The organism is Pseudomonas sp. 9Ag, assembly GCF_902506445.1.
Classification (GTDB): Bacteria; Pseudomonadota; Gammaproteobacteria; order Pseudomonadales; family Pseudomonadaceae; genus Stutzerimonas; species Stutzerimonas stutzeri_AB.
The window spans coordinates 2,167,653-2,221,671 of sequence record NZ_LR733836.1; the positions used below are offsets into that span (position 1 = coordinate 2,167,653).

The 54,019-nt window shown below is 60.2% G+C and carries 64 protein-coding genes, 2 tRNA genes and 1 other RNA gene (2 of these 67 only partly in view); 18 read left to right on the plus strand and 49 right to left on the minus strand.

The window, feature by feature from the left end; translation table 11 throughout:
- Positions 1-368, plus strand: the 3' portion of a protein-coding gene (locus tag ALTERO38_RS09535; protein ID WP_159968242.1) for a metallophosphoesterase. 436 nt of this gene lie to the left of the window's left edge; only the last 368 of its 804 coding nucleotides appear in the window; its start codon lies beyond the left edge, outside the window; it ends in the stop codon at positions 366-368.
- 49 nt (positions 369-417) lie between these two features.
- On the opposite strand, the gene nhaD is transcribed toward ALTERO38_RS09535, so the two are convergent.
- From nhaD to ffs, 19 genes are all read right to left on the minus strand, one after another.
- Positions 418-1,683: a sodium:proton antiporter NhaD gene (nhaD, locus tag ALTERO38_RS09540; protein ID WP_159968243.1), complete on the minus strand. Its 1,266-nt coding sequence runs from the start codon at positions 1,681-1,683 to the stop codon at positions 418-420.
- Positions 1,684-1,843: 160 nt separating this feature from the next.
- Positions 1,844-2,164: a hypothetical protein gene (locus ALTERO38_RS09545; RefSeq protein ID WP_102836126.1), complete on the minus strand. Its 321-nt coding sequence runs from the start codon at positions 2,162-2,164 to the stop codon at positions 1,844-1,846.
- A gap of 104 nt (positions 2,165-2,268) precedes the next feature.
- Entirely contained in the window at positions 2,269-2,799 is a 531-nt protein-coding gene (locus ALTERO38_RS09550) for a C40 family peptidase (RefSeq protein ID WP_159968244.1), read from the minus strand.
- An 83-nt stretch (positions 2,800-2,882) separates the two neighbouring features.
- The gene (locus ALTERO38_RS09555; RefSeq protein ID WP_102836124.1) at positions 2,883-3,530 is read right to left on the minus strand and encodes a C40 family peptidase; all 648 of its coding nucleotides are present in this window, start codon (positions 3,528-3,530) and stop codon (positions 2,883-2,885) included.
- Positions 3,531-3,667: 137 nt separating this feature from the next.
- A complete protein-coding gene (locus ALTERO38_RS09560; protein WP_102836123.1) occupies positions 3,668-4,243 on the minus strand; it encodes a cytochrome b/b6 domain-containing protein in 576 nt (191 codons plus the stop codon).
- A 14-nt stretch (positions 4,244-4,257) separates the two neighbouring features.
- Positions 4,258-4,719, minus strand: a complete 462-nt coding sequence (locus ALTERO38_RS09565) for a group II truncated hemoglobin (RefSeq protein ID WP_159968245.1) — start codon at positions 4,717-4,719, stop codon at positions 4,258-4,260.
- 70 nt (positions 4,720-4,789) lie between these two features.
- Positions 4,790-5,083, minus strand: a complete 294-nt coding sequence (locus ALTERO38_RS09570; RefSeq protein ID WP_372239365.1) for a cyd operon YbgE family protein — start codon at positions 5,081-5,083, stop codon at positions 4,790-4,792.
- Positions 5,064-5,189: a cytochrome bd-I oxidase subunit CydX gene (gene cydX / locus ALTERO38_RS09575; protein WP_102836409.1), complete on the minus strand. Its 126-nt coding sequence runs from the start codon at positions 5,187-5,189 to the stop codon at positions 5,064-5,066. The genes ALTERO38_RS09570 and cydX overlap by 20 nt, the downstream gene beginning before the upstream one ends.
- A 55-nt stretch (positions 5,190-5,244) precedes the next feature.
- Entirely contained in the window at positions 5,245-6,387 is a 1,143-nt protein-coding gene (cydB, locus tag ALTERO38_RS09580; protein ID WP_102836121.1) for a cytochrome d ubiquinol oxidase subunit II, read from the minus strand.
- 10 nt (positions 6,388-6,397) lie between these two features.
- Positions 6,398-8,038, minus strand: coding sequence for a cytochrome ubiquinol oxidase subunit I (locus ALTERO38_RS09585; RefSeq protein WP_159968246.1), 1,641 nt, complete (start codon positions 8,036-8,038; stop codon positions 6,398-6,400).
- On the minus strand, positions 8,035-8,214 hold the full coding sequence (gene cydP, locus ALTERO38_RS21785) for a cytochrome oxidase putative small subunit CydP (RefSeq protein WP_148926292.1): 180 nt from the start codon (positions 8,212-8,214) through the stop codon (positions 8,035-8,037). The genes ALTERO38_RS09585 and cydP overlap by 4 nt, the downstream gene beginning before the upstream one ends.
- 378 nt (positions 8,215-8,592) lie before the next feature.
- On the minus strand, positions 8,593-9,147 hold the full coding sequence (locus ALTERO38_RS09590) for a putative natural product biosynthesis protein (RefSeq protein ID WP_159968247.1): 555 nt from the start codon (positions 9,145-9,147) through the stop codon (positions 8,593-8,595).
- Positions 9,148-9,251: 104 nt separating this feature from the next.
- Positions 9,252-9,617, minus strand: coding sequence for a DUF2946 domain-containing protein (locus tag ALTERO38_RS09595; RefSeq protein WP_159968248.1), 366 nt, complete (start codon positions 9,615-9,617; stop codon positions 9,252-9,254).
- A gap of 136 nt (positions 9,618-9,753) precedes the next feature.
- Positions 9,754-10,425 carry a DNA-3-methyladenine glycosylase I gene (locus ALTERO38_RS09600; protein ID WP_159968249.1) on the minus strand — a complete coding sequence of 224 codons (672 nt, stop codon included), beginning with the start codon at positions 10,423-10,425 and terminating at the stop codon, positions 9,754-9,756.
- A 94-nt stretch (positions 10,426-10,519) separates the two neighbouring features.
- Positions 10,520-11,590, minus strand: coding sequence for a 3-deoxy-7-phosphoheptulonate synthase (locus tag ALTERO38_RS09605; RefSeq protein WP_159968250.1), 1,071 nt, complete (start codon positions 11,588-11,590; stop codon positions 10,520-10,522).
- A gap of 269 nt (positions 11,591-11,859) precedes the next feature.
- The gene (locus tag ALTERO38_RS21520; protein WP_256663866.1) at positions 11,860-11,988 is read right to left on the minus strand and encodes a hypothetical protein; all 129 of its coding nucleotides are present in this window, start codon (positions 11,986-11,988) and stop codon (positions 11,860-11,862) included.
- A gap of 416 nt (positions 11,989-12,404) precedes the next feature.
- Positions 12,405-12,971 (minus strand): elongation factor P, encoded by a 567-nt coding sequence (efp, locus tag ALTERO38_RS09610; RefSeq protein ID WP_102836115.1) that lies wholly within the window; start codon positions 12,969-12,971, stop codon positions 12,405-12,407.
- A 134-nt stretch (positions 12,972-13,105) separates the two neighbouring features.
- Positions 13,106-14,281 carry an elongation factor P maturation arginine rhamnosyltransferase EarP gene (earP, locus tag ALTERO38_RS09615; protein ID WP_159968251.1) on the minus strand — a complete coding sequence of 392 codons (1,176 nt, stop codon included), beginning with the start codon at positions 14,279-14,281 and terminating at the stop codon, positions 13,106-13,108.
- A 278-nt stretch (positions 14,282-14,559) separates the two neighbouring features.
- Positions 14,560-14,656, minus strand: an RNA gene (ffs, locus tag ALTERO38_RS09620) — signal recognition particle sRNA small type.
- Positions 14,657-14,960: 304 nt separating this feature from the next.
- Between ffs and ALTERO38_RS09625 the strand changes: the two genes are divergently transcribed.
- Complete coding sequence (locus tag ALTERO38_RS09625; RefSeq protein WP_159968252.1) at positions 14,961-15,947, plus strand: NAD(P)/FAD-dependent oxidoreductase; 987 nt, start codon at positions 14,961-14,963, stop codon at positions 15,945-15,947.
- Between the two features lie 74 nt (positions 15,948-16,021).
- Here ALTERO38_RS09625 and ALTERO38_RS09630 read toward each other — a convergent pair whose 3' ends face one another.
- The gene (locus tag ALTERO38_RS09630) at positions 16,022-16,951 is read right to left on the minus strand and encodes a ZIP family metal transporter (RefSeq protein WP_148926299.1); all 930 of its coding nucleotides are present in this window, start codon (positions 16,949-16,951) and stop codon (positions 16,022-16,024) included.
- 239 nt (positions 16,952-17,190) lie between these two features.
- On the opposite strand from ALTERO38_RS09630, the gene ALTERO38_RS09635 reads away from it, so the two are divergent.
- From ALTERO38_RS09635 to ALTERO38_RS09665, 7 genes are all read left to right on the plus strand, one after another.
- Entirely contained in the window at positions 17,191-18,375 is a 1,185-nt protein-coding gene (locus tag ALTERO38_RS09635; RefSeq protein ID WP_148926300.1) for an efflux RND transporter periplasmic adaptor subunit, read from the plus strand.
- A 5-nt stretch (positions 18,376-18,380) separates the two neighbouring features.
- Entirely contained in the window at positions 18,381-19,601 is a 1,221-nt protein-coding gene (locus tag ALTERO38_RS09640) for an FtsX-like permease family protein (RefSeq protein WP_148926301.1), read from the plus strand.
- The gene (locus ALTERO38_RS09645; RefSeq protein WP_159968253.1) at positions 19,594-20,325 is read left to right on the plus strand and encodes an ABC transporter ATP-binding protein; all 732 of its coding nucleotides are present in this window, start codon (positions 19,594-19,596) and stop codon (positions 20,323-20,325) included. Before ALTERO38_RS09640 ends, ALTERO38_RS09645 begins: the two co-directional genes overlap by 8 nt.
- Positions 20,326-20,502: 177 nt before the next feature.
- Complete coding sequence (locus ALTERO38_RS09650; protein WP_159968254.1) at positions 20,503-21,366, plus strand: MBL fold metallo-hydrolase; 864 nt, start codon at positions 20,503-20,505, stop codon at positions 21,364-21,366.
- Positions 21,367-21,388: 22 nt separating this feature from the next.
- Complete coding sequence (locus ALTERO38_RS09655; RefSeq protein ID WP_159968255.1) at positions 21,389-23,137, plus strand: bifunctional protein tyrosine phosphatase family protein/NAD(P)/FAD-dependent oxidoreductase; 1,749 nt, start codon at positions 21,389-21,391, stop codon at positions 23,135-23,137.
- Positions 23,134-24,909 (plus strand): SulP family inorganic anion transporter, encoded by a 1,776-nt coding sequence (locus ALTERO38_RS09660; protein WP_159968256.1) that lies wholly within the window; start codon positions 23,134-23,136, stop codon positions 24,907-24,909. The genes ALTERO38_RS09655 and ALTERO38_RS09660 overlap by 4 nt, the downstream gene beginning before the upstream one ends.
- A complete protein-coding gene (locus ALTERO38_RS09665) occupies positions 24,906-25,286 on the plus strand; it encodes a rhodanese-like domain-containing protein (protein WP_159968257.1) in 381 nt (126 codons plus the stop codon). The genes ALTERO38_RS09660 and ALTERO38_RS09665 overlap by 4 nt, the downstream gene beginning before the upstream one ends.
- A gap of 85 nt (positions 25,287-25,371) precedes the next feature.
- Here ALTERO38_RS09665 and ALTERO38_RS09670 read toward each other — a convergent pair whose 3' ends face one another.
- The 3 genes from ALTERO38_RS09670 to ALTERO38_RS09680 are packed head-to-tail and all read right to left on the minus strand — an operon-like array spanning position 25,372 to position 26,442.
- The gene (locus tag ALTERO38_RS09670) at positions 25,372-25,572 is read right to left on the minus strand and encodes a DUF2892 domain-containing protein (protein WP_159968258.1); all 201 of its coding nucleotides are present in this window, start codon (positions 25,570-25,572) and stop codon (positions 25,372-25,374) included.
- Positions 25,573-25,585: 13 nt separating this feature from the next.
- Positions 25,586-26,005, minus strand: a complete 420-nt coding sequence (locus tag ALTERO38_RS09675) for a YeeE/YedE family protein (protein WP_102836104.1) — start codon at positions 26,003-26,005, stop codon at positions 25,586-25,588.
- Between the two features lie 2 nt (positions 26,006-26,007).
- On the minus strand, positions 26,008-26,442 hold the full coding sequence (locus ALTERO38_RS09680) for a YeeE/YedE family protein (protein WP_159968259.1): 435 nt from the start codon (positions 26,440-26,442) through the stop codon (positions 26,008-26,010).
- Between the two features lie 316 nt (positions 26,443-26,758).
- Here ALTERO38_RS09680 and ALTERO38_RS09685 point away from each other — a divergent pair, with 316 nt between their 5' ends.
- Entirely contained in the window at positions 26,759-27,049 is a 291-nt protein-coding gene (locus tag ALTERO38_RS09685) for a metal-sensing transcriptional repressor (RefSeq protein ID WP_102836102.1), read from the plus strand.
- Between the two features lie 199 nt (positions 27,050-27,248).
- Here ALTERO38_RS09685 and ALTERO38_RS09690 read toward each other — a convergent pair.
- Positions 27,249-27,324 (minus strand) — tRNA-Gly (locus ALTERO38_RS09690).
- Between the two features lie 16 nt (positions 27,325-27,340).
- Positions 27,341-27,416: transfer RNA gene (locus ALTERO38_RS09695), tRNA-Glu, on the minus strand.
- Between the two features lie 214 nt (positions 27,417-27,630).
- Between ALTERO38_RS09695 and ALTERO38_RS09700 the strand changes: the two genes are divergently transcribed.
- A complete protein-coding gene (locus ALTERO38_RS09700) occupies positions 27,631-28,398 on the plus strand; it encodes a hypothetical protein (RefSeq protein WP_178114580.1) in 768 nt (255 codons plus the stop codon).
- Positions 28,399-28,493: 95 nt separating this feature from the next.
- Positions 28,494-29,177 carry a glutathione S-transferase family protein gene (locus ALTERO38_RS09705; RefSeq protein ID WP_159968260.1) on the plus strand — a complete coding sequence of 228 codons (684 nt, stop codon included), beginning with the start codon at positions 28,494-28,496 and terminating at the stop codon, positions 29,175-29,177.
- Positions 29,178-29,398: 221 nt separating this feature from the next.
- Here ALTERO38_RS09705 and ALTERO38_RS09710 read toward each other — a convergent pair whose 3' ends face one another.
- The 3 genes from ALTERO38_RS09710 to msrB are packed head-to-tail and all read right to left on the minus strand — an operon-like array spanning position 29,399 to position 31,251.
- Complete coding sequence (locus ALTERO38_RS09710) at positions 29,399-30,277, minus strand: ATP-binding protein (protein ID WP_159968261.1); 879 nt, start codon at positions 30,275-30,277, stop codon at positions 29,399-29,401.
- Positions 30,278-30,336: 59 nt separating this feature from the next.
- On the minus strand, positions 30,337-30,819 hold the full coding sequence (locus ALTERO38_RS09715) for a glutathione peroxidase (protein WP_159968262.1): 483 nt from the start codon (positions 30,817-30,819) through the stop codon (positions 30,337-30,339).
- A gap of 33 nt (positions 30,820-30,852) precedes the next feature.
- Entirely contained in the window at positions 30,853-31,251 is a 399-nt protein-coding gene (gene msrB, locus ALTERO38_RS09720) for a peptide-methionine (R)-S-oxide reductase MsrB (protein ID WP_159968263.1), read from the minus strand.
- Between the two features lie 190 nt (positions 31,252-31,441).
- Between msrB and ALTERO38_RS09725 the strand changes: the two genes are divergently transcribed.
- The 4 genes from ALTERO38_RS09725 to ALTERO38_RS09740 all read left to right on the plus strand — a co-directional run bounded on the left by ALTERO38_RS09725 (position 31,442) and on the right by ALTERO38_RS09740 (position 34,851).
- Positions 31,442-32,653: a pyridoxal phosphate-dependent aminotransferase gene (locus ALTERO38_RS09725; protein WP_148926313.1), complete on the plus strand. Its 1,212-nt coding sequence runs from the start codon at positions 31,442-31,444 to the stop codon at positions 32,651-32,653.
- A 6-nt stretch (positions 32,654-32,659) separates the two neighbouring features.
- A complete protein-coding gene (locus tag ALTERO38_RS09730) occupies positions 32,660-33,103 on the plus strand; it encodes a hypothetical protein (protein ID WP_159968264.1) in 444 nt (147 codons plus the stop codon).
- A gap of 114 nt (positions 33,104-33,217) precedes the next feature.
- On the plus strand, positions 33,218-34,090 hold the full coding sequence (htpX, locus tag ALTERO38_RS09735; RefSeq protein WP_102836095.1) for a protease HtpX: 873 nt from the start codon (positions 33,218-33,220) through the stop codon (positions 34,088-34,090).
- A gap of 116 nt (positions 34,091-34,206) precedes the next feature.
- Positions 34,207-34,851: a DUF2959 domain-containing protein gene (locus ALTERO38_RS09740; RefSeq protein WP_148926315.1), complete on the plus strand. Its 645-nt coding sequence runs from the start codon at positions 34,207-34,209 to the stop codon at positions 34,849-34,851.
- A gap of 106 nt (positions 34,852-34,957) precedes the next feature.
- On the opposite strand, the gene ALTERO38_RS09745 is transcribed toward ALTERO38_RS09740, so the two are convergent.
- The 15 genes from ALTERO38_RS09745 to ccmA all read right to left on the minus strand — a co-directional run bounded on the left by ALTERO38_RS09745 (position 34,958) and on the right by ccmA (position 48,199).
- Positions 34,958-35,620, minus strand: coding sequence for a thiopurine S-methyltransferase (locus tag ALTERO38_RS09745; RefSeq protein WP_159968265.1), 663 nt, complete (start codon positions 35,618-35,620; stop codon positions 34,958-34,960).
- A gap of 67 nt (positions 35,621-35,687) precedes the next feature.
- Complete coding sequence (locus ALTERO38_RS09750; RefSeq protein WP_159968266.1) at positions 35,688-37,085, minus strand: sigma-54 dependent transcriptional regulator; 1,398 nt, start codon at positions 37,083-37,085, stop codon at positions 35,688-35,690.
- A 5-nt stretch (positions 37,086-37,090) separates the two neighbouring features.
- Entirely contained in the window at positions 37,091-38,293 is a 1,203-nt protein-coding gene (locus ALTERO38_RS09755) for a PAS domain-containing sensor histidine kinase (RefSeq protein WP_372239366.1), read from the minus strand.
- A gap of 114 nt (positions 38,294-38,407) precedes the next feature.
- Complete coding sequence (locus ALTERO38_RS09760) at positions 38,408-39,877, minus strand: sigma-54 dependent transcriptional regulator (RefSeq protein ID WP_148926317.1); 1,470 nt, start codon at positions 39,875-39,877, stop codon at positions 38,408-38,410.
- A gap of 402 nt (positions 39,878-40,279) precedes the next feature.
- Positions 40,280-40,576 (minus strand): flagellar protein FliT, encoded by a 297-nt coding sequence (fliT, locus tag ALTERO38_RS09765; RefSeq protein ID WP_102836090.1) that lies wholly within the window; start codon positions 40,574-40,576, stop codon positions 40,280-40,282.
- A 129-nt stretch (positions 40,577-40,705) separates the two neighbouring features.
- On the minus strand, positions 40,706-41,140 hold the full coding sequence (locus ALTERO38_RS09770) for a hypothetical protein (protein ID WP_159968267.1): 435 nt from the start codon (positions 41,138-41,140) through the stop codon (positions 40,706-40,708).
- Between the two features lie 24 nt (positions 41,141-41,164).
- A complete protein-coding gene (ccmI, locus tag ALTERO38_RS09775) occupies positions 41,165-42,382 on the minus strand; it encodes a c-type cytochrome biogenesis protein CcmI (protein ID WP_159968268.1) in 1,218 nt (405 codons plus the stop codon).
- Entirely contained in the window at positions 42,379-42,852 is a 474-nt protein-coding gene (locus tag ALTERO38_RS09780; RefSeq protein WP_148926321.1) for a cytochrome c-type biogenesis protein, read from the minus strand. The genes ccmI and ALTERO38_RS09780 overlap by 4 nt, the downstream gene beginning before the upstream one ends.
- On the minus strand, positions 42,849-43,379 hold the full coding sequence (locus ALTERO38_RS09785; RefSeq protein WP_159968269.1) for a DsbE family thiol:disulfide interchange protein: 531 nt from the start codon (positions 43,377-43,379) through the stop codon (positions 42,849-42,851). The genes ALTERO38_RS09780 and ALTERO38_RS09785 overlap by 4 nt, the downstream gene beginning before the upstream one ends.
- Position 43,380: 1 nt before the next feature.
- Positions 43,381-45,354, minus strand: coding sequence for a heme lyase CcmF/NrfE family subunit (locus tag ALTERO38_RS09790; protein ID WP_159968270.1), 1,974 nt, complete (start codon positions 45,352-45,354; stop codon positions 43,381-43,383).
- Entirely contained in the window at positions 45,351-45,815 is a 465-nt protein-coding gene (gene ccmE, locus ALTERO38_RS09795) for a cytochrome c maturation protein CcmE (protein WP_102836084.1), read from the minus strand. The genes ALTERO38_RS09790 and ccmE overlap by 4 nt, the downstream gene beginning before the upstream one ends.
- A complete protein-coding gene (gene ccmD, locus ALTERO38_RS09800; RefSeq protein WP_102836083.1) occupies positions 45,812-45,988 on the minus strand; it encodes a heme exporter protein CcmD in 177 nt (58 codons plus the stop codon). The genes ccmE and ccmD overlap by 4 nt, the downstream gene beginning before the upstream one ends.
- Positions 45,985-46,740, minus strand: coding sequence for a heme ABC transporter permease (locus ALTERO38_RS09805; protein ID WP_159968271.1), 756 nt, complete (start codon positions 46,738-46,740; stop codon positions 45,985-45,987). Before ALTERO38_RS09805 ends, ccmD begins: the two co-directional genes overlap by 4 nt.
- A gap of 155 nt (positions 46,741-46,895) precedes the next feature.
- A complete protein-coding gene (gene ccmB / locus ALTERO38_RS09810) occupies positions 46,896-47,567 on the minus strand; it encodes a heme exporter protein CcmB (RefSeq protein WP_073301541.1) in 672 nt (223 codons plus the stop codon).
- Entirely contained in the window at positions 47,564-48,199 is a 636-nt protein-coding gene (gene ccmA, locus ALTERO38_RS09815) for a cytochrome c biogenesis heme-transporting ATPase CcmA (protein WP_159968272.1), read from the minus strand. Before ccmA ends, ccmB begins: the two co-directional genes overlap by 4 nt.
- Before the next feature lie 126 nt (positions 48,200-48,325).
- On the opposite strand from ccmA, the gene ALTERO38_RS09820 reads away from it, so the two are divergent.
- Positions 48,326-49,849, plus strand: a complete 1,524-nt coding sequence (locus ALTERO38_RS09820) for a flagellar hook-length control protein FliK (RefSeq protein WP_159968273.1) — start codon at positions 48,326-48,328, stop codon at positions 49,847-49,849.
- The gene (locus tag ALTERO38_RS09825) at positions 49,846-50,169 is read left to right on the plus strand and encodes an EscU/YscU/HrcU family type III secretion system export apparatus switch protein (RefSeq protein WP_102836078.1); all 324 of its coding nucleotides are present in this window, start codon (positions 49,846-49,848) and stop codon (positions 50,167-50,169) included. The genes ALTERO38_RS09820 and ALTERO38_RS09825 overlap by 4 nt, the downstream gene beginning before the upstream one ends.
- Here ALTERO38_RS09825 and ALTERO38_RS09830 read toward each other — a convergent pair.
- The 6 genes from ALTERO38_RS09830 to motD form a co-directional block, all read right to left on the minus strand.
- Complete coding sequence (locus ALTERO38_RS09830; RefSeq protein WP_159968274.1) at positions 50,150-50,590, minus strand: rhodanese-like domain-containing protein; 441 nt, start codon at positions 50,588-50,590, stop codon at positions 50,150-50,152. The genes ALTERO38_RS09825 and ALTERO38_RS09830 overlap by 20 nt on opposite strands.
- Positions 50,591-50,734: 144 nt before the next feature.
- Positions 50,735-51,148, minus strand: a complete 414-nt coding sequence (locus ALTERO38_RS09835) for a DUF2802 domain-containing protein (protein WP_148926328.1) — start codon at positions 51,146-51,148, stop codon at positions 50,735-50,737.
- A gap of 3 nt (positions 51,149-51,151) precedes the next feature.
- Complete coding sequence (locus ALTERO38_RS09840; protein ID WP_019340623.1) at positions 51,152-51,631, minus strand: chemotaxis protein CheW; 480 nt, start codon at positions 51,629-51,631, stop codon at positions 51,152-51,154.
- An 86-nt stretch (positions 51,632-51,717) separates the two neighbouring features.
- The gene (locus ALTERO38_RS09845) at positions 51,718-52,542 is read right to left on the minus strand and encodes a CheW domain-containing protein (protein WP_159968275.1); all 825 of its coding nucleotides are present in this window, start codon (positions 52,540-52,542) and stop codon (positions 51,718-51,720) included.
- A gap of 86 nt (positions 52,543-52,628) precedes the next feature.
- A complete protein-coding gene (locus ALTERO38_RS09850; protein ID WP_073301535.1) occupies positions 52,629-53,417 on the minus strand; it encodes a ParA family protein in 789 nt (262 codons plus the stop codon).
- A 90-nt stretch (positions 53,418-53,507) separates the two neighbouring features.
- Positions 53,508-54,019, minus strand: the 3' portion of a protein-coding gene (motD, locus tag ALTERO38_RS09855) for a flagellar motor protein MotD (RefSeq protein ID WP_159968276.1). Its footprint extends 316 nt past the window's final position; only the last 512 of its 828 coding nucleotides appear in the window; its start codon lies off the right edge, out of view; it ends in the stop codon at positions 53,508-53,510.

A 54,019-nucleotide genomic window follows, 5' to 3' on the forward strand; every position in this document is an offset into this window, starting at 1 on the left:
ACAAGATCCGTATCGTGGTGGCGCACCAGCCCTTCGGCGCGATGGTGCTGAGCGATCTGAGCAACCTTCAGCACAACGCAGATAATGCGCTGCACCGTTGGGCCGATGAAGGGTTGGATCTGGTAATGGGCGGGCACATCCACCTGCCCTATGTATTGCCCTTGTCCAAGCAGTACACCGCGCTGTCTCGCGAGATCTGGATGGTCCAGGCAGGCACCACCCTCTCATCACGCGTACGCGGCACCTCTCCAAACTCGTTCAATCGGTTGAAGCTGCACCCGGGCGCTGACAAGAAGGTCTGTGTCGAGCGCTGGGATTTGCTCGATGATCAGTTCGTGCTCGGATCGCACTTCAACCTGCATTGGTAAACGCAGCAGCTCACCCACCGGTTCTGAGCTGCCGCGTCCCGAGCGCGGTTCAGCCCACCGCGCCTGCCACAGCAAGCCCGGTCAGATACACGCCAGCGAAGCCGAGATTGAATGCAACGAACAGGTACAGGCTGTATTTGAGGTAGCTACCGAAGGTCAGCCCCGGCACCTTGCTCATGGCCACGATGCCGGCTGCGGAACCGATGACCAGCAGCGAACCACCGACGCCCACTGCATAGGTCAGCACCATCCACTCGGCGATGCCCATTTTAAGTCCGGACTTCAGCAGTGCTGCGGTCAGCGGTACGTTGTCGATCGCGGCCGACAGGATGCCCATCAGGTAGTTGGCGACCACGGCGGGCACCTGGTCATAGATACGCACCAGGCCGTCGAGCACATGGATTTCCTTGAGCATGCCGACCAGCAGCAGGATGCCGAGGAAGAACAGTAAGGTCTCGAACTCAACCTGACGGACGTATTCCAGAATCGGATCGGTTTCGATGTCGTCGCTGAAGAAGCGCGCCACCAGAAACATGATCGACAACCCGGTCAGGAAGGTCAGCACGGGCGGAATCTGGAAGAAGAAGTTGCCAGCGATGGTGCACAGGATTGTGCCGAGAAAGATCAGTGCGATGGCAATGTCGACCCGGCGTACATCGGTGCGATGGCTCTCCACCACGACCTGCCCGCTCATGCCCAGCGAGAGCATCGCCGCTAGCAGCATGACCGCCAGAAAAGCCGGGAGCGCCAGCAGCAACAGCTGCAGGATCTGTACCTTGCCGGCTAGGAAGATCATCAGGGTCGTGACGTCACCGGTGATCAGCGCCACGCCGCCGGAGTTCACTGCAAACACCACCAACGCCGCGTATTTGATGGTCTTCTCAGCGCTGAGCTTGAGCGACATGATCAACGTGATGGAGACCAGCGTCGCGGTAATGTTGTCCGCCAGCGAGGAGAACACAAAGCAGAACGTCGCCGTCAGGAACAGCAGCTGCCGCTCGCTGATCCGCTTTGGCAAAACCAGGTAGATCAGGTTCTCAATCAGGCCTTTCTTGTTCAGGTAGGCGACAAAGGTCATCGCCGCCACCAGAAAGATCCATAGCCCGGCGATCTCCGCGATGTTTTCGTTGAGGCTGGTGAGCACCAGGTCGCGTTCGGCGCCCTGCGGGGAAAAGATGAACAGCAGCATCCACGCTAATGTGCCGAAGAACAGCGTGACCTTGGCTTTGTTTACATGGGTAATTTCTTCAAGAACGACACCGAGCAGAGCGGCCACGGCGAGGCCGATCAGCACGTACTGAAGTATTTCAGGCATGGGGCACCTAACGGATAAGGAGGGACGGTTCGTGCGCGGGTGCGCACCCGAGAAGTTGGGGCGCCGATCATAGCCAAAGTGCGACAATTCGACACCTGACAAATGTCAATTCGAAGATATTTCGAATTATTCCGCCGCACGGGTGTGGCTTGGCAGCCGTTTAATGGCGTGGCACGAAGCCGGCAGGCTTAGCCGACAACCAGTCAACGAAGGTGCGCAGCCGAGCATCGGCCAGCAACGCGTCGCGGCTGTTGAAGCTGAGCGCCAGCTCCTTTTCTGTAAACAGGCGATGGATCTGGTTGTGGCAGGGCCGGCAGACCCACAGCGTGGCGGTAATACGCTCCTCCCGAGGGAAGCGCTTTCGGATATAGGTCTTGCCGTGCAAGGCCTTGGGAATCAGGTGATGGCGGGTCAAAGGCGCCTGCCGCAGGCACAGCTCGCACACTTCAGGCTGGTCAGGCAAACGCAGGAGTGGCGCCATCTAACGACCTCTTACTCGCAGCGCCTGAAATCCGCACCAGCTCGGCGTCGCGGGGAGCAGAGAAAGTAAATTCCGGCGCCTATCATGTTCGACTCCCGCCAGCGTTAGGGGTTTTGAGCGAGACGGTCACCGTCCAGCACGCGCTTGGCGCTGAGGTAGCTCTTCTGCCAATAGCTGTTGGAAAGACTGTCCAGGCGTACCGTTCCGCCGGTTGAGGGTGCATGGACGAAACGCCCTTCGCCGACGTAGATGGCCGCGTGACTGACACGACGCCCGCCGCTGGTGGCAAAGAACAGCAGGTCACCTGCTTTCAAGGCATCACGCCTGATGGTAGCGCCCCGCATGGCGTTCATCTCGCGAGTCGTACGCGGTAATGCAACGCCGGCTGCGCCTCGGTAGACGTAGGTAATCAGACCACTGCAATCGAAGCCGCCATCAGGGGAATTGCCGCCGTAGCGATACGGCGTACCGACCAGCCCCAGAGCCGTAAACAGTACGTCTTCTGCACTGCCGGGGAACTCATGCGGTGTTGGCAAAGGCGCGACGACTACCGGTTCGACCGGCGCTTGGCTGGAACAGGCAGCAAGCAGCATCGCGGACAGCAGAACAGCTATAGAACGAGCCAGAAGAGGCATGGCAGAGCAGTCCAGGCAAATGAGCCATCACTCTGCCGGCATGCAGAAATGGATGCAAGCCCGATGCAGATCTATCTCAGCACTCAGTGATGACTGGAAACAGCGCTTGAGTTGTGGGCAAGGACCAGGACGCGCTTGGCTTGCATGAAGCTGGAACGCCAGTACTTGTCATCAAGGCTGTCGACGCGAACGCCGCCGCTGCGACTACTGGACGAGTGAATGAACCGGTCACCGCCGATGTAGATACCGGCATGGCTGACCTGACCGCGCCCACGGTTGTTAAAAAAGACCACGTCGCCCGGCTCCAGCTCGCTGCGTTTGATCTTCGGTGCTTCCAAATTGATCATTTCGCGGGTAGAGCGTGGCAGCTCGATGCCGGCCTCCTTGCGAAACAGAAAACTGACGAAACCACTGCAATCAAAGCCGGTTTTCGTGGAGCTGCCACCGTAGCGGTACGGGGTGCCCACCAGCGTGAAGCCGCGCTCAAGCACGCTATCGGCCAGAGCTGGCAACTCGTAGCTCTCGTCATCGGCGAGTTCACGAAGTTGCTGCTCGGTGGGTTCGTCTGTTACGGCTTGAGAGTCGGCATCAGCCTCTGCTATCTCGACCGGGAAATCGAACTGGAACTCCTGCGACAGCAGCGGACTTTCAGTCTGCTCCGGCTGCGCGGCACAGGCCGCCAACAGCGTAATGAGAGCAAAGGGCAACAGGGGTGCGAGGCGTTGGCGCATGGCACTGACAGGTCGGGAAGTCGAAAGTGGCGAAACTATGCCTGCGGTCGCTCCGATGAGCAAATTCTATTGCCGCAAATGTGACCGACTAGCTGCGGCAAAACGTCTGCGCGACCTGCACTTCAACTCACAGTTGATCATCCGTCGCGGTGATTTTCTCGGCCCAAACCGAAGATCGCCCCTAACAGGTTATCGCCTCTGAGTTGGTGGACCACAGCGAACATTACGTGGCCATACCAGTAGTACCAGAGCAGCTGGCCGAAGAATTTATGCTGCAAGGTGTAGCGTGTGAACGCCAAACCATCGGCTGGTGGGCCGACGTGCCCGGGTGGGATCATCGCGAACAGAACCATACCGGTAGCTGCACAGCCGCTGAGTGCCAGCAGGCCCAGCCCATGCCCGAAGCTGGAAAGCCCACGACGCGGGCCGCTTGGCGGCAACTTGCCGTGCACCAGGTCAATCCCCTCACGCAACACCATACGGCGCCCGTCGCGCCCCCACGGAAACAAGCGCTGCAGGTCGTACACGGCATAGCTGTAAAGCCAGAACAACAGCACGATCAGTGCCGCCAGCATGCCGACCAACCGATGCCAGGGAAACAGGTATTGGCTACCAGGATCGGACATCCACAAGCTGCTTAACTGCTGGAACATCGCGGTCAGGGCGACGGCCCAGTGCAACAGGCGCAACCTGATATCCCAACGCTCAGCCATGATCGTCCCGCTGTTCAACGCCCACAGCGCTCGCCCTCAGGCGTCAAGGCCGAGCAACCGAAGCCGCCACCATCGCAAGTACGTGGCGCATCGTTGCGCAGCATCTCGGCCATTTGCATGATCGCCTGCTCGAGGCGAACCCTCAGGGTGGCGTCCATGGTGATCTCTGCCAATGCTTGGCGCATGCACAGCATCCACTGGTCGCGCTCGGCCTCACCTATCTGGAAGAAGCGATGTCGCATTCGCAGCCGCGGATGGCCGTGCTTTTCAATGAAGCGGGAAGGTCCGCCCAGCCATCCGGAGAGAAAGTCGAAGAGCCGCTCGCGGATTTGAGTGGTATCCGCGCGGTGCATGTCGCGCACTGTCTCGACGCTGGGCTCGCTGAGCATGACGTCATAGAAGCGGTCGACCAGCTGGCGTAGCGGCGTATCGCCGCCCAGTTGCTGGTAAGGAGTGAGTTCAACGGTTGCGTTCACGTATTGCTCCTCTGAATAAGCCGAAACGGTTGCAAAGAACTGTGCCGCCGTGGCAGATCGGCCAGCCGCGCTACTGCTGCGCCCGCCACAGGATCAGGTAGCCAAGCCCCATCAGCAGCCAGGCGGCCGCTGGATGGAATAGCAGGCGCCATAGCCAATGCTGCGGCACGAAGCCGACGCCATGAATGAAGCCCGCGGATATGCCCCACATCACCAGCATCAGCTGTGCGTGGTTGTAACTACCTGCTCCGTCGAGCATCACCGCGGGGTGAATCAGCAACAGCAGGGCCAGCGGCGAGGCCAGCAGCAGCGAGAGCACGCAGCCGGGCCTGCGGTAGAGAATGCTATTGACCGAGCCGATCACGGCCTGGCTCCGCATCGAGGTCTTGGGTCGCTTCGAACCAGAGCGCGCTAATGATGCCGAAGCTGCAAGCCAGCAGTACGCCGAGAATCCAAGTGAAGTACCACATGATGATTTCTCCGTAGGGTCGTTCGGGCCAGACGCGTTGGCGCCTGGCCAGAGGGTCAGTACAAGCCGTGCGGGTTGGCGTTGATGGTCTGATCGTTGAGCCTCCCCCACATGCGGACATAGCTCCACAGCGTGTAGCAGAGGATCAGCGGCACGAAGATGCAAACCACCACGAACATGATGCCCAGCGTCTTGTAGCTCGATACGGCGTCCCACAGGGTAAGGCTGGAGGCCGGATCGAGACTCGACGGGAAGACGAAGGGAAACAGGGCGAAGCCGGCGGTGCAGATGCTGCCGACAATCATCAGACTGGTACCGAGAAAGCTCACCCCGCCGCTGTTACGACTGGCGCCCAGCAGCGCTATCAGCGCGCCGAGGATTCCGGCGACGGGTGCAATTTGGGTGCTTGGGTAGCGGCTGTAGTTGCCCAGCCAACCCGCATTGCTCTGCACCACCTGCTTGTCTAGCAAGGGGTTGAGTGCAGCCCCCGGATCGGTGACAGACAGCTGGTTGAAGCCCTGAATGCCGAACGCCAGCCACAGACCCGCCCCGACGAAGCCAATCAGGAATACCAGCGCGCACAAGCGGGTTGCCAGGCGCGAGCGCTCGCCCAATGCACCTTCAGTGCGCATCATCAGCCAGGCACCGCCATGGGCGCAGAGCATGCTCAGGCTGACGATGCCGCAAAGCAGCGCGAAGGGGTTGAGCAATTCGAAGAACGAGCCGTGATAGCTGGACCGCATCAGCTCGTCGAGCTGGAACGGCAGGCCGAGGAACAGGTTGCCGAAGGCCACACCGAACACCAGCGCTGGCACCGCGCCTCCGACGAACAGGGCCCAGTCCCAGGCACTGCGCCAGCGCGGGTCTTCCACCTTGCTACGGTAGTCGAAGCCCACCGGCCGGCAGAACAGCGCGAAGAGCACCAGTAGCATTGCCCAGTAAAGCCCGGAAAACGCCACTGCATAGACCATCGGCCAGGCTGCAAACAGCGCACCACCGGCGGTGATGAACCACACCTGGTTGCCATCCCAATGCGGCGCGATGGTGTTGATCGCCACGCGCCGCTCGTTGTCGGTCTTGCCAACGAAAGGCATCAGCGCCATGGCGCCCATGTCGAAGCCGTCGGTCAGGGCAAAGCCGATCAGCAGCACACCGATCAACACCCACCAGATGAGTTTGAGCACTTCGTAGTCGAACATCTTGTTTACCTCACACAGGGGTCGGTTCGATAGGTGCGTCTTTCGCTGCTGCCGGTACGGCACCGGCGTCGCGGGGCTTGTGAATGTGCCTGGGGGTGGCCGGTGCGAGCTCGAAGTGGTAGCGGCCGGTGTGCAGGCTGCTTGGCCCGAGGCGGGCGAAGCGGATCATCAGGAACATTTCCACCACCAACAGCAACGTGTAGAACGCCACCAGCGCCACTAGCGAACCCCAGATATCCCCCGCCGCCAACGTCGACGCGGACAAATGCGTCGGCAGCAGCTCGGCGATCGACCAGGGCTGACGGCCGTGCTCGGCCACGTACCAGCCGGTCTGCGCGGCGATCCAAGGCAGCGGCAGGCTGAACAAGGCGAACTTGAGTAACCAGGGTTTGTTCTCCGCATTGCGTTTGATCGAAGCCCAGCTGGCCAAACCAAACAGCAACAGCATGAGGAAGCCCGCCAGGACCATCGCGCGGAAGGTCCAGAACAGGCTGAACACGTCGGGAATCGTATCCAGCGCGGCCAGGCGGATCTGCTCGTCACTGGCGTCAACCACCTTGTCGGTATAGCGCTTGAGCAGCAGGCCATAACCCAGGTCCTGCTTGACCTCGTTGAACGCGGCGATGGCCTGCGGCGACTTGTCCCCGCTTCGGAGTGTTTGCAATCGCTGATAGGCAAGCATGCCGTTGCGAATGCGCAGCTCGTGCTCGGCGACCAGCTGCTTGATGCCCTTCACCTCCTCGTCCAGCGAGCGCGTCGCGATCAGCCCCAGCGCATAGGGAATCTTCACCGCGTAGTCGGTACGCTGTTCCTGCTGATTGGGCAGACCGAACAGGGTGAAGCCGGCCGGTGCCGGGTGGGTTTCCCACTCGGCCTCGATGGCCGCCAGCTTGACCTTCTGCACGTCGCCAATCTCATAGCCGGACTCGTCACCGAGGATGATCACGGAGAGGGTCGAAGCCAGACCGAATACCGCCGCGATGGCAAACGAGCGCCGGGCGAAGCCAAGGTCACGTTTCTTCAGTAAATAGAAGGACGAAATCGCCAAAACAAAGATCGCCCCAGTGACATAACCAGCCGACACCGTGTGGACGAACTTGACCTGGGCGACCGGGTTGAACAGCAGCGCGCCGAAATCGACCAGTTCCATGCGCATGGTTTCGACGTTGAACTCCGAGCCCACCGGGTTCTGCATCCAGCCGTTGGCGATCAAGATCCACAATGCCGACAGGTTCGACCCCAGCGCCACCAACCAGGTGACCGCCAGATGCTGCACCCGGCTCAGGCGATCCCAGCCGAAGAAGAACAACCCGATAAAGGTCGACTCCAGGAAAAACGCCATCAGGCCTTCGATTGCCAGCGGCGCGCCAAAGATGTCACCCACGTAGTGGCTGTAGTAGGCCCAGTTGGTGCCGAACTGGAATTCCATGGTCAGCCCGGTGGTGACACCGAGGGCGAAATTGATACCGAACAGCTTGCCCCAGAACTGGGTCATGTCCTTGTAGACCTGCTTGCCGGTCATGACGTAGACCGACTCCATGATGGCCAGCAGGAAGGCCAGGCCCAAGGTCAGCGGCACGAACAGAAAGTGGTACATCGCCGTCATGGCGAACTGCAGGCGTGACAGATCGACAACGCTTTCCGAGATCATCTCGGTCCTCCCTCAGGGATCGAACCCCGTGAATCAAGCAAATACTCGGCAATCCGCGCCGAACCGTTTTCCGGAGTGCTGGGCGCATCGAACCAGATCGTTTTTATGGTTATGAGGATCGCAAGCTTGACCAGCAGAACCAGCGCGATGTCCCGTCTGAGCGATGACCTAAGCATGCCTAGCTCTCCTTGCACATCAGTGCCGAAATCCGTTCGAGCGCATCGGACTCCGACCACATGAGGCGATTGCAGCCCCCTTTGGGGAGGGGGCCAAAACCCGGTTGTCGCGGCCCGGGCTCAATCGCTACACCTCGAACCTACCGTGGAACTCTGCTCGGATCCGAGGCAGGGAAAGTGTCCGGCGTCACCGTCTTAGCAACAACTGCGACAACCTGCCCCGCCCCGCCGACACTGCCCACTGCATCCACGTCGTTGCACGCTAGATCAGCGATACGGCGCCCCGCGCAGAGCATCACGGGAAGTTGCGCCTGCATCACGCGCCGCATCGACAACCTGGCTGGCAGAGGCCAGCACGTCCGCGGCGCACTGTCGCAGTCAGGGCACCCTCAACCAGCGCCGAAAACCGCTGCCACTCGTCGAGGCAAGCGGGCTCCAGGCAAAGTCCCAAGGCGCCGGAGGAAGCTCTTCCTGTTCAGCTGCAAGCGGCCGCGTGCCCAGGCGAACGTGTGGCTTCCAGTCGAACACGTGCTGATTGCCACCTTGCCAGCCAAGCACGACGCCGATTGCCGCGCTGTCGTCGCTGGCTACCCAGCGCGCGGCAGCGGCGATCATCATGGTCTCGATATGCTCCGGCTCGACCAGATCTCGGTAACCGGAACTCAGCAGCCAGCGGCAGACGCCGAGGTGAAACGTCCAGCCCAGCGCCAGCTGGCAGCCGTAGGCCCACGTCATGAACTGGCGGAAGATGTCCAGACCATCTGGCGGATCAAGCTTGAGCAACCCTGGGCAAACGTCGAACAAGGCATGCCAATAGGGCAACAACCGGGCGTCCAGATGCACAAAACTGCGGGCATTGCTGGGGTAATCCGGGAAGGGAAGCCGATAGCCGATGCGGCCCTCGGTGCGAGCGAATTTTTCCATCATGGCCATGGTGAAAGCCCCTGAGTTGACCGAACCGTCGGGTCACCGACAGTCTTTTCGTCCGCTCCGCAGCCAGGCTGCATTCGGACGGTGAGGGAGTCCGGTCGGGGGTATCAGGGTGCGCGGGGATTCAGCGATGGCCAGTGGTAACGCGGACCACCCCGTTGCGGGCCAGGTCGAGGCAGCGACACGGTTGCCGGAATTCCCAGCCAACCCAGCGCAAACAGCACCGCAATGGCGAGAAAGACCGAGCCGCATAGCGGGCAATCCAGCATGTGCTCAGCCAGCTCATGAACATCGGCGGGGAACACATCGCCGCCAGCTGACGATACATTGCTGGCGCAGAACGACTCCTGCCCCATGGCAAGCTCGAATCCCATGTGGGAACCATGGTTCAAGCTGCAGACAAAAGCGTTGAGCAGGATGCAGGTGAACAGCACCCATATGATCTGAATACGCTTGTCTTTGACGATGGTCATGTTTTGACTGTACACCGCCCGTGCTTGGGCGGCGCTGCGCCAAACCGCCGCAGAACATCGGGCTAAGCGCTGTTGCCGTCACGGGCGACATCGCCGACCAACGAAGCTTCGACACTCCACTCGTAGGTCGAGCCCGTCAGTGGTTTACCGTAAACGCCAGCATCGCCGAGAGCTGAGACATGGGACGGCCACTGTCGCTGTGCCATTGGTTGAACACCGATTGCACGGCTGCCTGGTCCCGCTGGCTGCTGGGCACCTTGTCCACCACCTTCTGTGCTTTGAGCGCAGCGACCACGTCATCGCTGGGGATGAACGTATCCTTACCCGCCATGCGCAGCAGACGCGGCGCCGAAAGGCCTCCCAGCTGGGTGCCGTGCTTGGCCAGGTAGCGCCACAGGCCGACGATATCGGTGACCGGCCAATCCGCGATCAGGTTGCCGAAACTCCCCTTCTCTTTCGCCACGTCCAGCAAGAACTGGGCGTTGCGCGGCACGCTCTTGAGTTTTCCCAGGTGGCGGATGATGCGGGCGTCCTGCATCAGCCGTTCAATGTGTTCGCCGCCCATCAACACCAGCTTTTCAGGGTCGAAACGAAAGAAGACCTCTTCGAACGCCGGCCATTTGGCGTCGACCAGGCTGTGCTTGAGCCCGGCGCGGAAGATACGCAGGCTGATCAGCGAGAGGTAACGGTCATCCGCAACGGCGCGAAGCTCATCGGGACGCTTGGGTTGCGGCAGGCGGCTCTCCAGTGCTGCGGCCGAGCCGAAACGATTGAGGCAGTATTCGTGCAGCCATTTGTAGTCGCGCATGCAGGTCCTGATTCATCGATCGAAACGAGCCGCACAGGTTGCCCTTGGCAACCCGACGTCGCAAGCCCGGCCGTCGCAGCCGGGCTGGTTCGCTCTAGCGACGCAGCCGATCCGCAGCCCGACGCAGTATTGCCTCGGTGCCCGCCCAGCCCAGGCAACCATCGGTGACGGACACGCCATATTTCAGCTTGCCAGACAGGGGCTGACAGCCGTCGAACAGGTGACTCTCAAGCATCACACCGCGCAGAGTCGAATCGCCAGCCATGCGCTGATCGATAATGGACGCCAGCACCGCCGGCTGGCTCAGCGGATCTTTACCGCTGTTGGCATGACTGCAGTCGACCATGATGCGCGGAGCAATGCCCTGGCGCAGCAACGTGTCGCGGGCCTTTGCGACGCTGTCCTCGTCAAAATTCGGCCCTGAGTGCCCGCCACGCAACACCAGATGGGTATCCCCATTGCCGCTCGTGCTTAGCAGCGCTGGATGCCCCAGTTCGTCGATTCCGAAGTGCTGATGCGGGTGCTTAGCCGAGCGCATGGCATCACAAGCAATCCCGAGGCTGCCATCGGTCCCGTTCTTGAACCCCACCGGCAGGTCGAGCCCGCTGACCATCTCACGGTGAATCTGCGACTCGCTGGTACGTGCACCGATCGCCGCCCAGCCAAGCAGGTCATCAAAATAGCCCGCCGCCAGGGGCTGCAACAATTCGGAGGCGATCGGCAACCCGCACGCCAGGATATCCAGCATCAACCGCCGCGACAGGTGCAGCCCTTCGGCCATGTCACCGCTGCCATCGAGCTGCGGATCGTAAACCAGCCCCTTCCACCCGACGGTAGTTCGTGGTTTCTCGACATAGGCGCGCATCACTAGCAGCAGCTGATCGCTGACCTGTGGGGCCAGTTCCGCCAGCCGCTCGGCGTATTCCAGTGCGGACGCCGGATCATGCAATGAGCAAGGGCCAACCACCACCAGCAGGCGCGGGTCATCGCCGTTAAGCACGGCGCGAATGGCCTTTCGATCATCTCGGACGCGCTCGTCAAGCGATGCACTGAGGGGCAGCCGTTGCCGCAGTAAAGCGGGACTCGGTAACGGAAGAGCGCTACGTCTGGCTGGGGTGGAGGAAGTGTTGCAGCTAAGGGCTGAGGCGTTGATTGATGCATTCATGACTGGCGGTCCTTTGGCCGACGCGGCATCTGTGCCGCGTCGGCGCTAGCGAAGTGTTCGGTCTGGGTGTGTCAGTACTGCGGCCGTGAAGCGGCTAAATCGCCAGTCATAGCGGTAGGTGCGGTAAGCGTTGTTGTTGTGATACATGGTGCTGTCCTCGGTGTGTAAGGCCTTCTAGGCCAGAAAAAGAAAACCCCCGATCGGGTGGCCGACCGGGGGTTCGAAAACTGTCTGGTGGCGACCCGGGTTGCTAGGGCGCCTGTGGGGTATCAGGCGCGCCGATGGCTAAACCAATACCCAAAATAGTAACCGGCAGCCGCAATCGCCTGCCCACGCAGCGACGCCGTACGCATGGCGCTGGTGGTCGCAAGGATCGAGGGAATCAGATTGAGCAGCATGCTGTTCTCCAAAGGATGCCCGAACCATACTCCAGCGCGCCGACTGGTTTCAACCGGCAGTGCAGTAAGAATCAGCCCCCGCTGCTCTGTGGGCAGCTGGGGCTCGCGCTGTCACAAGATTGCCTGAGGCTGTGAGCTGAAGACGCTTCTGTTCGGCTGAGCATCAGAGCCGCCGTCCCGATGCAGGTTGAGTGGAGGCAACCTCGCAGGGTAGGCACCTCTCTCGTGTCAGGTCCTACCGTTCAGATGAACCGTAGTGCCTGACGCTCCGCTTGCTGCTTTCCACGAAGAATACATACACCGCGCGACCGGCCCACCACATATCACCGGCCACAGAAAAACGAAACCCCGCAATAAGCGGGGTTCGGTCTCAACTAGCCCGGCGCCAGGCCGGGCTCGTCCGCGCAGGGCTGTAATCAGGCCTTGATGCGGGACTTGTACTCGCCGGTGCGAGTGTCGATTTCGATCGAGTCGCCGATTTCGCAAAAAGCTGAAACCTGCAGCTCAGCGCCATTCTTCAGGCGCGCAGTCTTCATTACCTTGCCGGAAGTGTCGCCTCGAACGGACGGCTCGGTGTAGACGATTTCACGAACGATAGTGTTCGGCAGATCGACCGAAATCACCTTGTCGTTGTAGAAAGTGGCTTCGCAGACGTCAGTCATGCCGTCTTCGATGAAGGTCATCACGCCTTCAAGGTCGTCTTTTTCGATTTCGTACTGGTTGAACTCTTCGTCCATGAATACGTAGAGCGGGTCAGCGAAGTAGGAATAGGTCACTTCCTTGCGCTCGAGAATGACCGGTTCCAGCTTGTCATCAGCCTTGTAAACGGTCTCGGTCGCCGAACCATTGAGCAGGTTCTTCAGCTTCATCTTGACCACGGCACTGTTACGACCGGACTTGTTGAACTCGGCTTTCTGGATGATCCAGGGCGCGCCGTTGATAACGGCCACTTGGCCGGCACGGAACTCTTGTGCGGTTTTCATACGAATATCCGAATGGAATTAGAGACATAAAATCAGGCCGCGTATCATAGGGTCTGTTCCTGTTTCGTCGCAAGCCGCGTTACTGCGACGCATCGCCCCCTTTGCTGTCCCATATTGGCAGGCTTACCGAATGGTCAAGCCGGAGCAGCCGGGTGTCGCGCCGGAGCAGGCCCTAACCAGTCCGCGTAAAACAGCATCAGTTTTCCGGCCAGATCTCCGTTGGCGACCTGTTTGTGTGTCCAGCGGTCCGCATGCGCCTGCAGCTCCGCCTCGTGCTCGAGCATCGCGGTCCAGGCGATGCCGCTGCCTATGCCCTCGTTCCAGGCACGCCAGAACTCACGTACCACTCCCGCAGCCGGTGGTGAGAGGTCGCGGACATACAGATCCAGATATGCGTTGAGCTTGTCCCAGTGCGCATCTTCATCTTGAGGGTAGATGTGCCAGACCAGTGACCGCCCTGCCCATTGCGCCCGAATGAAGGATTCTTCGCCGCGCACGGCATTGAAATCGCAACACCACAGCAGCATGTCGTACTGGTTCTGGGTCATGAACGGCAGCACTGCAACCTGCAGCGCACCACGGGCGTGACGATCACCAGCTCGCAGCTGTTTAAGCCCCAGCCATGCCGCCACGTCACCCAAGACCCGCCCCTCAGGCACCAGTAGCTGTGATGGACGCGCATCAACAGCCAGCGCATCGAGCCATCCGGCGACGGCTCGATTTTCATAGGCGAACAGCGAGAGCAAGCGCGCGTTGGCCGGCACGGTCAGATCGAAGCTCTGCAGAAAGGCTTCACGTAGCACCGGGTTGGCTTGAAACGCCTCCCGGCGGGCCAGCAGATCGCCCTCGCGAATCAGACCGCCGGTGCCCTGCTCGAATCCCGGAAAGAAAAAATACTTCTGCAAGCCATCGGGCTGCATAGAAGGCAGCGCATGGCAGCCCACCACCCAGTCTTCTGCACTGAGGTACTCGAGGTTGAGCCAGAGGCTGCGGCGCCCACTGCAAGCCATTGCCTTTATATAGGCGTCGGGAAGCTGGCAGGCAAAAGCCTCGATCACCACCTCAGCCGGCTCTGCCCCTGGCCACTCAGGTGTCCAATGACGCACCTCGACACCTTCGTGCCATTGCTGAGCGGAGGTGATGCTGGCGCCCGGGCAAAGCCGAGCGAAGGTATCGAGGTCATCGACCCATAACCGCACGCACTGGCCGTACTCGGCCACCAACTGCCGCGCCAGTCGCCAGGTCACGCCAATGTCACCGTAGTTGTCGACGACAACGCAAAAGATGTCCCAGCTTGTTTTAACTGACAAACGAAACCCCTCGAATGTGCCGTTTCAGGCCAGTTGACCTGCAGGATGTCAGCAGAAGAATCCCGACTACGGCGCTCCAACCACATTTCCAGCCGGACGCATGGTCAGCAATGCCAAGCGCTCGACTGGCTAGCTGTAGGCGAGCTTGAGTACTTTCGAGCACTGCAGTCTGAAGATGTCGCCTCATCTCGATAAATGGGCGTGAGCACTCGCTCGGACTCGCAGGGAGCCGATGCTTGGCAATCGAAGAAGGGAATATAGATCGTCATGGAGGTGAACCCTACCAGCCACACCCCGGCACACAATGTCACCGCTGCGGCTGCTCCCTTCCGGGCCTGACCGGGTTCACGGCTGATCGTTGCGGGGGGACCGGCAGGGCCCACCATGACAAACCCGCCTGGCGGCGAGCGGCGCCATTGTACCGGCTTATCAGCAACTTACAACCACTGCCTGCGAACGCCGGTTTCACTGGCCGCATAGCCTACCCCACCGACCAGTATGACCGCCGGTCAGCAACCCCGAAAACGGCGAGACCGTTTAGTCCATTGCGTCAAAACCCTCTAGCCAAACACGAGCGTCTGTCCGAGGATGGGGAGGCTAAACGCTATCGAACACTTGTCATGAAATCATGCCGCAACCAATCGTTTGTGCGGCTGATGACACAGCACTCGAGGTAATCATGAGCAAGGCTCCAATCGCCATCATCGGTACCGGAATCGCGGGCTTGTCCGCAGCCCGTACACTTCACGATGCCGGGCAGCCCGTACACCTGTTCGACAAAAGCCGCGGCAGTGGTGGTCGGATGGCCAGTAAACGCAGCGATGCGGGTTCGCTCGATCTGGGCGCGCAATACTTTACCGCGCGGGACCGCCGCTTCACCGAGGCCCTGCGCCAGTGGCACGCCGAGGGTTGGGTCGATCAGTGGGCGCCGAACTTGTACCAGGCTCGCGACGGACAGCTGACCCCCTCTGCCGACGAGCAAGTGCGCTGGGTTGGCACACCGACCATGAGCGCGATCACCCGCGGCCTGCTGGGCGATATCCCGGTCACCTTCAGTTGTCGCATCACCGAGGTGTTTCGCGGTGAGCAGTTCTGGACATTGGTAGACGCCTCAGGCGCCAGCCATGGCCCCTTCAGCCAGGTAGTGGTTGCGGTTCCGGCGCCTCAGGCCGCAGCGTTACTACCCAGTGCCCCCAAGCTTGCCGCCGTTGCAGCAAGTGTCGCGATGGAACCGACATGGGCGGTTGCGCTGGGCTTTGCCACACCGCTGAGCACTCAGGTGGAAGGCTGTTTCGTTCAGGACGATGCCCTTGACTGGGTGGCTCGCAATCGCAGCAAACCAGGGCGAGACGGCGAGCTAGACACCTGGGTGCTGCACGGCACCAGCAACTGGAGCCGCCAGCATCTCGATCTTTCAAAGGAAGCGGTGATCGAGCGCCTGCATGGCGCGTTCGCCGAGCTGATCGATTGTGTAGTACCCGCGCCGGAGTTCACGTTGGCGCATCGCTGGTTGTATGCCCGACCGGCCCAGGCCCATGAATGGACGGCACTGGCCGATGCCAGACTGGGCCTGTACGCATGTGGTGACTGGTGCCTGTCCGGCCGAGTCGAAGGCGCCTGGCTCAGCGGACAGGAAGCCGCCCGCCGACTGCTGGAAAACCTCTAAACAGAGTCACGGCCTCCTTCGCGCAGTGCTGCATGACTGCGGAACGGGGGCCGCTCAACGCCACGCAGATGCGTTCAACCCAGCGCAGTGTCTAGAAACATCATTACAGCGAAGCCCAGCATCAGCCCGAGCGTGGCCGGCGTTTGATGGCCGTTGCGGTGCGTTTCTGGAATGACTTCATGCGACACCACGAAGATCATGGCGCCCGCCGCCAACCCGAGGCTGACCGGGTAAGCAATGGCAAAGCCGCTGGACATGCCTATGCCGACCAGCGCCCCGATGGGTTCCATCAGCCCGGAAGCTGCCGCAATCAGCACGGACGTCCGCGCAGACAAACCGGTGGTGCGCAGTGCCAGCGCGACCGCCAGCCCTTCAGGGATGTCCTGTATCGATATCGCGGTGGTCAGCGGCAACCCGACACTCAAGTCGCCAGTGGCGAAACTCACGCCGATGGCCATCCCTTCGGGAATGTTGTGCAGCGCGATAGCCAGGACAAACAGCCACACGCGATTGAGCCGCGCGAATTCGGGTCCGCGGGGCCCGGTGCTCTGGTGCTCATGCGGCGTGAAGTGGTCCAACCCGAGCATCAGCAAAACGCCGAGGCCGAGCCCGACCACGACGGTCAATGCCGCAGCGGGCCCGTTGCCAAACAGCTCACGGCCGGCTTCCAGTCCCGGCAGGATCAATGAGAATGCGCTAGCTGCCAGCATCATCCCCGCCGCGAACCCGAGCATGCTGTCCTGGGAGCGAGTGGATATATCGCGCAAGCCGATGGCCAGAAACGCGCCAACAGCCGTGGCTACGAAACCGGCGCTCCCCCCGAGCAGGGCGTAGCGAACGTTACTGGACTCGTTATTGAACGCGTTGACGCCACCGGCCACGAGCAGTAACAGGACAACCACTGCCGCTGCGACAAGGCTGAAGGTAATCCACGGACTGGCTTGGGCCTGAGCGAGCCAGACGGCGCGCAAAGTGGCAGCGGGGCTTTGAGCGGTTGACGCCATGATCAGCAAATCCTGAAAGCGGGAACGTTGATTGTACGCAGCCCCTTCTAAGGGCGAGGCTATCGCTGCGATAGTCCCGTACCACGAAGGGGCTCACTCTTTGAGCCCAAGAGCCTGCCGATGATTCAACGCGGTTAGGTATCTCCGCCGAGGGATACCCGCGCTGTACCAATAGCGGGTGATTATCCGTAAGCTTGTGCGTCCGATGGTCGTCATGTGTCGCACAGGGAGTGGTCCGTTTGCCTGCCGCCAAATCAATCCGCCGCGCGTTCCTGTTCCTCATTGTGCTGCTGTTGATTGCAGGCTGGCTGGGCGGGCGTCAGCTGCAAGGGCCGGAGTTGCCAGGTTACCGGCTGGAAACACGACCATTGGTGCAACGCGTGGTCGCCAGTGGCGAAGTGGACACCCAGTCGCTGGCCCAGGTCGGCAGCGAGATCACCGGCGTGATTGCCGCGCGGCATGTGCGTGAAGGCGACGCGGTAAAAGCCGGTGATCTGCTGCTGGAGCTGCGCGATGACGAACAGCGTGCCCGCTTACGCGAAGCCGAAGCGGCCCTGCAGCAACTGATCGATTCCGCTCGCCCACAGGCAGAGGCGACGGCGCGCGAGGCCCAGCACAATCTCGAGCAGGCAAGCCGCGAGCTGAAGCGCCGGAAAGCACTGTTCGACCGCAAGTTGCTGGCTTCCGAGCCGCTCGAACAGGCGCGCCGCGCGGAACTGACGGCACGCGCTGTGCGTGATCGCGCACGCTTCGCCGCTGCAGCGTTGGCCGAGGGCGGCAGTGAAGAGCGGGTGCAGCAACAGCGCCTGGAAGCGGCACGCGCGGCACTGGCCAAAACCCGTATTCACGCGCAGGTGGATGGCATCGTCCAGACACGGGACGTCGAACCCGGCGATCTGGTGCAGCCGGGCCGCACACTGCTGACTATCGCGCGCTCCGGCAGCAGCGAAATTCTCCTTCCCCTGGACGAGAAGAACCTGGCACCGGTCGAGCTCGGCCAGGCCGCCAAAGTGATCGCCGACGCCTATCCCGAGCGGGTGCTGCAAGCTCGGGTCAGCTTCATCGCGCCGAGTGTCGATACCGCGCGCGGCACCATCGATGTCCACCTCGACCTGCTGGAGCCAGCCGATTTCTTGCGTCAGGGCATGACGGTATCGGTAAACATCGAGACCGGCCGCCGTGAACAGGCGCTGGTGCTACCCAACGATGCCCTGCTCGCCCGCAACGGCACTCGCGCTCAGGTGCTACGGATAAATGAGGGCGTCGTCGAGCGCGTCGAGGTTCGCCTGGGTCTGCTGGGCACTGCACTGAGCGAAGTGTTAGAGGGCCTGACCGCTGGCGACTTGGTGCTGGCTGCCGAAGCCGAAGCCGGTCAGCGCGTGCGGGTTCGCGAACAGCCGATGCCCCACGGCATCCGGGATTGACCGCGGTGCGCCTGGCCGACTCTCTTTGGACGGAATGGCTGATTGCCCTGCGCTTCCTGCTGGACAACCGCATGCAATCCCTGTTGATCATCTTTGGCATCGCTGTCGGTTCCGCGGTCATCGTGTTCATCACAGCGCTGATCACCGGCCTACAGGCCAACGTCATCGAACGGACCCTGGGCACACAGGCGCATATTCGTATCCTTCCGCCCGATGAGCTCAACCGTGTTCTGCCCGCCGATGATGGCAGCTGGTCGCTAGTGCTTGAGAGTCCGCGAGCGCAGCGCCTGCGCTCGATCATCAACTGGCAGGACATCCGCGACGTGCTTGATGAAGATCGGCAGGTACTTGCCGTTTCACCGGTCATCAGCGGTCCGGCTATCGCTCGGCGCGGTGTGGCGCGAGCATCCGTCGCGCTGCTCGGCATCGATCCGGTGCGCTATCAACAGATCATTCCGCTGGCCAAAAATTTGATAGCTGGCCAATTCACCGTCGGCGCCGGTCATGCAGTGATCGGCAAGGAACTCGCCCGCGACTTGGGCCTTGGCATCGGCGACAAGCTAAGGCTGGACGCCGGCGAAGGCCGCGAGGCCGTGGTCGACATCGCCGGTATCTTCGAGCTGGGGGTGCGCGAGCTGGATGCGCGCTATGTCTACCTCGACCTGAAGCAGGCTCAGACCCTGCTCGACCTGGCCGGAGGCGTCACCGTGATCGATACCACGGTCGGCGAAATATTCGAAGCCGACCGCATCGCCGAACGCCTGGCCCGCCTGACCGGGCTGCGCGCCGAAAGCTGGATGGAAACCAATGGCCAACTGCTCAACGCCCTCAGCTCGCAAAGCATGACCACAGAGATGATCCGTGTGTTCGTCGGGGTCTCGGTGGCCTTCGGCATCGCCAGCGTGCTGGCGGTAAGCGTCGTCCAACGCACCCGCGAGATCGGCATCCTGCGGGCCATGGGCAGCCCGCGCGGACAGATACTCCGAGTGTTCCTGCTGCAAGGTGGGTTGCTCGGTTTGCTTGGCTCGGCCTGCGGCGGCGCTGTCGGCTGGGGCTTGGTGCAGGTCTTCAATCTGGCCGGGCCACGCCTGTTCTTCATACCGGTCGACCCGACGCTGGTACCACTGGCGATGCTGGTCGCAACGGTTACCGGCGTGTTGGCCGCCGCCATGCCGGCACGCCGCGCAGCGCGCTACGACCCTGCCGTGGCGATCCGTTATGTCTGAGTCCGCTGCCAGCCCGAGCGTCGAAGAGGTTCTGCGTCTCGAGCAGGTACGTAAAGCGTTCAACCTCGGCACCCCGCTGGAAACGGAAGTGCTGCATGGCATCGACTTGCAGCTGTGCCGCGGTGAACTGACGGCGCTCATCGGGCCATCCGGTTCCGGCAAAAGCACCCTGCTCAACCTGATCGGTCTGCTCGATGCGCCCAGTTCAGGCGAGCTGTACCTGCTCGGCCAGCCCACCCGCAACAGCGATGATGAAACCCGCACCCGGCTGCGCAACCAGGCCATCGGTTTCGTGTTTCAGTTTCACCATCTGATTTCGGCGTTCAGCGTACTGGAGAATGTGCTGATGCCATTGATGATCCGCCACGGCAAGCCGTCGAGTGCGGATATCGAGCTGGCTCGCAGTTTGTTAGACGAAGTCGGGCTGGGCGCGTTTGCCAACAAGAAACCCACGCAAATATCCGGCGGTCAGCAACAACGGGTCGCCATTGCCCGCGCACTGGTCACCCGCCCTCCACTGCTGCTGGCCGACGAGCCAACCGGCAATCTCGACACTCGCACCGCGCAAAATGTCTTCGAGCTGTTCCACCGTATCAATGCGCAGTTCGGCTGCGCGGTACTGGTGGTGACCCATGATCCGCGGCTGGCTGCCGACTGCGCACGAACCATACAACTGGTTGACGGCCGTATTGTCAGTGACCAATCCGGCACCAAGACACGCTGACCTTTCACCGGCAAACCGCCAACGCTCTCCCCTGCCACCCCAGCTTCGCCTTGAAACACCAGCAGAATTGGTTCGCGCCCATTAATAACTATTAAGTCTAAGCATATAACCGTATCTAGAGCTAAGATCCTTGCAGGCATACCCCCACCCGTATCTAGCCAAACAAAGGAGCAAGCCATGAATGCCCGCGTTGAAGCGTTCTTCGATCCCGCGACCTTTACTTACAGTTATGTTGTCAGCGACCCGGAAACGCGTCAGTGCGCGTTGATCGACTCGGTGCTGGATTACGATCCGGCGTCGGGCCGTACCTCGCATGCCGGGGCTGAGTGCTTGGTCGACTTTGTGCGCGAGCACGACCTCAAGGTGCAATGGCTGCTCGAAACCCATGTGCACGCCGACCACCTGAGCGCCGCGCCGTACCTGAAACAGCGGCTGGGCGGGACGCTGGCGATCGGCGACCAGATCACCGTCGTACAAGACACCTTTGGCAGCCTGTTCAATGCGGGCAGCGAATTCGCCACTGATGGCCGTCAGTTCGATCGTCTGTTTCACGACGGTGATGTCTTTCAGGTTGGCCACATCCAGGCGCGGGCAATTCATACGCCAGGCCACACGCCGGCGTGCATGACCTATGTGATCGGCGACGCCGCATTCGTCGGCGATACCCTGTTCATGCCCGATTACGGCACCGCGCGATGCGACTTCCCCGGCGGAAATGCACGGACGCTATACCAGTCGATCCAGAAACTGTTCACGCTACCAGCCGAAACCCGCGTGTTCATGTGCCACGACTACAAGGCACCGGGCCGCGAAGAGTTTCGCTATGAGACGAGCATCGCAGCCGAACAAGAGCGCAATATCCACGTGCACAGTGGCATCAGCGAGGACGACTTCGTCGCCATGCGCACCGCGCGCGACGCCACCCTGGCGATGCCCACGCTGATCCTGCCGTCAGTGCAGATCAACATGCGTGGCGGTGAGCTGCCAGCGCCTGAAAGCAACGGCACCCGCTATTTGAAGATTCCTTTGGACGCGCTGTAACTGCCTGTGTGGAGGACGTCATATGCAAACCTTAAAACGCCTGACACCCTTCATCTCGGTGGCCGGCCAGCTGGATCCGGCCGATATGGCCTTGCTGGCGGGAAGCGACTTTCGCTGCGTCATCAACAACCGCCCGGACAACGAGGGCGAAGGCCAGCCTTCCAGTGATGCTATACGCGTCGCGGCTGAGGAATCGGGGCTCGAATACCATCACCTTCCGGTAGTGTCGGGGCAGATCAGCGAGAGCGATGTCGCCGCCTTTCGCGCGCTTCTGGAGCAGATCAAAGGTCCCGTGCTGGCGTTCTGCCGGACCGGCACCCGTTCAGCATCGCTCTGGGCGTTGGCCGAGGCTCATCATCTGGACCCACACGAGCTCATCCAAACGGCTCGACAGGCCGATTACGATTTGACCGCCCTGCGACCGCGCCTGGACCAGTACTGGCAATCTTCAGCGGAGGGTCCGCTGAGCCCTGCACCCACGTTCGCCGCCACGCCACGTTATGACGTGCTGGTTGTCGGCGGCGGCGCGGCTGGCTGCGCCGTGACGGCCAGTTTGCTAAAGCGCGACCCGGATCTGCGCATCGCAATCATCGAGCCACGCGAACAGCATTACTATCAGCCAGGCTGGACGCTGGTCGGTGCCGGGGTGTTTGATCGCGCTAACACCGAGCGGCCCATGAGCCGTTGTATCCCGACAAAGGCGCAGTGGATTCGCGCAGCTGTGGAGGCCTTCGATCCGGAGCATCAACAGGTGGTGCTTGAAGACGGCAGCCGCATCGGTTACCGCTCGCTGGTGGTCTGTCCGGGCCTGAGCCTCGATTGGGACGCCATCGAAGGCGTGCGCGACAGCCTCGGGAAATATGGCGTGACATCCAATTACGCCTTCGAGCTGGCACCTTATACATGGCAGCTGGTACAGCACCTGCGCCACGGCAAAGCCCTGTTCACCCAACCACCCATGCCCATTAAGTGTGCCGGCGCGCCGCAGAAGGCCATGTACCTTTCCTGCGACCACTGGCTCAAGAAAGGCGCACTGAAGGACATACAAGTGGACTTCTGCTCAGCTGGAGCGGTGCTGTTCGGCGTCGCCGAGTTCGTTCCCGGCCTGATGCGCTACGTTGAACGTTACGGCGCTACGCTCAACTTCAATAACAACCTGATCGCAGTCGATGGTCCGGCGCAAAAAGCCTGGTTCAAAGTGTCCGACGGAACCGGCCAGAGCAGCACGGTCGAACGTGAATTCGACCTGCTGCACGTCGTACCGCCCCAGCATGCACCGGATTTCATTCGCCAGAGCGCACTGAGTAACGCTGACGGCTGGTTCGAAGCCGAGCATGAAACTCTCCGCCACCCCCGCTTCGGCAATATTTTCAGTCTCGGTGATGTTTGCTCTGCACCAAACGCGAAGACTGCTGCAGCGGTGCGCAAGCAAGCACCGGTGGTAGCGGAGAACGTATTAAGCGTGCTCAGCGGTAAGGGACCGCAGGCCATCTATGACGGCTATGGTTCCTGCCCCTTAACTGTCGAATTCGGCAAAGTGATCCTCGCTGAGTTTGGATACGGCGGCAAACTGTTGCCGACTTTCCCGCTCGACCCCAGAGTGCCTCGGCGCCTGGCCTGGAAGCTGAAAACCCGGTGGATGCCCTCGATCTACTTCGACATGATGCTCAAGGGCCATGAATGGCTGGCCGAACCGAAACATCTGGACTTCGAGCCGCGGCCGGCCGAGGCGCTCAACGCCTGTGATTTTACTCAGGAGAAGAAGGGATGATGCAGCGGCTCGCCCGCCACCTACCGTGCCTGGAATGGGGGAAACAGTACAACAAGGCTGCTGCGGCCAAGGACAGTCTGGCCGCTGTGATCGTAACGCTAATGCTGATCCCGCAGAGCCTGGCCTACGCGATGCTTGCCGGCCTGCCACCGGTAGCGGGCCTTTACGCCAGTATCCTACCGTTGCTCGCTTACACGCTTTTCGGCACCAGCCGCACTTTGGCGGTCGGCCCCGTCGCTGTGGTATCGCTGATGACGGCTGCCGCCCTCGGCCCTTTGTTCGCTTCCGGCAGCGCCGCGTATGCAGGCGCTGCACTGCTGCTGGCAATGATGTCCGGCGCGATCCTGCTGGCCATGGCGGTTCTGCGGCTGGGTTTCCTGGCCAATTTCCTCAGTCATCCGGTGATTTCAGGGTTCATCAGCGCCTCGGGCATTCTTATCGCAATCGGTCAACTGAAGCACATCCTTGGTATCTCAGTCACCGGTGACAACGCTGCTCAGCTGCTGCGGGGGTTGATCCAAGGCTTGCCAGAAACGCACCTGCCCACACTCGCCATCGGAACCACCAGCCTGGTTTTCCTGTTTCTGGTGCGCAGCCGCCTTGGCCGCTGGCTGCAAGGGCTGGGCATGGCGCCCCGCACAGCCGGCACGCTCACTAAAGTCGGCCCGGTCGTGGCCCTGCTCCTGGCAATAGCGGCGGTCAGCGGCTTTCAGCTCGCCGCTGCAGGCGTGCGAGTGGTTGGCGAAGTGCCCAAGGGCCTTCCTTCTTTGAGTCTGCCCCCACTAGACCTCGCGCTGATCATTCAACTCCTGCCTGCGGCAGTTCTGATCAGCCTGGTGGGCTTCGTCGAGTCAGTTTCGGTAGCGCAGACCTTGGCGGCCAAACGTCGCGAACGCATCGAACCGAATCAGGAGCTGGTCGCCCTGGGCGGCGCCAATATCGCCGCTGCCCTGAGTGGAGGTTTCCCGGTCACCGGCGGTTTCGCCCGCTCGGTGGTCAACTTCGATGCTGGCGCCCAGACGCCGCTGGCTGGCGCACTCACAGCTGCCGGCATAGGCCTGACGGTATTGTTCTTTACACCGCTGTTTCACAACCTGCCACACGCTGTGTTGGCCGCGACCATCATCGTCGCGGTACTCAGCCTGGTCGACCTTACCGCGCTCACGCGCACCTGGCGTTATTCCCGCCAGGACGCCGCCGCCATGGCCGCCACCATGCTCGGCGTGCTGCTGATCGGCGTCGAGACCGGCATCATCATGGGGGTGGGGTTATCGCTGTTGCTGTTTCTCTGGAGAACCAGCCAACCGCATATTGCGGTGGTAGGACAGCTACCTGGCAGCGAGCACTTTCGCAACATCGAGCGTTTCGCCGTGGTACAGAGCCCCAGGGTGCTTTCGGTGCGCGTCGATGAAAGCCTCTATTTTCCCAACGCACGCTTTCTCGAAGACCGCATTGCCGAACTGTTGGGCCAATACCCGCACGCCGAGCATCTGGTGCTGATGTGCCCTGGAGTCAATCTGATAGATGCCAGCGCACTGGAAAGTCTCGAAGCCATCTCCGCTCGTCTTCACACGGCGGGCGTTCAGCTTCACCTCTCCGAAGTGAAGGGGCCGGTGATGGACCGGCTACGCCGCACCGATTTCCTCGAACATTTCGGCGGACAAGTGTTCATCAGCCAGTACGAAGCGCTGCTCGCGCTGGATTCGCAGACCACTCGACACGCACTTGAACGCCAGCGTTGCAACGGAACCAGCATGGGAGACTGCAAATGAAAAACGCACATGACCTCGTCGAACAGGCCCGAACCCGCATCCAGGAAATACCACTTGGCGATGCCGAAGCGGCAATCCAGGCCGCGGATGTCGTGATCGATGTACGCGAAGCCGATGAGTTTCACGAAGGCCATATACAGGGTGCCACGAACATTCCGCGCGGCCTTTTGGAGTTCAAGCTAAGCGGTACGCCCGAGCTAGGCGCACGGGATATGAACATCGTGCTCTACTGCAAGACCAGTGGGCGCGCAGCGCTGTCAGCTGCATCGCTACAGGACATGGGCTATCTGCACGTTAAATCGATCGCCGGCGGTTTCGATGCCTGGACCGAAGCCGGCAAGCCGGTAGCAAAACCGAGCCTGCCGAGCTTTGAGTAACCACGCAAGATCAGCATATCCATAATGCGGAAAACCGACGTCGCCGTCGGTCTTCTGCCGGGTGGTCCCGCCTCTGTTTCCCAGATCAGGGCTTGGGACTGCATGCCTTGCACGTCTTGATGCCGAGCAGCGTATAAGCCGGGCAGAAGCGGAAAAGGCCGGTGGCGAGCGGTACCAGCCCGATCCATCCCCACACGCCAATTACCCCGGCCAGTGACAGGCCGATGAGTGTGAGGCCGATGACGATCCGCAGTGTGCGGTCGATGGTTCCAACGTTGGTTTTCATAATGACCTCCCGGTCAGCAAACGCGCCGGCGTTCCAGCGCGGAGAACAGCAGCATCCCGCCAAGCATGGCAAGGACAAACAAGAGCACCTGCCAGTGTCCACTGAGCAACACGGCTATCGCCGGGCCCGGACAAATACCGGCAATGCCCCAGCCAATACCGAATAGCAGACTGCCGCCAATCAGGCGCCGGTCGACCTCGCGTTTGCTGGGCAATTGCATCGGGGCATTGAGCAATGAGCGCCGGCGCGCCTTGGCCAAACTGAAAGGCACCAGCGCGGTACCGATCGCACCAGCCATGACCAACGCCAGCGATGGATCCCAGGCACCGAACAGATCGAGGAACCCGATGACCTTGGCAGGGTTGGCCATACCCGAAAGCAACAACCCCAGTCCGAACAACAGGCCGGCGGCAAACGAACTCAGCTTGCGCATATTCAGGCCCCAAGGAGATGACGAAGGACAAAGACTGTGGCGAAACCGGCAGCCATGAATGTCAGCGTCGCCACGATCGAGCGAGGTGAAAGCCGGGAAATGCCGCACACTCCGTGGCCACTTGTGCAACCGGCGCCGTAGCGCGTGCCGACACCAACCAACAATCCGGCCGCCAGTAGTCCAAGCCAACCCGACTGAAATTCCAGGGCCGGCAAATCGGTAAACGAGACCCACAACAATGGCGCCAGCAATACGCCAAGAATGAACACCAACTTCTCCCCTCGCCCTTCGGCATCGCGCTCCAGCAAGCTGGCAAGCAAACCGCTAATGCCAGCGATACGGCCATTGAGGAGTGCGAACAGCCCAGCCGCGGCACCAATCAGCACGCCGCCCGCCAAAGAGGTCCAAGGAGTGAAGTTGCCCCAATCGATCGTCATAGCTAGTTCCGAAACAAGTGACAGTGAGACGTAATCTCGACCACCCCGCCGAAACCGGCTCTTCGACGGGGCTGTTCGCTCTAACGCCGAAGAATGCCGGCAACAGCTCTAAGGGCAGGCGAGATCCGCCGGCGCCGATGGCTATAGTTAATCTCATTACAATATATTTATCAATATATTGTAAGAGTTGATGGATCGAAAGAAGTTGGCCGTATGCAGTGGCATCGCTAGCATGCAGCGATGGGTATGCCAGCCTGACAAATGCTGGTGACCGAGCTTGTCAGCAGACGCCCTTTCCGTGACGCCAGGTATCAGCATGAATGACCAGATAACCCCCGCCGAAGCCCTACAGCTACAGGAACAACAGCAGGCCATGTTGAAACGGCTCGCAAGGGTGGAGGGACAGGTACGAGGCATCCAGGCAATGATCAAGCGTGGCGAGGATTGCGAAGCGATAGCACAGCAGTTTTCTGCCGCTCGCAGCGCACTGGATAAAGCCTATCGGCTGATGCTGACTTGCCTGATCGAAGAGGCCATGCACGATCAGACTCAGGACACTGGCGAGACGCTGGCGCGCGTGCGCAGCATTTTTACCAAGTACACCTGACAGTAAGGTGCTCACAGGCCGGGCCTGTGTATGGCGCATTGTCTCGAGCGCCAGGAGGCGTCAGTAGGCGAACCCCTGACAATCCAGATTTCTTCAGAGGCTATGGACAATCGGCTGATTGATTGGCAGAAACGAAAAAAGCGACCCTAAGGTCGCTTTTTCGCGCTTCGATATCTTCTAAGAAGACTCGAAGCAAATTTGGAGCGGGAAACGAGACTCGAACTCGCGACCCCGACCTTGGCAAGGTCGTGCTCTACCAACTGAGCTATTCCCGCGTATCTACAACAAAAATGGCGTCCCCTAGGGGACTCGAACCCCTGTTACCGCCGTGAAAGGGCGGTGTCCTAGGCCACTAGACGAAGGGGACGCTGCCCGGAAGCTACTGCTTTTATCCGGCTTCCAACGTTTCGCTTTAGAGCTTCACGCTGCAAGTGGCGCGCATTCTATGGACGTCTAACAAGGTCGTCAAGCACCATCTGCAAATATTTTATGAACCTAACGTCTAGCCAGCGTTGAGCTATCAGCTTGCCATCCAACGCTCTACACTCGGAAAAAATCGCTCGGTCAGAGAGGTGCGTTTCGTGTCCCCAGTTCTGATTACTGGATTGGTCATCGCCGGCCTGTTCATCCTGATTGCAATCGGCGTCATCAATCAGATCGTTGAAAAGAACAGTCTGGAAAAGGCGCGCATACGCGCCGAGCTCAGCGACCGTATGCGCCGCTGTGCCAATCTCTCCGCGAGCATCCCAGGCCAGATGATGACGCCGGAGCTCAAGCTGTTGCTGACACGCCTGGAGCTGGGTCTGGCCGAACAACTTCTTCCCCTAGACAAGAAGAACGCCACGCTCGAACCTCGGGTAGCCTCTCTGCGTAGCGCTGTTGCCAAGGGTGAAGATATACCTGTGGAAAACGCGCCAGTCAGGATCACCACCGAAGCCCAAGCGAAGGAGATTCGCTTGCTGATGGAAGACCTGCATACCCAGATCGTTTGGGCTGCCAAGCAGAACCAGCTGGAAACGGCTGCCGCCAAGCGCTGGATTCAACAGATCCAGCGGATGATGGTGATCTTGCATGTCGAATACTTCAGCAATGTTGGCCAGCAGGCGCTTCAACAGGGCAGCGCGCACAAGGCACGCCTGGCATTCGAGCGCGGCATCCAGCACATCCGCAAGCAGCCCAACCCGGCCGAGTATCAAGCCCAACTGAGCAAGCTCGAAGCAAGCTACAGCCACGCCAACAAGCTCGAGCAGACGCAACAACAGCCGAAGCTTGACGAACCAAGCGAGCTGGCCGAAGGTTTGAAGAGCCTTGAAAGCGAAGACGACTGGAAGAAAAACAACATCTACTAGGCACTGACCGGACAAAAAGAGACGGCGCCATCGCGCCATGCACTTGATCCTCTCACGTCTGGCGGTTGCCTCCCTGCCTTGGTGGAGAACTCGCTATGCCCATAACCGTATTCGGTGCCCCCCTATCGCCCTTCGTTCGCAAAGTACGCCTTTGCTTACAGGAAAAAGGATTGGATTATGGGCTCGAATTCGTCATGCCGTTCACCCCACCGGAATGGTATCTGCAGCTCAACCCACTCGGCCGCATTCCTGCCATGAAGGATGGGGAGCTCTGTCTTGCTGACTCCAGCGTGATCTGTCAGTACCTCGATGAGGCCTACGAACAAACCCTGCGGCTGTACGGCGACAACCCGGCCGGTCGGGCACAAATACGCTGGCTGGAAAAATACGCCGATTACGAACTCGCACCGCTGACGACGTTCGGGGTTTTCCGCAACCGCGTGCTGAAGCCCAGTTCGGGCAAGCCCTGTAACGAGGAAACCGTGCAGGCCGCCTTGAACGAGAAGCTGCCACCGCACTTCGACTACCTCGAACGGCGGCTGGGGGAGAACGTCTTTTTCACTGGCGAGCAACTCTCGATGGCGGACATTGCCGTCGCATGCCAGCTGATCAACATGGAACACGGCGGCGAAGTAGTAGACGCGGGTCGTTGGCCAGCGCTTGCCGCGCACTACTCACGAATGAAGGCGCGCGCGTCTGTTGAGAACGTGTTGCCCGGTGAGCAACGCATGGCCGCAAAGCTCATCGACATGGGGAAAACGCCAACACCCGCAAACTGAGGCTGATCTGCGCCGCCTGGTTGCCACTAAAGTGGCTACCACTGGGCGGCCCTTCAGCAAAGCCGCCCATTCCAGGGCAAAAATCAACAAGCCTTGCCTCGTGGCCATCTGATACATCAGTTGTGCAATAGCTATGGAGGCGCATCTCCAGGCAGGTCGTCTAGGCTGAGCTCATCAGATCGGGCCGCGTTCACAACGAATGCGACAAGGCTTGCCAATCCTCAGAGCAAGCGAACACCCACCCATTGCCGAGCAAACTGGTAAGCGCAGCGACCGTTGCGATTGCCACGCGCCGTGGCCCATCGCACAGCCTCCTTCTCGAGCTCATCATCCCAACGCCAGCTCAGCCCCGCCTGCGTAGCCAGCGAACCGATCCAATGTCGCACCACGTTCAGGTAATGCTCCTGGCTGAACGGGTAGAACGACAGCCAAAGTCCAAAGCGATCTGACAGCGCAATCTTGTCCTCGACCGCCTCGTTCGGATGCAGCTCCCCATCAACCATCTGCCAATTTTCGTTGTCGCTCTGACGCTCTGGCACGAGGTGTCGGCGATTCGAAGTGGCATACAGCAGAACGTTGTCGGGCGCGCGCTCCAGCGAGCCGTCCAGCACGCTTTTCAAGACCCGATAGTCACCCTCACCCGCCTCGAACGAAAGGTCATCGCAGAACACCACAAAATGCTGCGGCTTCCCGGCAAGCTGATCGACCAGCTTGGGCAGATCAGCCAGATGGTCGCGCTCGATTTCTATCAGGCGCAGGCCTTGTGGTGCATGTTCAGCCAGCAACGCTCGGATCAATGAAGATTTGCCCGTACCACGGGCGCCCCACAGCAGGACATGGTTTGCCGGCAAGCCGCTCACGAACTGGCGGGTGTTGCGCGATAACAGCTCGCGCTGTCGATCGATTCCGATCAGGTCGTTCAGCTTCATGTCGAGCGAAACGTTCAGCGCCTGCAGGTAGCCACCCGCCCCCTCACGGTGCCAGCGGGCGGCCAAGCTTGTTGCCCAATCCATCGGTGCCCGCTGCGCAGGCAGCAAGGGCTCCAATCGCGTGATCAGCGCATCGGCGCGCTGCAAAAAAGCCTTCAGCTCGGCATCCATTCAACGACTCCAGAACAATCGCGCCAGCTACCTGCAAGCGCTGTAGCAAGAATTACAGATTACAGGCGAGCTTCGATATGCGCTGCCAGCGCGTCCGGAGAGGTGCGCGAAGAAAAACGCTCGATCGAGCCGCCCTGATCAGTCACCAGGAATTTGGTGAAATTCCACTTGATCGCTCTGCTTCCCAGAAAACCGGGTGCGCGCTTCTTCAATTCGCTAAACAAGGGGTGGGCATCGTTTCCGTTGACCTTGACCTTGGCAAAGAGCGGAAAGCTGACACCAAAATTGCGCTCGCAGAATGCAGCGATCTGCGCCTCGTCCCCCGGCTCCTGATGACCGAACTGATCACAGGGGAACCCGAGGACTACCAGCCCCTGATCTCGATAGCGCTGCCAGAGTGCTTCCAGCCCTTTGTACTGGGGAGTGAAACCGCATTTGCTAGCTGTATTGACCACCAGCAGCACTTTCGCATCGTACTCACCCAGAGAGACCTGCCGCCCATCAAGGGTCATGCAAGGAATATCCAGCATTGGATCATGCATGATCGGACCTCACTGCCACGTTTCGAACCATATTCAGGCCTCGCCCGGCTTGTGGTTCAAAGAGGCAGAATTGATGCAGTAGCGCAGCCCGGTCGGTGCCGGACCATCCGGGAACACATGACCCAGATGGGCATCACAGCGAGCACACTTGACCTCGATGCGGTGCATGCCATGGCTGAAGTCGTCGACGCTGGAAATTGCCGTATCGCTGACCGGCTGAAAGTAGCTCGGCCAGCCGCAGCCAGAGTCAAATTTGGCAGCCGAATCAAACAGCGGCGCATCGCAGCAGACGCAATGATAGATGCCAGGGGTTTTCATATCGTTGTACTGGCCGGTGAATGGGCGCTCGGTGGCACCTAGACGACAGACCTGAAACTGTTCGTCGGAGAGCTCTGCACGCCAGGTTTCCAGCGGTTTCTCTAGCTTGTCCATCGGTACACCTCGTGATCTCAAAAAAGGCGGATCTGTACCTTTTCCGGTAGTCGGGCCGCACGTATGATGCGTTGCTCTTAGACGCCTAGTCTGGCAGCGGGGTTTCAGACTGCCAAGGCGCCCGGGTTCATGCCAAACGTCGCCAGCCATCGAAAGCTGGGCGCGTCTTCACTTCGGGACACTCAGGATCATGCAGGTCAGCAAATCGAACAAGCTCGCCAATGTCTGCTACGACATCCGTGGGCCAGTGCTCAAGCACGCCAAACGCCTGGAAGAGGAAGGCCATCGCATCCTCAAGCTGAACATCGGCAACCCGGCACCGTTCGGTTTCGAAGCGCCGGAGGAAATCCTCCAGGACGTGATCCGCAACCTGCCCACCGCGCAGGGCTACAGCGACTCCAAAGGCCTGTTCAGCGCACGCAAGGCGATCATGCAGTACTACCAGCAGAAGCAGGTAGAAGGCATCACCATTGAAGACATCTACCTTGGCAACGGCGTGTCCGAGCTGATCGTGATGTCCATGCAGGCACTGCTCAATAATGGCGATGAAGTACTGATTCCGGCGCCTGACTACCCTCTGTGGACCGCCGCCGTGAGCCTGGCGGGCGGCAAGCCGGTGCATTACCTCTGTGACGAACAGGCCAACTGGTGGCCGGATCTGGCCGACATCAAGGCCAAGATCACGCCGAACACCAAGGCGCTAGTACTGATCAACCCGAACAATCCCACGGGCGCGGTTTACCCGCGCGAAGTGCTGGAAGGCATGGTCGAGCTGGCTCGTCAGCACAGGCTTGTGCTGTTCTCCGACGAGATCTACGACAAGATCCTCTATGACGATGCGGTGCACATCTGCACCGCATCCCTTGCTCCGGACGTGCTGTGCCTCACCTTCAACGGACTTTCGAAGTCCTACCGGGTCGCTGGCTTCCGCTCCGGCTGGGTCGCAATCTCTGGCCCCAAGCACAAAGCGCAGAGCTACATCGAAGGCATCGACATTCTGGCCAACATGCGCCTGTGCGCCAACGTGCCGTCCCAGCACGCCATTCAGACGGCTCTGGGCGGCTACCAGAGCATCAACGACCTGGTGCTGCCACCGGGCCGACTGCTGGAGCAACGCAACCGGACCTGGGAACTGCTCAACGACATTCCCGGCGTCAGCTGCGTCAAACCAATGGGGGCGCTGTATGCGTTCCCGCGAATCGATCCGAAAATCTGCCCGATCCACAACGATGAGAAGTTCGTCCTCGATCTGCTGTTGTCAGAAAAACTGCTGATCGTTCAGGGAACGGCGTTCAACTGGCCATGGCCGGATCACTTCCGGGTGGTCACCCTGCCCCGCGTCGATGACCTCGAGCAAGCAATCGGCCGCATCGGCAACTTCCTCAAGACCTACAGCCAGTAGGATTCGATGGATCTCCAGATCGACGACTTCTACCGGGACGCCGCGGCCGGACTGCTGATTCTTTATCAGGCCTTTCCGCGGAAGGTCGCGCTGTACGTCGAAGACCTCATCGGTCATGAAGAACCCGATGAGTTCGGCCTGCCCAGCAAGCGCCACCAAGGCTGTCTCGGCGCTCTGATATGGCTCGCCGAGGAAGGCTATCTGCGCTTCGAGAGCACCATTCATTTCCAGGCACTGGACCAGGCGGCGCTCACCGAGAAGGCATTCATGCGACTGACACGCAGTGTTCCCAGCGCCGGCACATGGGATGAATCACTGCCGGCGGGTGTTCGTCGGGTCCGGTCCACCCTGGCGCATCAACTGCGCGAGGCGTTGCGTGAAGGCGACAGCGAGCGGCTGGCACAGCTTACCCGGCAGCTGTTCGATAGCTCGCTGGTTGAGCACCGCTAAGCCCGGCAGCGTGTAGGGCGACATAGCTTGAAATAGTCGCTCGGTTGAATCGCATCGGCCCGCCCCTTATATAGCCTATCGTTCTTTACTGTTCCCCTTGGAGTCTGCCGCAACATGATGCGCATTTTCTTGTTCCTGGCCACCAACCTGGCTGTACTGGTGGTTGCCAGCGTCACCCTCAAGCTGCTCGGGGTCGACCGCTACACCGGTCAGAACTATGGCAGCCTGCTGGCTTTCTGCGCCGTGTTTGGTTTCGCTGGCGCGCTGATTTCGCTGTTCATCTCCAAATGGATGGCGAAAATGAGTACCCGTACCGAGATCATCAGCCAACCGCGTACGCGCCATGAGCAGTGGTTGCTGCAAACCGTCGAGCAGCTTGCCCGTGAAGCCGGAATCAAGATGCCTGAAGTGGGCATCTTCCCCGCCTACGAAGCCAACGCCTTTGCCACCGGCTGGAATAAGAACGATGCGCTGGTAGCGGTCAGCCAAGGCCTGCTCGAGCGTTTTTCCCCGGACGAAGTCAGGGCTGTACTGGCTCACGAGATCGGCCATGTCTCCAACGGCGACATGGTCACGCTGGCCCTGATCCAGGGCGTGGTGAACACCTTTGTCATGTTCTTCGCACGCATCTTCGGCAGCTTCGTTGACCGGGTGATCCTGAAGAACGAAGACGGTCATGGCATCGGCTATTTCGTTGCAACGATCTTCGCCGAGCTGGTCCTTGGCATTCTTGCCAGCATCGTCGTCATGTGGTTCTCGCGTAAACGTGAGTTCCGTGCTGACGAGGCTGGCGCACAGCTGGCCGGCACCAGCGCCATGATCGGCGCCCTGCAGCGTCTGCGCGCGGAACAGGGCGTCCCAGTCGACATGCCTGACAGCCTCAAGGCATTCAGCATCAACGGCGCCCTGCGCAACGGCTTCGCCGGCCTGCTGATGACCCACCCGTCGCTGGAAGACCGCATCGAAGCCCTGCGCCAGCGCGGCTGAGCGAGCGAGCCAGAACAAGGGCGGCAATAGCCGCCCTTTTTTTCATCCAGAATTTGCACGTAGTGGCTGTATGCCTGTCGAAGCAAGCGCCTTCTTTGAATAGGGATATGCCTAATATGCGACGCTTTCTTTTACTCGGCTTCGCCCTGCTCACCTTGGCCGGCTGCCAGAGCGCCTACTACTCGGCCATGGAAAAAGTCGGATTGCATAAGCGAGACATTCTGGTTGACCGCGTCGAGGATGCCCGCGACTCCCAGCAGGACGCCAAGGAGCAATTCAAGGACGCCCTGGAGCGCTACCGCAGCGTAGTGCAGGTCGATGGCGGCGAACTTGAGGAGCGCTACGAAGCTCTGAACAGTGAATTCGAGGCCAGCGAGAACAGCGCTCGTGAAGTACGGGACCGGATCAATGCCGTCGAAGATGTCGCCGAGGCGCTCTTCAAGGAATGGAAACAGGAGCTCGACGAGTACAGCAACGCGAGCCTGAGGGCGACCAGTCAGCGAAACCTGGAGCGCACTCAGAAAGACTATCGTGTCCTGTTGCAACGGATGAAAGCAGCGGAAAAACGCATCGACCCGGTGCTTGATGTGTTACGCGACCAGGTGTTGTTTCTTAAGCACAACCTCAATGCCCGCGCCATTGGCGCCCTCAAGGGCGAATACCGCATGCTTGAGGGGAATGTGGATCAGCTCCTGGCGGAGATGCAGCGGGCCATAGACGAAGCCGACGTCTTTATTCGTCAACTCCAGCGCAATCAATGACCACGCTACCCAGCAGGGCCGCCGGCAAGCGCATCGCGTAAGCCTGCAACGGGCGCGCGGCTGAGCGCCCGCTGGGTTCCTGGCTAGACGACACGGCTCCGAGAGGCTAGGAGAGGTCATCGAGTCGATAGCAGCGTTCATCCAGGCGCGTGAGCCCACGCTGGAGGAACTTCCAATTGCTTTCGTTCAATACATCTGCAAGCTCGAGCAATTTGATTTTCCAACGCGTGTTCAAAAGATCTCGAACCTCAGCATCGCCTACCGCGAACGGCGGGCCGGACATCTGCTCCTGCTGGTAATCCAACGTAATCAGCAACCCCTGGCAGCCTGGAGCGAGGATGCTGGCGAGATGGTTGACGTAACGCTGACGCATATCGGAAGGCAATGCGATAAGGGCAGCCCGGTCGTAAAGCGCTCGGCAATCAGCCACATCAGCTGGCGTCATGGCAAAAAAATCGCCACAGCGGATTTCAACGTTACCCGCTCGGTAAACCTTGAACTCTCCCTGAACGCTGACATCTGGAACCAGCCCGTGCTCGACAAAGAAATCCTCGGCTGCGCGCTCGCTCAGCTCTACTCCCAAGACGGCTAAACCCTGATCAGCGAGCCAGGCCATGTCCAGGCTTTTGCCACACAATGGCACCAGGACGCGCGCCCCCTGGGCCAAGTCCAAGCTGGGCCAATGGCGGCGTAAATAAGGGTTGACGTCGTTTAGATGAAAGCCGATTTCGTTACGTGCCCAGCGACGCTGCCAGAACGCTTCATCCATGTTGAGACCCTCTTGAACGATGTTGGTCTAGGAGCTTATCAGAGCCGCCTTCGCCCGAAACACCGCTTCAGCCAGAGCGCAGCGCCGCCTCAGGGTCCATACCGGCGTCGCGCATCTGAGCGAGCTTGTAACGCAGGGTACGTGCACTGATGCCTAGACGGTCAGCCGTCTCCTTGCGGCGCCCGCGCTCGGCACGCAGGGTATCGAGGATGAGCTCGAATTCGCGACGCCGCAGGTCTTCGCCCAACGCCCCGGTGATTTCGGCCGGCACAGGCGCAACGGACGGAGTTAGCACGGTTTCACTCGTGTGGGCTCGCGCCAGTGAAGCGAAACCGGCAGCAGCGGTGAGACAAAGATCGTCCGGCCGGATCATCCCGCCCTGCTTCAGGATCAACGCGCGCTGGATCGCGTTGTCCAGCTCGCGCACATTACCGGGCCAGGTATGCCCGAGCAGACACAGGCGCGCCTCGGATGTCAGTCTTGCCACCGGCTGGCGCATTTTCGCCGCATGATTGGCCAGCAACCGCTCGGCAAGCGGCACGATATCCGCAGGCCGGTGACGTAATGCAGGCCAGGCGAGCGGAAAGACCGAGAGGCGATAGAACAGGTCCTCACGAAAACGCCCGCTGCGAACCTCTTCAGCCAGATCACGATTGGTCGTGGCGACGATACGAATGTCGAGCGGTATCGGCTTGCGTCCGCCAACTCTCTCGACCTCACGCTCCTGCAGCACTCGCAGCAACTTGGCTTGTAATGCCAGCGGCATCTCGGATATCTCGTCGAGCAACAGCGTGCCGTGATCGGCCAGCTCGAACTTGCCTGGCTGCATTGCGATCGCGCCGGTGAAGGCGCCTTTCTCATGACCGAAAAGCGTCGCTTCCAGCATATTGTCTGGAATCGCAGCGCAGTTGATCGCTACAAATGGCTTGCCCGCTCGCGTTGATTGCTGATGAATAAAACGAGCCAACACTTCCTTGCCGGTGCCCGACTCCCCTGAGACGAGCACTGTAGAGTCGCTCTGGGCCACCCGGGCCGCCAATGCCAGCAGTTGCTGACTCGCTGGTTCGACCGCCACAGGACCCTGCATGTCGCTGATGCCAAGCTGGCCGCACGCATGGCGGCCAACCAGGTCGAGCAAAACTTTCGGCTCGAACGGCTTGACCAGGTAGTCCACAGCCCCTTGGCGCATGGCCTCGACGGCGCGCTCGACCGCACCATAAGCTGTCATGAGCAGGATCGGAGTCTGCGGATACTGTTCGCGCACAAGCGCCTGCAAGGCGTGACCGTCCATGCCAGGCATGTTCACATCGCTGACAAGCAAGCTGAAGCTTTCCTGACTCAGCGCGAGCAAAGCGGCCTCAGCGCAATCAACAGCGCAATAGGAATAGCCACCCAGTTCAAGGGTATCGCCTAGCGCTTCGCGCAAAGCGCGGTCGTCTTCAACGAGTAAAACCTTTACGCCCATGGTGCTTACTCCGTAGAAGCCCGCGAAGACGCCTGGAGCAGCGGCAACTGCAAGGTGGCGCAGGTTCCTCTGCCCGGACGGGAGCGCAGCGCAAGCGCGCCTGAATGGGCCCGCGCGACCGAGTTGACGACGGCCAGTCCGAGGCCGGTTCCGGTCGCCCGTGTAGTGAAAAACGGCTCGCCGACCCGGGCCAGGGTCGCGGCATCAATTCCGGCGCCGTTGTCGCTGATGCTGAGGCGCAGCACGGCACCGCGTGAAAAGAGGTGAATCTTCAGCCTGGTATCGCCGGTCGCTGACTGGAGCGCATTTTCGATAAGGTTGAGAAGTGCACCAACCAAGGTGTCGCGATTGCACAACAGAGCGCCGGCGTGGGCGTCGCATTGCCAGCGAACAGCAATGCCTTCCAACTGGGTCTCGGCCGCTACACGAAGTGCTGCAAGCAACTCGGCGGGCGTCAGCCGGTCCTCAAGCGGCAGATCACCGCGGGCGAAAACCAGCATGTCACGAACCTGATGTTCCAGCTCGTTCAGCCGGTCCTTCAGACGACCGGCAAACCGCTGCTGGTGCTCGGCCGACAGACCGCCCTGCTCCAGATGGCTGGCATACAGCAGGGCTGATGATAACGGCGTACGGATTTGATGAGCCAACGAGGCGACCATCCGGCCAATCGCAGACAAACGTTCATGACGCGCCAGCTGCTCCTGTAGCCGTCGCGTCTCCGTCAGATCGGTCAACAGCACCAGCTGCCCAGGCTCAATGTTCAAGGAACGTGTAGCGATGGAAACACGACGCCCGTCCTTCAATGAAATTTCGTGGCCGTCATCGCTGCGCGGCGAGAAACTTCGTGCAATCACCTCACGCCAGAGCGCTCCTTCGAGCGGTGCGCCTAGCAGGTCAAGCGCTACGGGATTGGCTTCGCGGACCCTGCCCTGGCCATCGATGACGATCACACCGCCGGGCAACAGGTCGAGCAGGCTTTGCAGGCGATTCGCTAAGCGCTCCTTCTCATCGAGCTCCTGCAGGCGCTGCGCAGCGCTCTCTGCCAGCTGATCCTGCAACTCGGCTACTCGCGCCTGCAACATACCCTCGGACTCGCCCAACTGGCCGGATATGTCACGGACCAACGCAAGCGACTGTTCGAGCTCATCGCTTGCGTCAGCGGTAACCAGACATTGCCCTGGGAAGGGAGAGTAGATCGCTGAAGCCACGGGCACACGTATCCGTCAAAAGATGGTCGGTAACGTGTGGTTCAGCAAGGATCATGCCGCGACAGCAGATCAAGCAAGGGCCACGCCGCAAGCAAGGGCGGCGTGGCCAACGAGTCACTCGTCGAGCTCGTCTTCTCGACGGTTCATTCCGTATTTACGCATTTTTTCCACAAGCGTGGTGCGCCGTACCCGCAAGCGCTCCGCAGCGCGAGCCACAACGCCGCCTGCGTCTTCGAGCGCCTGCTGAATAAGCCCTTGCTCGAGATTGCCCAGGTAATCTTTCAGATCGAGACCTTCCACGGGAAGCATGGCGTGCGCATCCGCCGCAATGATTGGGGCATTTATCGCAGCACGTTCTTCCATTTCGTCGTGCAGGCTGGTCGCGTACTGCTCATCGTCGTCATCGACATGGCGGAATTTCTTCGGCAGCTCCATCACACCGATCACGCCGTACGGGTGCATGATGGCCATGCGCTCGACGAGATTGGCCAGCTCCCTTACGTTACCCGGCCAATCGTGCCGACACAGGGACATGATCGCGGCCGAGTTGAAGCGGATTGAGCCACGTTTCTCATGCTCCATGCGCGAGATAAGCTCGTTCATCAGCAACGGAATATCTTCGATACGCTCGCGCAGCGGGGCCATTTCGATCGGGAACACGTTTAACCGATAATAGAGATCCTCGCGGAAGCTGCCATCCACGATCATCTTTTCCAGGTCTTTATGCGTCGCTGCGATGATGCGTACGTCGGCGTTCTGCGTTCGATTGCTACCCACTCTCTCGAAGGTGCGCTCCTGCAGAACGCGTAGCAACTTGACCTGCATAGGCAGTGGCATGTCGCCGATCTCGTCGAGGAACAGCGTCCCGCCTTCGGCCAGCTCAAAACGCCCGGCACGCGAGGTGATCGCACCGGTAAACGCGCCCTTTTCATGACCGAACAGTTCGCTTTCCAGCAGCTCCGCTGGAATCGCCCCGCAATTGACCGGAACGAACGGTCCATTACGGCGCTTGGAATGGTAGTGCAGGTTGCGTGCAACAACTTCTTTGCCGGTTCCCGACTCACCAAGAATCAACACGCTCGCTTCGGTGTCGGCAACCTGTTGCATCATCTGACGCACATGCTGGACTGCACGACTGGTGCCCACCAGGCTGCGAAACAGGTTGGGCTCGCGCTGCCGGCCACGTGCCTTCGCCTTATCGTTCATGTCCCGATAGATCTGGGCGCGGTGAAGCGAGTCGAGCAGCTTGTTGTAGCTCGGAGGCATTTCCAGGCTGGTCAGCACGCGCTGACGCAGTTCATCTGGCCATTCAGCCGGCGTCGGCTCGCCAATCAATAGCAACGGCAGGTTCTCGTCCCACTTGCTGATTTGCTTGAGCAGCTCTACGGCGCCGCCCTTGGATGCAACGTCACCAAGCATTACGCCGAGTATACTGCGGCTTGATTCCAGTGAATCGACCGCAGCCTGCCATTCGCTGCTGGCGCATGACAAATGATCTTCGCTGAGAAAGTTCAGAATGACCGTCAGATCCCGGCGACGATCCTGATCGTCGTCTATCAACAAAATTTTGGTTTCACGCCACATCTTGTTTATAGCTCTAGAGGCTGAAAGAAAGCCCGCGCTCGTCCTCGGCAGAACGGCAACGTCATCGGCAGATAGCCGGTAGTTAATTAAAAAAATCGGCCTGAGTCAAATTTATGACGTGATTCAACGACAAAATAGCAAGTAATGCATTTTGGTATTGACTTAGAGCAACTCGTAAGCAACGAGTCGGGAGATATCTAGCGGGACTTGGCTCGTCTGCGCAAGCCTGGGAGATCGGGGCAAAATCGTCAGATTTCGGGCGGAAAGGCTCGCTGTAGGCGAAAAACTATGCTGCTGAGGTAAGGACTCGTTATAGCTTCTGACGGTTCGACGTCTCGTAGACACCGCCTGAGCATGTCCACTACAAGCGCGACCAATTGTCGCGCTTGTTTATAGGAACTCTCAACCAAATAACTTGTAGACGTTAGCGCCTTGCTGAGATTGGTTGAGCTGAATCAGCTCCCCTGCCACACGCTGCTTCTCGCTCTGGCAGGAGGTAAGCAGCTCACGGTAAAGACTTACCAGTTCCTGCAAACGCTGCCGGATGGCTGACTCGTCCTCACGGGGCTCCACCATTGCAGCCTCGACGACCTGCCGGCATTGCAGATCCAGCACGCTGATCGCTGTCCAATCCTGCTGCGCCATGGCGTCACGCAAGGCGTTGCCGGTTTCCTCAAGACGTTTGGCTGCTGCACTCATGGATCTGCTCCGAATGAACTGGTGGCAAGGGTCGAACCGGCACCGTTCGAGCCATGGCTCGCGGCACCTGACAGGTTATCGACCGCTTTCGCCTCGCCTTTAGTCGCACATGCGGGAAATTGGAGTGAGTCAGTGCAGACTGCGCAGCCCCGTCGGAACGCTGGGTGGCGCAACCGGCTCCCAGGGACCGCCAGGCCGACCGGCGCAATACCAGTCGCCGTCCCACCGGTAATACAGGCGTTCGCGATAGAACAAGTCCTGCCCTTCCACAACATAGACGCCCAGACGATTGTCCCAGTGCGCCGCCGCATGAGGCGGTGGCGCATAGCGTGGATGGCTCTTCTGGGTCGCAGGAGGACGCGGTGCCGGCGGAGTACGCACTGGAGGAGGCGTCGCAACCGGTTCGCGGGGCGGTGTCGATACGGGCGGCTCCGGGCCGCGAGTCGGCTCTGACACTTGATAAGGATTACCCGCACAAGCTCCCAGCAGCAGCGCCAGTGTCACCACGGCGCTGCCTCTGGTCAGCCGTTGAACGCTTGTTGATACCCGCTCTTCCAACGTCATCAGTCGTCTCTTGAGCCCCTGCGATCAGGGTGCAACCGGTTGATCGATGGTCAACTTGATCGCCTCCGGATTCCCTGGAGACAACGGCTCGCTACTGCCTTGCCACTCGCCGCGAGTAGCGTTGCCATCTTTGGATACGCGGGCGAACAATCTGACCTGCTCGAAGTTGGACAATCGAAGCTGTGGAGTCATTGCATCAGCATCACTCAAATTCACCTTTGCAGGCAGATCGGCAACAGTCAGGCGCTTCACAGCCAACGGCATGGGCGGTCCGGACAGCGCGCGTGCGAAGATGAATACGGCGTCGGTAGGGCTAACCTTGTCGGCCATCTCGACAGCCAGTTGTACTTCAACCGTTAGTTCTGCTCCGTTTCTGGTAATCATCTCGCCAGCTGGCTTTGTCACTTCCGCCGAAGCCGGTTCGCCGAGCTGTTCACGCGCACGAGCGATGCCGCCCTGAATGGCTTCACGCGATGGATCCTCAGCAGGCAGCGTTGAAACCAACCGCTCCCAGAAGCCGATCGCATCAGCAAACCGCTCCTCCTCATAAGCCGCGATGCCCAACAGGCCGAGGCTAGTAACTTCATGGGGATCCCCACGTAACGCCTCATCGGTCAGCTGTTGCAATTGCTCCGACCATTGGCGGTCGCCTGCAAAATAGAGCGCTTGCGCCCATTGCCCCAGCAGTTCCGGTTGGCGCCCTGCCAGCTTGACGACCTGCTCGTAAGCGGCGGCAGCATCCACGGGGCGTTCCCGATTCATATAGGTCTTGGCGAGGAAGTACCACGCCTCGGCAGACTCGGGTTGAGCCTTTACTGCGCGCTCCAGCCGTTCGACCATCTCTTCCATCGTGGCGGGCTGCTCGGTGAACTCCCGCGCCAGCTGCAGCTTGTCACTGGCCCCCCAGTGCAGGTAGAGACCAGCGCCCAGAAACGGAACAAGGATCGCCGCGATCAGCGGTACAGCACGCCCCAAATGGTTGCTACGGCGCGTGGTACCTCCCTCGGTGTCGTCCAGCAACTCCCGCGCCGCATCGGCGCGTCCGGCATCGAACTGCTCCGGGTCAAGGGTTCCAGCCGCCTGTTGCGCAGCCAGCTCGCCGAGCCGCTCCTGGTAAAGCGCCACATTCAGCGCCGTCCGATCCTCTTCCGCCTGTACACCACGCCCCCGCAACAACGGCAGCAATAGGAACGCCAGGGCGGCCAGCAATAAGAGGCCCGCACCTATCCAAAAATCGATCATGGTTCTTTTCTATCCAACAACGTGGCAAGGCGCGCGCGCTCGGCCTCGGAAAGTGTGTTCGACGCCGGTCCAGTGGCTGAACGGCGACGGCGCACCAAGATGAACGCCAACACGCCGAATCCAATCACCAGCAAGGCGGCTGGCCCATACCAGAGCACCAGAGTTTTGGTGTTGACCGGGGGCTTATAGAGCACGAAGTCGCCGTAGCGGGCGACCAGATAATCGATAATCTGCTCATTGCTCTGCCCCTCTTCCAGCATGCGGTAGATTTCCCGCCGCAGGTCCATGGCGATTGGCGCATTGGAGTCGGCAATGTTCTGGTTCTGGCACTTTGGGCAGCGCAACTCTTCGACCAAGGTGCGATAACGCGCGCGCTCGGCCTCGTCCTTGAACTCGTAGGCATCAATCGCTGCAGACGCGGTGCCCAGCAGACACAGCGTCAGCACAAGTCCGTGAATCAGCTGTCTCATTCGTCCACCAATTGCTGATAAAGCGCCGCAAGCTGTTCACGCCACACGCGCTCATCTATGACGCCGACATACTTGTGGCGGATGATGCCCTGCTTGTCGACAAGGAAGGTTTCGGGCGCACCATATACTCCGAGGTCCAGCCCCAGCGTGCCCTGCTCGTCGCGAACATTGAGCTGGTAGGGATCGTGGAAGTCGCGCAGCCATTTCTGAGCTGCGGCATTGTCATCCTTGTAATTGACGCCATGGATGACCACGCCTTGTTCTGCAAGCTTGTTCAGTACGGGATGCTCAACTTTGCAGGCGACGCACCAGGTCGCCCAGACGTTAACCAACGCTGGTTTTCCCTTGATGTCCTCGGCGGTTACTGCTCGCTGCGGGTCCTCGACCGAGGGCAGAGAGAACGAAGGCAGCGGCTTGCCGATCAACGCCGAGGGTAATTCGGTGGGGTCCAGAAACAGACCTCGATAAAGAAACACGGCGACCAGCAGGAAGATTGCCAGCGGCAGCAACATCAATAATCTTTTCATATCAGGCTCCTTGCTGGGCCAAACCGAGGGCCTCGCGAACACGGGTCCTGACTTTCACCCGATACCGTTTGTCACTCACCGAAAGCACGCCGCCCAGGGACATCATCAGAGCACCCAGCCAAATCCAGCGAACGAACGGTTTGATATGCACGCGGACGGCCCAGGCGCCGTTTTCCAGCGGCTCGCCCAACGCCACGTAGAGATCACGGGTGAAACCTGCGTCGATTCCCGCCTCGGTCATCGGCATTTGCTGCACGGTGTACAGACGCTTCTCCGGGTGCAGCGTCGCGACCTGCTTGTCGCCTTCAAAGACGCGAATGGTGCCTTTGTCAGAGGTGAAGTTTGGTCCTTCGAAATGTTTGGCACCGTCGAATACGAAGCTGTAACCGCCCAACTGCAGCGACTCCCCCGGAGCCAGGCGCAGGTCACGCTCGTCGCTTTGCTGACTCGTCAACACCACACCCAGCGCGCAAACCACCAGACCGAAGTGCGCCAGCTGCATGCCCCAATAACTCGGCGCCAGGCTCCGCAAGCCTTTCAACAGGCCTTTGTGGCGAGTCTTGTCGAGGATGTCACGCACCCCAGCGCTCACGACCCAACCAGCGAGCAGACAGACCGCCAGAACCGCCCAGTGGAAATCACCAAACAGCATCGAGCCCAGTCCGCCCAGAACGGCACTGGTAATCAGCACGGGCGTCAGCATGCCTATCAGCCATTTAACCGGTGTGTTCTTCCAGCGCACCAGCACGCCCACGCCGAGCGCGAGCATCAATGCGCCAATCAGCGGCAGGAACATCGCGTTGAAATACGGCGGGCCGACCGAAAGTTTGGTGTCGGACAGCGCATCGAGCAGCAAGGGGTACAACGTGCCCAGCAGGATCATGGAGGTCGCAACGACCAACAGCAGGTTGTTGACCAGCAGCAGCGTTTCACGTGACCACAGACCAAAGCCGATCTGACTCTTCACCACCGGCGCACGCAGGGCGAACAGCGTGAGCGAACCACCAATCACCACGAGCAAGAAGGCGAGGATAAAGACACCGCGCTCAGGATCGGTGGCAAACGCGTGTACCGAGGTGAGTACCCCGGAACGAACCAGGAAAGTCCCCAGCAAGCTGAGCGAGAAGGCAGCAATCGCCAGCAGTACGGTCCAGCTCTTGAAGACGCCACGCTTTTCCGTCACGGCCAGTGAGTGGATCAAAGCGGTGCCCACCAACCATGGCATGAACGAGGCGTTTTCCACCGGATCCCAGAACCACCAGCCGCCCCAACCCAGCTCGTAATACGCCCACCAGGAACCGAGCGCGATACCCGTACCCAGAAAGGCCCAGGCAATCAGCGTCCAGGGACGTGACCAGCGTGCCCAGGCCGCGTCCAGACGGCCGCCCAGCAAAGCTGCAATCGCAAATGCAAAGGCAACTGAAAAACCAACGTAACCCATATAAAGCATGGGCGGATGCACTACCAGACCGAAGTCCTGCAGCAACGGATTGAGATCTCGCCCATCCATCGGTGCTTGTGGCAGCAGCCGCTCGAAGGGATTGGACGTGACAATCAGGAACAGCAGGAAACCAATGCTGATCAGCCCCATAACGCCCAGCACCCGCGCCAGCATGTCCTCGGGCAGCTGTCGCGAGAATATCGACACGGCGAAGGTCCAGCCTGCCAGGATGAACGCCCACAGCAGCAGCGAGCCTTCGTGTGCTCCCCATACAGCGCTGAACTTGTAATACCAAGGCAAAGCACTGTTGGAATTCTGCGCGACATAGGCCACGGAGAAATCATCCACCATAAAGGCATAGGTGAGGCAGGCAAAGGAAAACGCCAAGAAGGAGAACTGACCCCAGGCGGCAGGTTGCGCCAGCCCCATCCATTGACTGTCTCCGCGCCAGGCCCCGATCAGCGGGAGCGTGCCCTGCACCACGGCCAGACACAGCGCCAGAATCATTGCGAGGTGACCAAGCTCAGGAATCATTTGGCGCCCTCCTGCGTGCTGCTGTAGGGCTTGCTTTTACCGCTTTTCTCCAGCGCTGCGGTGACCTCTGGCGGCATGTAATTTTCGTCATGCTTGGCCAGCACTTCATCAGCAACCAGGACGCCATCAGCGTTTACGCGCCCCAAGGCAACGATGCCCTGCCCTTCACGAAACAGATCGGGCAGGATTCCTTGATACTGGATAGTGACCGCTTCGGCATAGTCAGTGACCCGAAAGCTTACCGTCAGGGAATCGTTGCTGCGCTGTACCGAACCCTCTTCGACCATGCCGCCAGCACGAATCCGCGTGCCTTCAGGCGCTTCGCCTGCCGCGATCTGCGTCGGTGTGTAAAAGAGGTTGATGTTCTCTTGCAGGGCGGATAATGCCAGCGTAACCGCAACACCAACGCCGGCCAGAATGGCCAGAATGATGAACAGACGCTTCTTGCGCACAGGATTCACTTCATTTCCTCCCGGCGCAAACGACGCGCCTCGTCTTGCAGATAACGCCTGCGCGCCATCATTGGCAGCGCCACGTTGAGAACCAGGACCGCCAGGCTGATGCCGTAGGACGTCCAGACGTACAGACCATGGTTACCCATGGCGATGAATTCCGAAAAAGACGAGAAGTTCATGATGCTCTACCCACCAGTTCTTTCACTTCCGCTTTGACCCAACTGCTTCTCGACTCGCGGCGTAGCACCTCGAGGCGCATGCGCATGAGTAGCACCACCGCAAAGAAACAGTAGAAGCCCAACACCATGATCAGCAGGGGCAGCCACATTTCCACGGGCATGGCCGGCTTTTCCGTCACAGTGAAGGTCGCCGGCTGGTGAAGGGTGTTCCACCACTCGACCGAATATTTGATGATCGGGATGTTCACCACCCCGACGATTGAAAGCACGGCGCAAGCCTTGGCTGCGCTGTCACGATTACTGATGGCCTGCCCCAAGGCGATGATGCCGAAATACAGAAACAGCAGAATCAGCATCGAAGTCAGGCGCGCATCCCACACCCACCAGGCGCCCCACGTAGGCTTGCCCCACACCGCACCGGTGACCAGCGCAATGAAGGTCATCCAGGCACCAATGGGCGCAGCCTGCTGCAGGGCGACATCGGCCAGCTTCATTTTCCACACCAACCCGACCAGCCCCGCCACCGCCAGCATCACATAGATGGACTGCGCCAGAAACGCGGCCGGAACGTGGATATAGATGATTCGGAAACTGTTGCCCTGTTGGTAATCTTGAGGAGCAAACGCCAAACCCCAGACCAACCCGACGCCTACCAGCAGCAATGCGGCCCAGGCCAACCAAGGCAGCCAGCGACCGCTGATGCCATAAAACCATTTAGGCGAACCCAGCTTGTGGAACCATGTCCAGTTCATAGAGCCTGCCTCACGCCTGCTTCGTATGCCGATACTGCGCCATAACCAGTCAACCGCCGCTTGTTTGCGATCATCAAATCCATCGTGGCGATAACCGCTCGTCTCGCATCGGCCAACTGCGTTCCGCTATTGGATAGAAACATTCTGCCAATCCGTCATTCGCCGACGCTGATTCTCAGGCCGGCCGCTATTGCAAAGGGTGTCAGAGTAACTGCCAGGGCAGTCAGGCTGGAAAGCCATAATAGATAACCGAGCGCAGGCAGCCCCTGCAGCGCTGCTTGCAGTGCGCCGCTGCCCAGAATAAGCACGGGGATGTACAGCGGGAGAATAAGCAGTGCCAACAACAGCCCGCCTCGCTTGAGCCCGACTGTCAAGGCGGCACCGACCGCGCCCAACAGGCTCAGAACCGGCGTACCCAGTAGCAGCGACATCAGCAGTACCGGCAATGCGCTGACCGGCATACCCAGCATGAGTCCCAGCAGCGGTGCCAGCAGCACCAGCGCCAGGCCTGAAAACATCCAGTGTGCCAGCACCTTGGCGAGAACCAGAAGCGCCAGAGGGTGCGGCGAAACGACCCACTGCTCCAGTGAGCCATCCTCAAAATCACTGCGGAACAATCCGTCCAGAGAAAGCAACACAGCCAATAACGCAGCGACCCAGATCAGGCCGGGCGAAATGGTCTGCAGCAGCTGCGTCTCGGGGCCGACCGCCAGGGGAAACAGTGCGATGACAATGGCAAAGAACACCAACGGATTGGCCAGCTCTGCCGGCCGGCGGAACAACAGCCGGCTTTCGCGAGCCAGCAACAGCGTAAAGACGTTGCTCATGCGGCTCGCTGTCCCAGATCGATTTCGCGAAAGCCCGCCGGCATTTCAACAAGCGAATGATGGGTGGTCAGCACGACCATGCCGCCTTGCTCGCAGTGAGTCGCCAGGTGACGCTCTAGCTGCGCCACGCCGGTTTTATCGAGCGCCGTGAAAGGTTCGTCGAGAATCCACAAGGGCGGCGGCGACAGATACAGCCGGGCCAGCCCAACCCGGCGCTGCTGACCGGCGGAGAGCGTATGGCAGGGCACATCCTCGAAACCGCGCAGCCCTACGGCATCAAGCGCCAGCCAGATCGCATCACGCGACGCGGGCTGATGCAAGGCGCACAGCCAGGTGAGATTTTCCTCGGCGCTCAGCAATCCTTTGATTCCGGCAGCATGACCGATCCACAACAGATTGCGGGCCAGTTCGCCGCGCTGGCTTTCCAGCGTTTCTCCCTTCAGCAGTACCTCTCCGGAGGTTGGTTGCATCAAGCCGGACAGCAACCGCAGCAGGCTTGTCTTGCCACTGCCGTTGGGGCCGGCGATCTGCAACATTTCCCCTTTGACGATCTGCAGGTCTAACCTCTCGAAAAGCAGGCGCCAGTCTCGCTCACAGGAAAGCGCCACAGTTTCTAGAAAAGGGCTGGACACGCTAGGGCTACCTCAAGATGAAAGGAGCCCGGCCGCTACAAGATCGGGCGGGCGGCGGAATTATACATGCCGAACCCGGACGCCAAAGACCACAACGTAGAAAGGTTGTAAGAGCATTTAAGTAAGATGACCGAGATCAAAAGCACTCAGGCAATTCCCGCCGCCGGTCCTTCTCGCCCGACAGTGTCGCCGGCTGATCTAGCGTTGAAATTGCTGCAGCCAATGCAGGGATTGCTGGCCGCAGGCGAGAGTGCCGAGGCGGAAGTCATCAGCATCAAAGAGGCACTGCAAAATTTTCAGATGACGTTGCGCCTCACCCTGAACAGTGGACGGCAGGCAACGATCGAAACCACGAGCCCAAAAGCAGCCCCGCCTGGAGCCGCCCTGCTCATCACCGCCGTCTCCGATTCGCGTCTGATAGCTTCGTTGCAGCCCAACAATCGCCAGCCGCAGAGCAGCATTGATCTTGCTCAGTTACCAACGGGCAGCGTAGTGCAGGGCAAGGTGACAGCCAGCCAGCAAACTCAGCAGGACGGCAAGCTTCTGTTCAAGGTCGTAATCACCCTGCTCAATTCGCCGCTCGCTGGGCAGAAGCTCAACGTCGAATCCGCCATGCCGCTCGCGCCAGGCAGTCTGATAACTACGCGCGTCCAGGGCGACCAGTCGTTGGTCTTCATGCCATTGAGCGGTCGCTTAGACCAATTGATGCTGGGCCAACAACTTACCGCACAACACAGTCGCCAAGGCTCGATAGAAGGGCTGCTCACCGCGCTCGCACCCAGCGCGGCACTGCCCGAGCAATTGCGTGGGGCAGCCGAACGCCTGCTAGGCCTGGTGCCGGACATGCAACAGCTTGGCGATGCCAAGGCCTTGGCACAGGCGCTGGCGCGCAGTGGGGTTTTTCTAGAAGGCAACCTCCTGCGCGGCGAAGCAAGCGATCTGCCGTCCGACATGAAGGCGACCCTGCTCCGCCTGATCGCGCAACTGCCGGGCCTGCCAGGTGGGGGCGCGCTAGCAGCCGCGCAGGCAGGTGCCAGCCTCGGCCAGGCTCTGCCAGCCTTCGCCCGCAACGCGCTCGGTGCGCTTGGCCAGCCAAACCCACGCCAGCTGGCGCAAAATTTCCCCTTGTCGAGCCGTTTACTGCCGAATGCCGACGAAGAGCCCGACCTTGAGCTGATGCTGAAACTAGCGGCGGCGGCAGTGTCGCGCCTACAGACGCATCAACTGTCCAGCCTTGCCCAGACCCAGACCAGTCCGGACGGCACCCAGGTCACGACCTGGCAGCTCGAGGTGCCAATGCGCGACCAGCGCGATATCGTCCCGCTGCAAGTAAAGTTTCAACGTGAAGACGAACCCCAACAAAACCGCAAGGAAAAACCTGAAACGCTGTGGAAGGTCGAACTCGCGTTCGATGTCGCGCCACTCGGTCCGTTGCAAGTCCAGGCACAACTGCTGCAGGGCAGTCTTTCGAGTCAGATCTGGGCCGAACGCAGCGGTACTGCCGAGCTGATCTCGGCAGAGCTTGAGCACTTGCGTCAGCGACTGGTCACAGCAGGATTAAATGTTGGTGAGCTGGCCTGTCGACAGGGAACGCCGCCGCAGGGACCTCGCACTTCACTGGATCAACGCTTCGTGGATGAAACCGCATGACCCACCAGACACCGCGCCAGGCCATCGCACTGACCTATGACGGCGCCACCGCACCGACCCTGTCAGCAAAGGGCGACGATGAACTGGCCGAAGCGATTCTGGCAATCGCTCGCGAACACGACGTGCCAATTTACGAAAATGCCGAATTGGTAAAGTTGTTGGCGCGCCTGGAGTTGGGCGATGCGATCCCCGAAGCGCTTTACCGCACCATCGCGGAGATCATCGCTTTTGCCTGGTATCTAAAAGGCAAATGCCCGCCAGGCTTTAGCACCCATAAAGACCCATCGACGCTTCCGCTGCTCAATGGGCCTGAGCGTTGAGCGTCGTGACGTCATCGATGTGGCCCTTCTCCTGTGGCAGATCAGCCAGCATCCAGGCGAAGTAGCCTTCACGGAAATAAAAAACCTGCTGATAGCCCCACGCGACCGCGAGGCGCACCGCCTCGGCACTCGCCGGGCAAACGTCGCTGTTGCAATAGATCACCAGAGGCACGCTTCTTGGCCACTCGGTCCGCGACAGCCCGAAGAACTCATGTGCCAGACTCATGTGCACCGCGCCTTCAACATGCCCCCAGACCCACTCGCGCTTGGGCCGCACATCGATGAACACCGCGCCAAGCGCATGAAGTTGCCGAGCCTGATACACGTTGACGGTCATTGCACCGTTCACATGTGATGGCGCTTCCGCTGCGCTGAGCCAAGCGGGGCTCGCCAGCAGGCACAGCATCAGAATGCGCAGCATCACATCCTCCTCGCCCTCGGGCACAGGCCTTCACCAGACATGGCGAAACCTTGTCCAGATTGGAGGAAGCAACAGTCATATCGTTCAATGCCACGGTCAGCGGGCCGACGTTTTGACGCCCGAGCGCAGCGAGGGATCTGCGCGCTAATCGGACTCGCGCCGCGCCTGATGCAATTTGCGCATCAGTTCGGCTTCAGATTGGGACAAACCGCAGGACTGCGTCAGATCATCGACACTGGCGCCCATACCAACCAGTTTGGCCGCCTGAGAAAAAGAGAAATTGTTTGGATCGCGCTGCTCGAGCTGGCCCAGCTTTTCCGGCAACGGAGCAACGATACGCGACAGTTCATGCAGGTCCTTGCCCATTCGCACGTTGCTTTCCAGATAGTTGTCCAGACGGGCGCTGAGCGCTTTGATGCGTTTGTCGCGGATAGCGTCTTCGCGTGCTTGCGTCTCGACCTGCTGGCGCTGGCGGCGAAACAGCCAGATGCAGCAGCCGAGCAATGCGAGGCAGCACAAGGCAAGCGCAACGACCGCCGCTACCAGCGACGCGATCATGTTTCAGATGCTCTCAAGTTCCGCCCATTCTTCTTCACTCATCATCTTGTCCAGTTCGACCAGAATCAGCAGCTCATTGTTCTTGTTGCACACGCCCTGGATGAACTTCGCAGATTCATCGTTACCGACGTTCGGTGCAGTCTCGATTTCCGATTGGCGCAGGTAGACCACCTCAGCCACGCTGTCGACGAGGATGCCGACGACCTGGCGGTCAGCCTCGATGATGACGATACGGGTGTTGTCCGATACCGGCGCCGTATCGAGACCAAAGCGCTGGCGCGTATCGATCACCGTAACGACGTTGCCACGCAGGTTGATGATGCCCAGCACATAGCTGGGAGCGCCCGGCACCGGGGCGATTTCGGTGTAACGCAGCACTTCCTGGACCTGCATCACGTTGATGCCATAGGTCTCGTTATCCAGTCGGAAGGTTACCCATTGCAGGACCGGATCATCGGAACCCTGTGCGGAAGTCATCTTCATAGCCCCACCTCTTCATGTACCGCACTGGCGGTTGATTCTATCGGTTACTCGGGGCGCTTGTGTGCCCCTGTGTTTGTTCAATTCGTTTACGACGGGACGCCCTTGAGATGTCGGGTCGCACCGCTGGCGATCAGCTCGGCGAGCGCGGTCACGTCCACCAGCGCACACATGTGGTCGATCACCGTACCGGCCAGCCAGGGCCGCTGAGTGCGCTGAGTGCGCCACTTCACTTCTTTCGGGTCCAGACGAATCGAGCGACTGACCTGATGCACTGCCAGCCCCCACTCATATCCCTGCACAGAAATCACGTACTGAAGTCCGTCGCGGAAATCGTCGCGATACCGTTCAGCCATGACCCAGCGTGCGGTGTCCAGAACCTTCAGATTGCCAGCCTGGCTCGGCAAGATACCGAGGAACCAGGCGGGCTGACCGAAAAGAGGCGTGAGCTCTTGTCCGGCAAGCGGATAGATCGAGCCGAGACTCACCAGCGGCACCGCCAGCGTCAGCCCGGCCACATCGAACAACAAGCACTCGAACGGCTCCTCACCCCACTCCGGCTGACCACTGGGGATCGCGGGAGGACCAACCGGAGCCTGCCCCTGCGACTCGAAAATGGCAATCGGCTCGACCGGTGCAAGCGGCGCTTCCACGGGCAATTCGGGCGGCAACTCGAGTAACGCCTGAGCCTCGACTGTTACCGGAGCGGCCACAGTTTCGGGTTCAGGCAGAGTAACCGGACGCAGCGCAACCACTCGCTGCGTGTCACGTTGCTGCTCCTCGAGCACGGCAGCCTGGAACTCGTCTGGACTGACCGATTCGGTCAATCCAACGATGGCGTCCTGCAACAGGGCGTCGAGATACGACTGCAGCGTCTGTTGTGATCGGCTTTCTTTAAGAACGGTACGACTCATGGAACCAACTCGTGCGAACCCACTGGATAGGCTATCGGCCGCAACCAGGGCGAACTTGAACTGCGAACGCGGCCGTACGTCGTCATTCAGGCCACCTCTGGCGACGCTTGCGCCGCCAGCAGTGTTTTGAGCAGTGCGCGATAGGCAAGCACGCCTCGGCTACTGGGGTCATGCTGCGATGGCGTAAGACCGGCGCGACTGGCATCACGCAACCGTGTGTCAATCGGAATGAAGGCTTGCCAGAGGTGCTCCTGGTAGCCGTTACGCAAGACCTTAAGTGTGTTCATCGAGGCCTGGGTGCGACGATCGAACATGGTCGGCACGATGGTATAAGGCAAGGCCTGCCGGCGTGAGCGGTTGATCATACTCAGCGTGCTGACCATGCGCTCCAGTCCCTTCATGGCCAGGAATTCGGTCTGCACCGGGATGATCAGCTGCTGGCTGGCGGCCAGCGCGTTCACCATCAGCACGCCAAGCAGCGGCGGGCTGTCGATAATCGCGTAATCGAAATCCTGCCAGAGCTGCGAAAGACTCTTGGCGATGACCAGGCCGAGACCGTTCTGGCCCGGCGACTGGCGCTCCAGCGTCGCCAGCACTGTACTGGACGGCAGCAAGGAGAGACGCTCATGGCTGGTTGGCAGCAGCAGCTGCCAGGGCAGCCCCTCGGGAACGGTTCCCTGATGCTGGAACAGGTCGAAAACACTGTGGTCGAGGTTATCCGGATCATGGCCGAAATAGCTCGTCATCGAGCCGTGGGGATCGAGATCCAGCGCTACGACCCGCTTGCCGGAATCGGCCAGCAAACCGGCAAGTGCAATGGAGGTAGTGGTTTTACCCACTCCGCCTTTTTGGTTGGCTACTGCCCAGACTCTCATAACTCTTTTTCCATCCGGATCGAACCAGACCGGGACCGGCCGTCTCGGCTTTGGCCAACGACGGAGAATTGACGACGCCGCGAGCGGCACCTAACGATCAGAGGGAGCAGCACGTTGTGTGCCAGTTTGGGCGCTGCCCACGACCGGTCGGGCATTTGCGCTTCCTACCCCACTGACGCTGCGACGCACATCGAGATTTCGGGAGATGACCAGAATCACGCGACGATTACGCGCCCTGCCCTCGGCGGTGGCGTTGTCTGCGATAGGCTGGAACTCGCCGTACCCTACCGCCGCCATGCGCGCCGGGTCGACACCGTCAGCAGCCAGCATCCGCACCACACTGCCAGCCCGCGCTGCGGACAGCTCCCAGTTAGTCGGGTACTTCGCCGTGTTGATGGGCAGGTTATCGGTGAAGCCTTCGACGTGAATCGGATTATCGAACGGTGCCAGAATCCCGGCGACCTTTTCCAGGAGATCGAACGCGTGGTCGTTGGGCAGCGCATCGCCACTGGAAAACAGCAAGCTCGAATTCAGCTCGATTTCCACCCACAGCTCATTACCGCGAATGGTCAGCTGATTGGAACCGATAAGATCGGCGAAAG

What these genes read in the sequence shown, in the direction of transcription:
- ALTERO38_RS09665 (WP_159968257.1), top strand. Translation starts at nt 24,906, where the DNA reads ATGAAAAACGCACATGACCTCGTCGAACAGGCCCGAACCCGCATCCAG.
- ALTERO38_RS09760 (WP_148926317.1), bottom strand. Translation starts at nt 39,877, where the DNA reads ATGTGGCGTGAAACCAAAATTTTGTTGATAGACGACGATCAGGATCGT.
- ALTERO38_RS09650 (WP_159968254.1), top strand. Translation starts at nt 20,503, where the DNA reads ATGAATGCCCGCGTTGAAGCGTTCTTCGATCCCGCGACCTTTACTTAC.
- ALTERO38_RS09630 (WP_148926299.1), bottom strand. Translation starts at nt 16,951, where the DNA reads ATGGCGTCAACCGCTCAAAGCCCCGCTGCCACTTTGCGCGCCGTCTGG.
- ALTERO38_RS09820 (WP_159968273.1), top strand. Translation starts at nt 48,326, where the DNA reads ATGACCGAGATCAAAAGCACTCAGGCAATTCCCGCCGCCGGTCCTTCT.
- ALTERO38_RS09545 (WP_102836126.1), bottom strand. Translation starts at nt 2,164, where the DNA reads ATGGCGCCACTCCTGCGTTTGCCTGACCAGCCTGAAGTGTGCGAGCTG.
- ALTERO38_RS09625 (WP_159968252.1), top strand. Translation starts at nt 14,961, where the DNA reads ATGAGCAAGGCTCCAATCGCCATCATCGGTACCGGAATCGCGGGCTTG.
- ALTERO38_RS09740 (WP_148926315.1), top strand. Translation starts at nt 34,207, where the DNA reads ATGCGACGCTTTCTTTTACTCGGCTTCGCCCTGCTCACCTTGGCCGGC.
- ALTERO38_RS09840 (WP_019340623.1), bottom strand. Translation starts at nt 51,631, where the DNA reads ATGAAGATGACTTCCGCACAGGGTTCCGATGATCCGGTCCTGCAATGG.
- ALTERO38_RS09830 (WP_159968274.1), bottom strand. Translation starts at nt 50,590, where the DNA reads ATGCTGCGCATTCTGATGCTGTGCCTGCTGGCGAGCCCCGCTTGGCTC.
- ALTERO38_RS09715 (WP_159968262.1), bottom strand. Translation starts at nt 30,819, where the DNA reads ATGCATGATCCAATGCTGGATATTCCTTGCATGACCCTTGATGGGCGG.
- ALTERO38_RS09845 (WP_159968275.1), bottom strand. Translation starts at nt 52,542, where the DNA reads ATGAGTCGTACCGTTCTTAAAGAAAGCCGATCACAACAGACGCTGCAG.
- ALTERO38_RS09750 (WP_159968266.1), bottom strand. Translation starts at nt 37,085, where the DNA reads ATGGGCGTAAAGGTTTTACTCGTTGAAGACGACCGCGCTTTGCGCGAA.
- ALTERO38_RS09590 (WP_159968247.1), bottom strand. Translation starts at nt 9,147, where the DNA reads ATGGCCATGATGGAAAAATTCGCTCGCACCGAGGGCCGCATCGGCTAT.
- ALTERO38_RS09560 (WP_102836123.1), bottom strand. Translation starts at nt 4,243, where the DNA reads ATGGCTGAGCGTTGGGATATCAGGTTGCGCCTGTTGCACTGGGCCGTC.
- cydX (WP_102836409.1), bottom strand. Translation starts at nt 5,189, where the DNA reads ATGTGGTACTTCACTTGGATTCTCGGCGTACTGCTGGCTTGCAGCTTC.
- ALTERO38_RS09710 (WP_159968261.1), bottom strand. Translation starts at nt 30,277, where the DNA reads ATGGATGCCGAGCTGAAGGCTTTTTTGCAGCGCGCCGATGCGCTGATC.
- ALTERO38_RS09655 (WP_159968255.1), top strand. Translation starts at nt 21,389, where the DNA reads ATGCAAACCTTAAAACGCCTGACACCCTTCATCTCGGTGGCCGGCCAG.
- ccmD (WP_102836083.1), bottom strand. Translation starts at nt 45,988, where the DNA reads ATGAACTTCTCGTCTTTTTCGGAATTCATCGCCATGGGTAACCATGGT.
- ALTERO38_RS09780 (WP_148926321.1), bottom strand. Translation starts at nt 42,852, where the DNA reads ATGAGACAGCTGATTCACGGACTTGTGCTGACGCTGTGTCTGCTGGGC.
- efp (WP_102836115.1), bottom strand. Translation starts at nt 12,971, where the DNA reads ATGAAAACCGCACAAGAGTTCCGTGCCGGCCAAGTGGCCGTTATCAAC.
- ALTERO38_RS09645 (WP_159968253.1), top strand. Translation starts at nt 19,594, where the DNA reads ATGTCTGAGTCCGCTGCCAGCCCGAGCGTCGAAGAGGTTCTGCGTCTC.
- ALTERO38_RS09550 (WP_159968244.1), bottom strand. Translation starts at nt 2,799, where the DNA reads ATGCCTCTTCTGGCTCGTTCTATAGCTGTTCTGCTGTCCGCGATGCTG.
- ALTERO38_RS09805 (WP_159968271.1), bottom strand. Translation starts at nt 46,740, where the DNA reads ATGAACTGGACATGGTTCCACAAGCTGGGTTCGCCTAAATGGTTTTAT.
- ALTERO38_RS21520 (WP_256663866.1), bottom strand. Translation starts at nt 11,988, where the DNA reads ATGCTGCTCAATCTGATTCCCTCGATCCTTGCGACCACCAGCGCCATG.
- ALTERO38_RS09785 (WP_159968269.1), bottom strand. Translation starts at nt 43,379, where the DNA reads ATGAAAAGATTATTGATGTTGCTGCCGCTGGCAATCTTCCTGCTGGTC.
- ALTERO38_RS09605 (WP_159968250.1), bottom strand. Translation starts at nt 11,590, where the DNA reads ATGAATGCATCAATCAACGCCTCAGCCCTTAGCTGCAACACTTCCTCC.
- ALTERO38_RS09825 (WP_102836078.1), top strand. Translation starts at nt 49,846, where the DNA reads ATGACCCACCAGACACCGCGCCAGGCCATCGCACTGACCTATGACGGC.
- ALTERO38_RS09790 (WP_159968270.1), bottom strand. Translation starts at nt 45,354, where the DNA reads ATGATTCCTGAGCTTGGTCACCTCGCAATGATTCTGGCGCTGTGTCTG.
- ALTERO38_RS09675 (WP_102836104.1), bottom strand. Translation starts at nt 26,005, where the DNA reads ATGCGCAAGCTGAGTTCGTTTGCCGCCGGCCTGTTGTTCGGACTGGGG.
- ALTERO38_RS09835 (WP_148926328.1), bottom strand. Translation starts at nt 51,148, where the DNA reads ATGATCGCGTCGCTGGTAGCGGCGGTCGTTGCGCTTGCCTTGTGCTGC.
- htpX (WP_102836095.1), top strand. Translation starts at nt 33,218, where the DNA reads ATGATGCGCATTTTCTTGTTCCTGGCCACCAACCTGGCTGTACTGGTG.
- ALTERO38_RS09670 (WP_159968258.1), bottom strand. Translation starts at nt 25,572, where the DNA reads ATGAAAACCAACGTTGGAACCATCGACCGCACACTGCGGATCGTCATC.
- ALTERO38_RS09595 (WP_159968248.1), bottom strand. Translation starts at nt 9,617, where the DNA reads ATGACCATCGTCAAAGACAAGCGTATTCAGATCATATGGGTGCTGTTC.
- ALTERO38_RS09725 (WP_148926313.1), top strand. Translation starts at nt 31,442, where the DNA reads ATGCAGGTCAGCAAATCGAACAAGCTCGCCAATGTCTGCTACGACATC.
- ALTERO38_RS09555 (WP_102836124.1), bottom strand. Translation starts at nt 3,530, where the DNA reads ATGCGCCAACGCCTCGCACCCCTGTTGCCCTTTGCTCTCATTACGCTG.
- fliT (WP_102836090.1), bottom strand. Translation starts at nt 40,576, where the DNA reads ATGAGTGCAGCAGCCAAACGTCTTGAGGAAACCGGCAACGCCTTGCGT.
- cydB (WP_102836121.1), bottom strand. Translation starts at nt 6,387, where the DNA reads ATGTTCGACTACGAAGTGCTCAAACTCATCTGGTGGGTGTTGATCGGT.
- ALTERO38_RS09850 (WP_073301535.1), bottom strand. Translation starts at nt 53,417, where the DNA reads ATGAGAGTCTGGGCAGTAGCCAACCAAAAAGGCGGAGTGGGTAAAACC.
- ALTERO38_RS09730 (WP_159968264.1), top strand. Translation starts at nt 32,660, where the DNA reads ATGGATCTCCAGATCGACGACTTCTACCGGGACGCCGCGGCCGGACTG.
- msrB (WP_159968263.1), bottom strand. Translation starts at nt 31,251, where the DNA reads ATGGACAAGCTAGAGAAACCGCTGGAAACCTGGCGTGCAGAGCTCTCC.
- cydP (WP_148926292.1), bottom strand. Translation starts at nt 8,214, where the DNA reads ATGCTTAGGTCATCGCTCAGACGGGACATCGCGCTGGTTCTGCTGGTC.
- ALTERO38_RS09660 (WP_159968256.1), top strand. Translation starts at nt 23,134, where the DNA reads ATGATGCAGCGGCTCGCCCGCCACCTACCGTGCCTGGAATGGGGGAAA.
- ccmI (WP_159968268.1), bottom strand. Translation starts at nt 42,382, where the DNA reads ATGATCGATTTTTGGATAGGTGCGGGCCTCTTATTGCTGGCCGCCCTG.
- ALTERO38_RS09600 (WP_159968249.1), bottom strand. Translation starts at nt 10,425, where the DNA reads ATGCGCGACTACAAATGGCTGCACGAATACTGCCTCAATCGTTTCGGC.
- nhaD (WP_159968243.1), bottom strand. Translation starts at nt 1,683, where the DNA reads ATGCCTGAAATACTTCAGTACGTGCTGATCGGCCTCGCCGTGGCCGCT.
- ALTERO38_RS09680 (WP_159968259.1), bottom strand. Translation starts at nt 26,442, where the DNA reads ATGACGATCGATTGGGGCAACTTCACTCCTTGGACCTCTTTGGCGGGC.
- ALTERO38_RS09770 (WP_159968267.1), bottom strand. Translation starts at nt 41,140, where the DNA reads ATGACGTTGGAAGAGCGGGTATCAACAAGCGTTCAACGGCTGACCAGA.
- ALTERO38_RS09585 (WP_159968246.1), bottom strand. Translation starts at nt 8,038, where the DNA reads ATGATCTCGGAAAGCGTTGTCGATCTGTCACGCCTGCAGTTCGCCATG.
- ccmB (WP_073301541.1), bottom strand. Translation starts at nt 47,567, where the DNA reads ATGAGCAACGTCTTTACGCTGTTGCTGGCTCGCGAAAGCCGGCTGTTG.
- ALTERO38_RS09705 (WP_159968260.1), top strand. Translation starts at nt 28,494, where the DNA reads ATGCCCATAACCGTATTCGGTGCCCCCCTATCGCCCTTCGTTCGCAAA.
- ALTERO38_RS09685 (WP_102836102.1), top strand. Translation starts at nt 26,759, where the DNA reads ATGAATGACCAGATAACCCCCGCCGAAGCCCTACAGCTACAGGAACAA.
- ALTERO38_RS09745 (WP_159968265.1), bottom strand. Translation starts at nt 35,620, where the DNA reads ATGGATGAAGCGTTCTGGCAGCGTCGCTGGGCACGTAACGAAATCGGC.